The 49,328-nt window shown below is 46.1% G+C and carries 51 protein-coding genes; 25 read left to right on the top strand and 26 right to left on the bottom strand.

Translation table 11 applies throughout. The features are described 5' to 3' along the window. Nucleotides 1-571: 571 nt before the first annotated feature. The 6 genes from EMM73_RS16960 to EMM73_RS16935 all read right to left on the bottom strand — a co-directional run bounded on the left by EMM73_RS16960 (nucleotide 572) and on the right by EMM73_RS16935 (nucleotide 5,532). Nucleotides 572-1,588, bottom strand: a complete 1,017-nt coding sequence (locus tag EMM73_RS16960) for a 5'-methylthioadenosine/S-adenosylhomocysteine nucleosidase family protein (RefSeq protein ID WP_127687996.1) — start codon at nucleotides 1,586-1,588, stop codon at nucleotides 572-574. A 203-nt stretch (nucleotides 1,589-1,791) separates the two neighbouring features. After that, the gene (locus tag EMM73_RS16955; RefSeq protein WP_127687995.1) at nucleotides 1,792-2,430 is read right to left on the bottom strand and encodes an SCO family protein; all 639 of its coding nucleotides are present in this window, start codon (nucleotides 2,428-2,430) and stop codon (nucleotides 1,792-1,794) included. A 15-nt stretch (nucleotides 2,431-2,445) separates the two neighbouring features. Beyond that, entirely contained in the window at nucleotides 2,446-3,351 is a 906-nt protein-coding gene (cyoE, locus tag EMM73_RS16950) for a heme o synthase (protein ID WP_127687994.1), read from the bottom strand. Then, a complete protein-coding gene (locus EMM73_RS16945) occupies nucleotides 3,344-4,324 on the bottom strand; it encodes a COX15/CtaA family protein (RefSeq protein WP_127687993.1) in 981 nt (326 codons plus the stop codon). Before EMM73_RS16945 ends, cyoE begins: the two co-directional genes overlap by 8 nt. Then, nucleotides 4,324-4,821, bottom strand: a complete 498-nt coding sequence (locus EMM73_RS16940) for a hypothetical protein (protein WP_127687992.1) — start codon at nucleotides 4,819-4,821, stop codon at nucleotides 4,324-4,326. The genes EMM73_RS16945 and EMM73_RS16940 overlap by 1 nt, the downstream gene beginning before the upstream one ends. Next, nucleotides 4,822-5,532: an SURF1 family protein gene (locus EMM73_RS16935; protein ID WP_127687991.1), complete on the bottom strand. Its 711-nt coding sequence runs from the start codon at nucleotides 5,530-5,532 to the stop codon at nucleotides 4,822-4,824. 26 nt (nucleotides 5,533-5,558) lie between these two features. Between EMM73_RS16935 and EMM73_RS16930 the strand changes: the two genes are divergently transcribed. Beyond that, entirely contained in the window at nucleotides 5,559-5,768 is a 210-nt protein-coding gene (locus EMM73_RS16930; RefSeq protein ID WP_127687990.1) for a DUF2909 domain-containing protein, read from the top strand. Between the two features lie 32 nt (nucleotides 5,769-5,800). On the opposite strand, the gene EMM73_RS16925 is transcribed toward EMM73_RS16930, so the two are convergent. The 5 genes from EMM73_RS16925 to lexA form a co-directional block, all read right to left on the bottom strand. Continuing rightward, entirely contained in the window at nucleotides 5,801-6,682 is an 882-nt protein-coding gene (locus tag EMM73_RS16925) for a cytochrome c oxidase subunit 3 (RefSeq protein WP_127687989.1), read from the bottom strand. Then, entirely contained in the window at nucleotides 6,675-7,238 is a 564-nt protein-coding gene (locus EMM73_RS16920) for a cytochrome c oxidase assembly protein (RefSeq protein ID WP_127687988.1), read from the bottom strand. The genes EMM73_RS16925 and EMM73_RS16920 overlap by 8 nt, the downstream gene beginning before the upstream one ends. Nucleotides 7,239-7,246: 8 nt before the next feature. After that, complete coding sequence (gene ctaD, locus EMM73_RS16915) at nucleotides 7,247-8,839, bottom strand: cytochrome c oxidase subunit I (protein ID WP_127687987.1); 1,593 nt, start codon at nucleotides 8,837-8,839, stop codon at nucleotides 7,247-7,249. 9 nt (nucleotides 8,840-8,848) lie between these two features. Beyond that, nucleotides 8,849-9,982, bottom strand: coding sequence for a cytochrome c oxidase subunit II (gene coxB, locus EMM73_RS16910; RefSeq protein WP_261373479.1), 1,134 nt, complete (start codon nucleotides 9,980-9,982; stop codon nucleotides 8,849-8,851). A gap of 273 nt (nucleotides 9,983-10,255) precedes the next feature. Continuing rightward, on the bottom strand, nucleotides 10,256-10,885 hold the full coding sequence (gene lexA / locus EMM73_RS16905; protein WP_186435270.1) for a transcriptional repressor LexA: 630 nt from the start codon (nucleotides 10,883-10,885) through the stop codon (nucleotides 10,256-10,258). A 131-nt stretch (nucleotides 10,886-11,016) separates the two neighbouring features. Here lexA and plsB point away from each other — a divergent pair, with 131 nt between their 5' ends. Beyond that, nucleotides 11,017-13,452, top strand: a complete 2,436-nt coding sequence (plsB, locus tag EMM73_RS16900; protein WP_127687985.1) for a glycerol-3-phosphate 1-O-acyltransferase PlsB — start codon at nucleotides 11,017-11,019, stop codon at nucleotides 13,450-13,452. A gap of 85 nt (nucleotides 13,453-13,537) precedes the next feature. On the opposite strand, the gene tesB is transcribed toward plsB, so the two are convergent. Then, entirely contained in the window at nucleotides 13,538-14,410 is an 873-nt protein-coding gene (gene tesB / locus EMM73_RS16895; protein ID WP_127687984.1) for an acyl-CoA thioesterase II, read from the bottom strand. A gap of 136 nt (nucleotides 14,411-14,546) precedes the next feature. Here tesB and EMM73_RS16890 point away from each other — a divergent pair, with 136 nt between their 5' ends. Then, on the top strand, nucleotides 14,547-15,023 hold the full coding sequence (locus EMM73_RS16890; protein WP_127687983.1) for an EVE domain-containing protein: 477 nt from the start codon (nucleotides 14,547-14,549) through the stop codon (nucleotides 15,021-15,023). Next, nucleotides 15,024-15,254: a hypothetical protein gene (locus tag EMM73_RS16885; protein WP_127687982.1), complete on the top strand. Its 231-nt coding sequence runs from the start codon at nucleotides 15,024-15,026 to the stop codon at nucleotides 15,252-15,254. 31 nt (nucleotides 15,255-15,285) lie between these two features. Here the strand turns inward: EMM73_RS16885 and EMM73_RS16880 are convergent, their stop codons facing one another. Together EMM73_RS16880 and EMM73_RS16875 are read right to left on the bottom strand one after the other, a co-directional pair. Further along, a complete protein-coding gene (locus EMM73_RS16880) occupies nucleotides 15,286-15,786 on the bottom strand; it encodes a hypothetical protein (RefSeq protein WP_127687981.1) in 501 nt (166 codons plus the stop codon). A 117-nt stretch (nucleotides 15,787-15,903) separates the two neighbouring features. Next, nucleotides 15,904-17,622 (bottom strand): DUF885 domain-containing protein, encoded by a 1,719-nt coding sequence (locus EMM73_RS16875; RefSeq protein ID WP_127687980.1) that lies wholly within the window; start codon nucleotides 17,620-17,622, stop codon nucleotides 15,904-15,906. Nucleotides 17,623-17,946: 324 nt separating this feature from the next. Here EMM73_RS16875 and EMM73_RS16870 point away from each other — a divergent pair, with 324 nt between their 5' ends. The 12 genes from EMM73_RS16870 to hemB all read left to right on the top strand — a co-directional run bounded on the left by EMM73_RS16870 (nucleotide 17,947) and on the right by hemB (nucleotide 27,619). Further along, nucleotides 17,947-18,969, top strand: a complete 1,023-nt coding sequence (locus EMM73_RS16870) for a GGDEF domain-containing protein (RefSeq protein ID WP_127687979.1) — start codon at nucleotides 17,947-17,949, stop codon at nucleotides 18,967-18,969. A 1-nt stretch (nucleotide 18,970) separates the two neighbouring features. Continuing rightward, nucleotides 18,971-20,044 (top strand): DNA alkylation repair protein, encoded by a 1,074-nt coding sequence (locus EMM73_RS16865; RefSeq protein ID WP_127687978.1) that lies wholly within the window; start codon nucleotides 18,971-18,973, stop codon nucleotides 20,042-20,044. 103 nt (nucleotides 20,045-20,147) lie between these two features. Further along, complete coding sequence (gene ubiE, locus EMM73_RS16860; RefSeq protein ID WP_127687977.1) at nucleotides 20,148-20,903, top strand: bifunctional demethylmenaquinone methyltransferase/2-methoxy-6-polyprenyl-1,4-benzoquinol methylase UbiE; 756 nt, start codon at nucleotides 20,148-20,150, stop codon at nucleotides 20,901-20,903. Continuing rightward, nucleotides 20,903-21,508 carry a ubiquinone biosynthesis accessory factor UbiJ gene (locus EMM73_RS16855; RefSeq protein WP_127687976.1) on the top strand — a complete coding sequence of 202 codons (606 nt, stop codon included), beginning with the start codon at nucleotides 20,903-20,905 and terminating at the stop codon, nucleotides 21,506-21,508. Before ubiE ends, EMM73_RS16855 begins: the two co-directional genes overlap by 1 nt. Before the next feature lie 3 nt (nucleotides 21,509-21,511). Continuing rightward, nucleotides 21,512-23,134: a ubiquinone biosynthesis regulatory protein kinase UbiB gene (ubiB, locus tag EMM73_RS16850; protein ID WP_127687975.1), complete on the top strand. Its 1,623-nt coding sequence runs from the start codon at nucleotides 21,512-21,514 to the stop codon at nucleotides 23,132-23,134. A 48-nt stretch (nucleotides 23,135-23,182) separates the two neighbouring features. After that, nucleotides 23,183-23,452, top strand: coding sequence for a twin-arginine translocase TatA/TatE family subunit (gene tatA, locus EMM73_RS16845; protein ID WP_127687974.1), 270 nt, complete (start codon nucleotides 23,183-23,185; stop codon nucleotides 23,450-23,452). Then, complete coding sequence (gene tatB / locus EMM73_RS16840; RefSeq protein WP_127687973.1) at nucleotides 23,453-23,848, top strand: Sec-independent protein translocase protein TatB; 396 nt, start codon at nucleotides 23,453-23,455, stop codon at nucleotides 23,846-23,848. It begins immediately after the preceding gene. Further along, a complete protein-coding gene (tatC, locus tag EMM73_RS16835; RefSeq protein WP_127687972.1) occupies nucleotides 23,826-24,581 on the top strand; it encodes a twin-arginine translocase subunit TatC in 756 nt (251 codons plus the stop codon). The genes tatB and tatC overlap by 23 nt, the downstream gene beginning before the upstream one ends. A gap of 1 nt (nucleotide 24,582) precedes the next feature. Further along, complete coding sequence (locus tag EMM73_RS16830; protein ID WP_127687971.1) at nucleotides 24,583-25,071, top strand: hypothetical protein; 489 nt, start codon at nucleotides 24,583-24,585, stop codon at nucleotides 25,069-25,071. Further along, complete coding sequence (locus EMM73_RS16825; protein WP_127687970.1) at nucleotides 25,061-25,873, top strand: TatD family hydrolase; 813 nt, start codon at nucleotides 25,061-25,063, stop codon at nucleotides 25,871-25,873. The genes EMM73_RS16830 and EMM73_RS16825 overlap by 11 nt, the downstream gene beginning before the upstream one ends. Beyond that, nucleotides 25,870-26,631, top strand: a complete 762-nt coding sequence (locus tag EMM73_RS16820; RefSeq protein WP_127687969.1) for a GGDEF domain-containing protein — start codon at nucleotides 25,870-25,872, stop codon at nucleotides 26,629-26,631. Before EMM73_RS16825 ends, EMM73_RS16820 begins: the two co-directional genes overlap by 4 nt. Next, entirely contained in the window at nucleotides 26,618-27,619 is a 1,002-nt protein-coding gene (hemB, locus tag EMM73_RS16815; RefSeq protein WP_127687968.1) for a porphobilinogen synthase, read from the top strand. Before EMM73_RS16820 ends, hemB begins: the two co-directional genes overlap by 14 nt. Nucleotides 27,620-27,683: 64 nt before the next feature. Here hemB and gppA read toward each other — a convergent pair whose 3' ends face one another. Both gppA and rhlB read right to left on the bottom strand, forming a co-directional pair. Continuing rightward, nucleotides 27,684-29,228 carry a guanosine-5'-triphosphate,3'-diphosphate diphosphatase gene (gene gppA, locus EMM73_RS16810; protein WP_315851053.1) on the bottom strand — a complete coding sequence of 515 codons (1,545 nt, stop codon included), beginning with the start codon at nucleotides 29,226-29,228 and terminating at the stop codon, nucleotides 27,684-27,686. Further along, nucleotides 29,194-30,465 carry an ATP-dependent RNA helicase RhlB gene (gene rhlB, locus EMM73_RS16805; RefSeq protein ID WP_127687967.1) on the bottom strand — a complete coding sequence of 424 codons (1,272 nt, stop codon included), beginning with the start codon at nucleotides 30,463-30,465 and terminating at the stop codon, nucleotides 29,194-29,196. The genes gppA and rhlB overlap by 35 nt, the downstream gene beginning before the upstream one ends. A gap of 97 nt (nucleotides 30,466-30,562) precedes the next feature. Here rhlB and trxA point away from each other — a divergent pair, with 97 nt between their 5' ends. The 3 genes from trxA (at nucleotide 30,563) to EMM73_RS16790 (ending at nucleotide 33,700) form a co-directional block, all read left to right on the top strand. After that, the gene (gene trxA, locus EMM73_RS16800; protein WP_127687966.1) at nucleotides 30,563-30,889 is read left to right on the top strand and encodes a thioredoxin TrxA; all 327 of its coding nucleotides are present in this window, start codon (nucleotides 30,563-30,565) and stop codon (nucleotides 30,887-30,889) included. 194 nt (nucleotides 30,890-31,083) lie between these two features. Further along, on the top strand, nucleotides 31,084-32,352 hold the full coding sequence (rho, locus tag EMM73_RS16795; protein ID WP_127687965.1) for a transcription termination factor Rho: 1,269 nt from the start codon (nucleotides 31,084-31,086) through the stop codon (nucleotides 32,350-32,352). A 52-nt stretch (nucleotides 32,353-32,404) separates the two neighbouring features. Then, a complete protein-coding gene (locus EMM73_RS16790; RefSeq protein WP_127687964.1) occupies nucleotides 32,405-33,700 on the top strand; it encodes an NAD(P)/FAD-dependent oxidoreductase in 1,296 nt (431 codons plus the stop codon). A gap of 7 nt (nucleotides 33,701-33,707) precedes the next feature. On the opposite strand, the gene EMM73_RS16785 is transcribed toward EMM73_RS16790, so the two are convergent. From EMM73_RS16785 to EMM73_RS16760, 6 genes are all read right to left on the bottom strand, one after another. Then, nucleotides 33,708-34,589 (bottom strand): TIGR02285 family protein, encoded by an 882-nt coding sequence (locus EMM73_RS16785; RefSeq protein WP_186435269.1) that lies wholly within the window; start codon nucleotides 34,587-34,589, stop codon nucleotides 33,708-33,710. Nucleotides 34,590-34,702: 113 nt separating this feature from the next. Then, entirely contained in the window at nucleotides 34,703-36,019 is a 1,317-nt protein-coding gene (gene deoA, locus EMM73_RS16780) for a thymidine phosphorylase (RefSeq protein WP_127687962.1), read from the bottom strand. A gap of 14 nt (nucleotides 36,020-36,033) precedes the next feature. Beyond that, on the bottom strand, nucleotides 36,034-36,456 hold the full coding sequence (locus EMM73_RS16775) for a cytidine deaminase (protein ID WP_127687961.1): 423 nt from the start codon (nucleotides 36,454-36,456) through the stop codon (nucleotides 36,034-36,036). 102 nt (nucleotides 36,457-36,558) lie between these two features. Next, the gene (locus EMM73_RS16770; protein ID WP_127687960.1) at nucleotides 36,559-37,740 is read right to left on the bottom strand and encodes an MFS transporter; all 1,182 of its coding nucleotides are present in this window, start codon (nucleotides 37,738-37,740) and stop codon (nucleotides 36,559-36,561) included. A 9-nt stretch (nucleotides 37,741-37,749) separates the two neighbouring features. After that, on the bottom strand, nucleotides 37,750-38,532 hold the full coding sequence (locus EMM73_RS16765) for an amidohydrolase (protein ID WP_127687959.1): 783 nt from the start codon (nucleotides 38,530-38,532) through the stop codon (nucleotides 37,750-37,752). Then, complete coding sequence (locus EMM73_RS16760; RefSeq protein ID WP_127687958.1) at nucleotides 38,508-39,665, bottom strand: methionine aminotransferase; 1,158 nt, start codon at nucleotides 39,663-39,665, stop codon at nucleotides 38,508-38,510. The genes EMM73_RS16765 and EMM73_RS16760 overlap by 25 nt, the downstream gene beginning before the upstream one ends. Nucleotides 39,666-39,771: 106 nt before the next feature. Here EMM73_RS16760 and EMM73_RS16755 point away from each other — a divergent pair, with 106 nt between their 5' ends. From EMM73_RS16755 to EMM73_RS16740, 5 genes are all read left to right on the top strand, one after another. Further along, a complete protein-coding gene (locus tag EMM73_RS16755) occupies nucleotides 39,772-40,398 on the top strand; it encodes a class II aldolase/adducin family protein (protein WP_127687957.1) in 627 nt (208 codons plus the stop codon). A gap of 184 nt (nucleotides 40,399-40,582) precedes the next feature. After that, nucleotides 40,583-41,467, top strand: a complete 885-nt coding sequence (locus EMM73_RS16750; protein WP_127687956.1) for a LysR family transcriptional regulator — start codon at nucleotides 40,583-40,585, stop codon at nucleotides 41,465-41,467. 253 nt (nucleotides 41,468-41,720) lie between these two features. Further along, nucleotides 41,721-42,251: a tetratricopeptide repeat protein gene (locus EMM73_RS16745; protein WP_127687955.1), complete on the top strand. Its 531-nt coding sequence runs from the start codon at nucleotides 41,721-41,723 to the stop codon at nucleotides 42,249-42,251. A gap of 73 nt (nucleotides 42,252-42,324) precedes the next feature. Next, the gene (locus EMM73_RS20410) at nucleotides 42,325-42,450 is read left to right on the top strand and encodes a hypothetical protein (RefSeq protein WP_261373476.1); all 126 of its coding nucleotides are present in this window, start codon (nucleotides 42,325-42,327) and stop codon (nucleotides 42,448-42,450) included. Nucleotides 42,451-43,419: 969 nt separating this feature from the next. After that, on the top strand, nucleotides 43,420-43,842 hold the full coding sequence (locus EMM73_RS16740; RefSeq protein WP_127687954.1) for a DUF3010 family protein: 423 nt from the start codon (nucleotides 43,420-43,422) through the stop codon (nucleotides 43,840-43,842). A gap of 111 nt (nucleotides 43,843-43,953) precedes the next feature. On the opposite strand, the gene EMM73_RS16735 is transcribed toward EMM73_RS16740, so the two are convergent. Beyond that, the gene (locus EMM73_RS16735; protein ID WP_127687953.1) at nucleotides 43,954-45,345 is read right to left on the bottom strand and encodes an alanine/glycine:cation symporter family protein; all 1,392 of its coding nucleotides are present in this window, start codon (nucleotides 45,343-45,345) and stop codon (nucleotides 43,954-43,956) included. Nucleotides 45,346-45,589: 244 nt separating this feature from the next. On the opposite strand from EMM73_RS16735, the gene EMM73_RS16730 reads away from it, so the two are divergent. Beyond that, nucleotides 45,590-46,771 carry an alkaline phosphatase family protein gene (locus EMM73_RS16730; RefSeq protein WP_127687952.1) on the top strand — a complete coding sequence of 394 codons (1,182 nt, stop codon included), beginning with the start codon at nucleotides 45,590-45,592 and terminating at the stop codon, nucleotides 46,769-46,771. Nucleotides 46,772-46,808: 37 nt separating this feature from the next. Here the strand turns inward: EMM73_RS16730 and gloA2 are convergent, their stop codons facing one another. From gloA2 to EMM73_RS16715, 3 genes are all read right to left on the bottom strand, one after another. Next, entirely contained in the window at nucleotides 46,809-47,204 is a 396-nt protein-coding gene (gene gloA2, locus EMM73_RS16725; RefSeq protein WP_127687951.1) for an SMU1112c/YaeR family gloxylase I-like metalloprotein, read from the bottom strand. Nucleotides 47,205-47,267: 63 nt separating this feature from the next. Then, nucleotides 47,268-47,912 (bottom strand): GTP cyclohydrolase I FolE, encoded by a 645-nt coding sequence (folE, locus tag EMM73_RS16720; protein WP_127687950.1) that lies wholly within the window; start codon nucleotides 47,910-47,912, stop codon nucleotides 47,268-47,270. 258 nt (nucleotides 47,913-48,170) lie between these two features. Continuing rightward, entirely contained in the window at nucleotides 48,171-49,028 is an 858-nt protein-coding gene (locus EMM73_RS16715; RefSeq protein ID WP_127687949.1) for a hypothetical protein, read from the bottom strand. Nucleotides 49,029-49,328 lie beyond the last annotated feature (300 nt).

The following is a 49,328-nucleotide window of genomic DNA, read 5'->3' as shown; positions in this document are numbered from 1 at the left end:
ACCGCGAAGTCCGGAACTGCACACCAGTGGGTCCGACAACACTGAATCCAGAAAAAGAGTCAGTCAAACAAGCAGAAAAACAGGCCGCTTAAAACGGTCAATGGTGACAACTAGCTTGAAAAACGCCGATTATTCACCCCATGGCAATTTAACTATTATCTCCGACTCAACTAAATCGGAATTCCCCCTCAAAAGAACTAATTTATAAATCCTGCCCTGTACTCCTTATTCCTTGATTGCTCTCGAATCCACAGATTCGTAACCCAATTCATCTGAATATAGAAATAGCACACATATTGATCCGGCTGAGAGCGATAAACACATAACGAATAATACAAACGCTCTTCCATCTAGTTTTTTATCGTAGAAAATTTTCCCGAAGAAATTCAAATAGAATTTAATGGCAAAGACAAAAGAAACCGCAAATACGATGAAAAATATAAATCCAAAATTCACTTATCCGACACCTAAAAATTGAAAAAGCCGTTGAGCACTAGCTCTTTACCACTACACCCAGCACTATTTCAAAATACAATAATTTCAGCGTTGTAACGCCCCCAGCAAAAACAACCTATGGCTTCGCCAACACTATTTGATCCAATAACCCCAACAGCAATTTGGTGCCTGTGCCTGAGGCTATGGCATCAAATACATTTTCAGCATTTTTGCCTTGTTGGCCGCCGGCTAAATCACTGACGGAGCGGATCACTATCCAATCGACTTCGTTAACAAAACAGACCTGAGCCACAGCAGCCGATTCCATTTCAGTCACTTCGGCCTGAAATACTTTTTGCAGCCATTGGCGGTACTGCGCGTTATCTAAAAATACCGAGCCTGTCACGCCATTGCCACCCACTTTGATCTGGATTGGGTGGCCAGATGGCATTTTGATTGGATCTATAGTAGCGACAGCTTTTTTAGTCAGCTCAATAAGTTGTGGCGTTGCGGTGAAATAAGGCATTTGTTGCGGGCTGTCCCAGCCTTGTTTAATCACGGCCATTTCTTCAGGATGGATATAACCAAAGTTTTCATAGGCTGGGGAATGCGGGTCCTGCTTTTTACGTTCCCGGTAGCTTGCTAATGCCTGTTCATAATAATCCGGCAGAATAAATTTGCCGGGTTTGGCCGGATCAGGATTCACATAAACAGATTCATCGTGAAAATACCAGCGTTCAGGAATAGCTATATCGCCCGGCTGGAATTGTGGATCCACAGCACCGGCAATACCCATCATCACGACCCGCTCAATAGGGAAATAATCCAGCGCCATTTGCATCGTCATGGCGGCGTTTGGCACACTCACTCCAGTAGTAAAAATGACGATGGGTTCACCTTTATACTGACCTAATTGATACTTCACGCCGCGGATGGTTAGTGTTTTTTCAATCTTTGCATCTTTTAGTTCTGCAAAGGCCTGGTCAATAGCCTTAATTTCCGGCTCATAAGCAGCAACTATCGCCGTCCATTTGTTGGTGGTGGTAAATTGTTTTGGACCATACTGACTAAAATCTTCGGCACTGAGATTAAAGCTAAATGCCGCAGATAAAATCAGTAGTGGGATAAAGGCGCTGGATAGAAATTTTTTCATAAGGCTCTGCTTCTATAGTGGAGTTTGTCTGATAACTGCTTGCTATGCATAGATCTCCACCATAGGGCCTTTGGCAAGAGCTTGTAAAGCTTAGGATTGTAATAGTGACTAAAGGTTTCGCGATTACACAGGGTTGCAATGCCTGCGTTGATTGCAACCTACAAAACGTAGGATGCAGTCGCCCAAAAGGCACTGCATCAAAGTTAGCGAGTTGCTGCAGCTATCACTAAAGGATAATCGGCTAAAAATTGTTGGTTGTTAATCAGCGGCACTGCACCTGGTTTCATTTCAGGTTTAAACATAGCCACTACTGAGCCTTGCGGATTGAGCAGAGCTAAGCTGGCGCTATGATCGACAGTGTAACGTTCTTCTGTACCTTCGTTAATGGCGTACATCAAACCCAGTTGGCGGATAAAAGGGAATAAATCTTTGTGGTCAGCTGTTCTGGCTTTGATCGGAGCCTGGTTAAAGTAGCTGATGTACTGAGCTAGTTGCTCAGGAGTGTCTCGCTTTGGGTCTACTGAGACAAACCAAATTTCTAATGGGCCAGGTGTCAGTTTGACTAAATCCTGATACATACCAGCTAACTTCGCCATGGTCATAGGGCAAATATCAGGGCAATGGGTGTAGCCGACAAAAATCAGTGTCCAGTGCCCCTGCAAATCCTTTACACCCACTGGCTGATTTTGCTCGTCCAGCAAATTAAAGTCAGTTAAGGCTCTGGGGGTTGGGTAGACTAAAGCAGCCACAGGATCTGCTGTAGTAGATTTAAAACTGGCTGATAACCACAGACCAGCCGCCAATGCGACTACCGCTACTACACCCCATAACCACTTCTGCATACAATCCTCTTTTTGTTAAAGCGCTGATATAAACCAATAATGATCCAGCAACAATACCAAAAATAACAGCATCAGATGCCAAATCGAAAATTTAAAAGTGGCCATAGCGGTTTCAGGCTTAGCGTTAAACTTCAGTTGCCAGGCGTACCAGATAAAACCTAAATTCAGCACTGTGCTGCCGACCAGATACACAGCGCCCGTCATACCGACCAGATAAGGTAATAAGCACACCAAAAACAGCACCAGGGTATAAAGGAAAATGGCACTTTTAGTGAATTCGATGCCGTGGGTCACAGGCAACATGGGCATATTTACTTTGGCATAGTCGTCGCGGCGATGAATAGCCAGCGCCCAGAAATGTGGCGGTGTCCAGGTAAAAATAATCATCACTAACAACAGGGCATGGGCATGCACTTCAGCTGTCATAGCTGTCCAGCCTAACAGCGGTGGCATAGCACCAGCTAAACCGCCAATCACGATATTCTGCGGCGTGGCTCTTTTTAAAAACATGGTGTACACCACGGCATACCCAAACAAACTGGCGAGGGTTAGCCAGGCGGTCAGCGGATTCACTGCAATAAACAACAGCAGAAAACCGGCACCAGCGAGCAGTACTGAAAACTTAACGGCTTGCGCTGTCGATAAACGACCGCGAGCTACTGGTCTGTTGTAGGTGCGGGCCATTTGCGCGTCAATACGCTGATCCACTATATGATTCATTGCTGCAGCTGCCGCTGACAATAAGCCTATGCCTAAAGTGGCCGCTACCATCAGGCCCAATTTAGGCAACCCTGGTTGCGCCAGCATCATTCCAACCCAGGCCGTCAGTACCAGAAGTGCTACTACTTTAGGTTTAGTCAGTTGGTAATAATCACGCCATTGCTGGCTGTAGTGTTGGGGTAACGCCAGAACTTTAAGCATAAGCGGACTCCTTGTTTCTGTGCAGCTGATACCCAATGACCACCAAACACATGACTAAATTGGCCGCCACAAAGTTATGTGCCACTGCATTTCCCAAAGGCAAATGCAGTACTACATTGGCAAGCCCCAAACTAAATTGCAGCAGCAAAAGTGCCAGTACAGCTAAAGCTAATTTTTTCAGTACACCTGAACTGCTGCGCCATAAAGCTATGGCATAAGCAGCCACCACCACCAAGGTGATTACAGCCCCTATGCGGTGCATCACATGCACTGTAGCTCGCGCACTTTGGCTCATTACGCCGTATTCGTAGTTGTCATAGCCCAAGTGCAAAGAGAAGGCTTCGTCAAAATTAAGCTGATTGGTCCAGCCTGGCTCACAGACAGGCAACTGAATGCAGGCTAAAGCCGCATAGTTGGCGGCAGTCCAGCCACCCAAGGCAACTTGTGCTGCCAGCACCAACAATACCGGCCAAAACAACAATTTCAGGCTTTGTTTTACCACTGTGACTGGCGCTGGGTGTAATTGCCACCAATACAGTGCCAACAAGGACAGCAAGGTAAAACCTCCCAATAAATGAGCCATCACTATCACGGGATGCAAAGCCAAAGTGACGGTCCACATACCCAAGGCCGCCTGAAAAATTACCAAAGCCAATAACAAGGACGGCAGAAGAACACGTTTTTGCTTCAGACTAAACAGGAAAATTGCCAGAATAAGTAAGCCCAAAGTACCGGCAAAATAGCGGTGGATCATTTCATTCCAGGCTTTATGGCTTTCCAGCGGCCGTTCAGGGAACAAAGCCTCTGCTTGTTCAATATGATGAGCCTGTTGTGGTACCTTTAAAAAGCCATAACAGCCAGGCCAGTCAGGGCAACCTAAACCTGCATCGGTCAGTCGGGTGTAAGCACCCAACAGAATCACCAGCATAGCCAGAATTACAGAACTCGTGACAAGACGTTTCAGGCTTATCATTACAGCCCCCTGTCGTATTTCAGTAATTTGTTTAAATCGGTCAGAATGGCTTTACCTGTGTGTATCATCTGCGTTTTATCTTCCACAACCGGATAAGTCATTAATGCCAGACCGTGCATGTCTACCAGTACCAGCTGTTGTTGCAGACTATCTATACCAGCGGGCAAAGGCTGCCATTGCAATACTTGAGGTTTGCTCCCCCCTGTTTGCCATAAATCCAAATGCTGCTGCTTACGGCCAAGGGCTGTATAGACTTGATTCATGCCGTAATGGGCATTTTGGCAAAGCGTTGTGCATTCTGCGTCATTGGTGACATACACTAGTCGCCAGTGCACATCGCCGCTAGCTGCAGGTAACAATATGATTTCTTCCTTCAGCCACTGGCCTTTGTTGGTGGTGGCGCTGCCAAACCAGCCCAAAGATAAAAATGCCTGAGCAAAAGCCAAAGGCAATAAAGAACACAACAAAAACAGCACTAAAAACTTCTTCTTGGCCATTTACAGCTCCTTTTTCGACATAAACCAAGCCACAACTACAACAGCAACAGCCAGTAATAACCATTGCAGAGCATAAGCCCGGTGCTTTTCCGGTGGCATCACTACAGCTTTGTAGTGATACAAATAAGGGGATTTGTATTGATACAGCAAAGCCGGATAAAGCTCCTGGCCTAATACTTTGGATAATTCAGTGGGTTCGACTTGTTGCATACGCTGCGGCCAAAGCCCGGTTTCTTCCAGATTCAGGCCCAACCTGAAGCCTTTTAATTCGGTGCGTAACAAGCCCGCCATCTCAAATTCGGCAGGAATATCCAGCTCAGGCAACTGACCGCGGCTCATAGGGGCTTCAACCCAGCCTAAATTGACTAATAAGGCCGGCTCCTGATTCGATACCAGCACTGGGATCACCACGTCATAACCTGGTTTGCCCTGGATCAGTTGATTATCCAGCAACCAGACCGCAGGTTTTAACCAAACCGCTTTACCTTGTAACTCCAGACCATCCAGTTGCTCTGTTGGCATGGCCGGCAACTCAGTCCAACCAACCGGGCCTTGCTGCTGCGCGCTATGCAATTGATCTAACTGAGTTTGTTTATATTCGGCTCGTTGCCACTGCCAGTAACTTAACTTGATCAATAACGCAAAAGCAGCCAGAGTACACAGAGCCAACAGCCAGTGTCGGGATAAATGGGCAAACGGCTGTGCTTGCATCTTATAACCAGCCGTCGTGAGGTTTTATGTGGATTAAACTTTTACTCATTGCACTACTACTCTTTATTGTTTTTAATTTATTTCGTGCTTTATATCTGATGCTGAAAAATGATGAAAATCAGCCCAGTATGTCGAAATTTCTAGGCCGCCGCGTCATGTGGTCAGCCGTTGTGTTAATAGCTGTGATCCTTGCGCTACACTTTGGCTTGATCACCCCTCACCACAGACCCTATTGAATAAGGCGGGTCGTTTCAGACCCGCTTTGCCCCTACAGCACGTAAACAAACACAAACAAACATAACCAGACCACATCGACAAAATGCCAATACCAGGCCGCTGCCTGAAAGGCAAAGTGCTTATGCGCAGTAAAATGATTTTTCAGCACAATTCTCAGGAACATCACCAGCAAAAACACTGCCCCTAAAGTGACATGCAAACCATGGAAACCCGTCAGTAAAAAGAAGGTATTGCCATAAATGCCTGAGTCCAGTTTTAAACCTAAATCCTGATAGGCGTGAATATACTCAACCACCTGCAGATAGAGGAAAGCTGCACCTAGCAAGATAGTAAGTCCTAACATCAACTTCAGCTGACCTCTTTTGTTTTGCTCTAGACCTGTATGCGCAAAATGCAAAGTGACAGAAGAAATTAACAAGATGATGGTGTTGTATAAAGGTAAACCCTGCCACGGCATAGCCTGAGTTTCAGTGCCTCCCGGAGTTTTCAGCAAAGGCCAGGCCGCTTCGAAGGCCGGCCATAACACCGCCGCTGTACTGGCGTTATTGCCTGCACCATCCAGCCATGGAACAGCAATAATGCGGGCATAAAACAAAGCGCCAAAAAAGGCAGCAAAAAACATTACTTCGGAAAAGATGAACCAGCTCATGCATTGCCGGAACGACCTGTCCATTTGTTTGCTGTACAAACCATTCATCGACTCATCAATCACATTACGAAACCAGCCGACCAGCATAAAAATTAAGGTAGCTATACCAGCCAGTAATAAATATCCGCCATAACCCGACTGATCTTTGGTCACTTCGTTAACGTAATTGCCGGCACCAAAAGCAATCATAAAAAGAGCCACGGCCCCCACTATGGGCCAGGGGCTTTGCTCTGGCACATAATAATGTTCATATTTGTCACTCATTGTTGTCCCCTGTTGCTGTCTCTGCAGTGACCGGGGCTACAGCATCCACTTCATACAAGGTGTAGGACAAAGTAATAGTGCTGAATTGTTCCGGTAATGCGGGATCGACATAAAATTGCAACGGCATTAATAACTGCTGACCTGCCGTCAGATGTTGTTGGGTAAAACAGAAACATTCCATTTTATTAAAATACAAAGCAGCCTGCCCTGGTGATACCGAAGGCACAGCCTGCGCTGTCATAGAGCGCCCTGTAATATTATGGGCCAGATAATCTATACGATGAATTTCACCCGGATGAACCCGCATTTTATGCACCACGGGTTCAAACACCCATGGCATGTTATTGTTTGGGCGGGCAATAAATTCAATCAGCACCTGACGATCTTCATCCGGTATAGCGGCTTCAGCTGTTGCCGCCATAGTGGAGGTTTTACCATTCAGGCCTGTTAAATCACAAAACACATCGTACAAAGGCACTAAGGCATAACCAAAGCCAAACATGGCTGCGGTCAGCAGGCAAAGTTTAATCACAACAGGTTGATGCTTCAGTGCCATAGAGCCCCCTACTTAATTTCAGGTGGAGTGCTAAAGCTGTGATAAGGCGCTGGCGAAGCAATAGTCCACTCCAACCCTTCAGCTCCTTCCCACACCTGATCTGTGGCTTTTTCACCACCTTTAATGCATTTCACCACCAACCAGACAAACAGCAACTGGGATAAACCAAAGGCAAAACCACCTATGCTGATCAAGGCATTAAAGTCGGCAAATTGCAGAGCGTAATCCGGGATCCGCCGTGGCATGCCCGCTAAACCAACAAAATGCATAGGGAAAAACAGCACATTGACAGAAATCAGCGAACACCAGAAATGCCACTGGCCTAAAGTTTCGTCGTACATATGGCCTGTCCACTTCGGCAGCCAATAATAAGCAGCAGCCATAATGGAGAAGACAGCACCTGTCACCAGAACATAGTGGAAATGCGCGACAACAAAGTAGGTGTCATGGTATTGGAAATCGGCCGGTGTAATAGCCAGCATTAACCCCGAGAAACCGCCTATGGTAAAGAGCACAATAAAGGCCAAAGAAAACATCATTGGCACTTCAAAGGTCATGGCACCTCGCCACATAGTCGCCACCCAGTTAAATACTTTTACCCCGGTCGGCACCGCGATCAACATAGTGCAGTACATAAAAAACAGTTCTGCGGCGACGGGCATGCCAGTGGTAAACATATGGTGCGCCCAGACTAAAAAGGACAGCAGCGCAATACTGGAGGTTGCATACACCATAGAGGCATAACCAAACAGCGGTTTGCGTGAGAAGGTCGGTACTATGCTGGAGATAATGCCAAAAGCCGGCAATATCATAATGTAGACTTCAGGGTGACCAAAAAACCAGAAGATATGCTGGAACAACACAGGGTCACCGCCCCCTGCTGCATCAAAGAAACTGGTTCCAAAGTACTTGTCGGTCAGCACCATAGTGACAACACCAGCCAGTACTGGCATAACGGCAATCAGCAGGTAAGCTGTGATAAACCAGGTCCAGACAAACAACGGCATTTTCATATACGTCATGCCAGGTGCACGCAGGTTCATAATAGTCACTATGACGTTAATAGCGCCCATAATGGACGATATGCCCATAATGTGAACTGAGAACACAAAAAGCGCAGTGCTGTCATTACTGTAAGTGGTGGAAAGCGGTGCATAAAAAGTCCAGCCAAAACTGGGGCCGCCACCTTCCATAAAGAGCGAAGCTAACAAAATGCTAAAGGCAAAAGGCAGGATCCAGAAACTCCAGTTGTTCATTCGTGGCAATGCCATATCCGGAGCCCCTATCATCATAGGGATCAACCAATTCGCCAAGCCGGTAAAGGCTGGCATTACAGCACCAAACACCATAATCAGACCATGGACTGTGGTCATCTGATTAAAGAAGTTTGGTTCAACAATTTGCAATCCTGGCTGAAACAATTCAGCACGGATCACCATGGCCATAGCACCACCGATAAAAAACATCAGCAGTGAAAACAACAAATACAAAGTACCTATGTCTTTGTGGTTGGTAGTATAAAGCCAGCGTTTTAACCCTTTGGCCGGCCCATGATGCTCGTGCTCAGCATGAGCATGCGGATCTGTAGTAACAGTACTCATCTGCGCCCCCTATTTCGACTGTGCTTTGGCGATGTCGGCAGCTTGCACCAGATCACCGGTATTATTGTCCCAGGCGTTGCGCTCGTAAGTCACCACAGCCGCAATTTCGCTTAATGTCAGTTGTTTAGCAAAAGCCTGCATCGAAGTGCCTGTTTTACCATTCAGCACTATGTCGATATGAGCAGGTAAATCTTCCAATGCCATTTTGCTGCCTTTAAGAGCAGGAAACACACCCGGAATACCCATGCCATTGGGCTGATGACAAGCAGCGCAGTAACCCATATAGGTTTTTTCGCCTAAGGTCATCAACTCTTCTTTGCTCATATTCATTGCCAGCAATTTTAATTCAGCGTCTTTGGCAGCCGCCTGAGTTGCTGCTTCCTGAGCTATCCACTGCTCAAAATCTGCTTGCTCTTTAGCAATCACCACCACAGGCATGAAACCATGATCTTTACCACACAACTCTGCACACTGGCCGCGGTAGATACCAGGCTGATCGACCCTAGTCCATGCTTCATTGATGAAGCCAGGATTGGCATCTTTTTTCACTGCAAAAGCTGGCACCCACCAGGAGTGGATCACGTCATCTGAGGTGACTAGAAAGCGAACTTTTTTACCTGTTGGGATCACCAAAGGCCGGTCAACTTCCAACAGGTAGTTTTCGCCTTTTTGTAGTTTATTGTCGATTTGTTGACGGGTAGTCGCCAGCAGAGAGAAATACTCGACCTTGTGGTCCATGTATTTGTAATGCCACTTCCACTGCGAACCCGTGATCAAAATGCTGACGTCTGCTTCGGAAGTGTCCTCCATCGCGATCAGAGTTTGGGTGGCGGGGATGGCCATAATGATTAAAATAATGACAGGTATAGCAGTCCAAAGCAGCTCTACTTTGGTGCTTTCATGGAATTGAGCTGGCTCAACGCCTTTTGATTTACGATGATGAATGATGGACCAAAACATCACCCCAAATACCGCTACCCCTATTGCACAGCAAATGTAAAAAATCTTCATATGCAGGTGGTAAACCTGCTGACTGATTTCTGTAACCCCTTGAGTCATGTTCAAAGGCATTTCTGCAGACTGCGTTGAAAACGCAAGCAAAAAGGTTAGCAGCGACCAACACAGATAACTGGTTCTCGCCACGTGACTTCTCCTCTGTCTTTGCACAAAAGCAAATTGCAGGTCGAAGACACATTTTTCCCACTGCAGCGTCTCTTCTACAATTGCCATCATTATTATTGTGCCGATTTAAATCACTCAAATCGGCGCACTGATTTTTTGTTTTGATATCAGTTGCATATAACAAGTAGTCAAGGAACAGAAAGAAGTAAACCCGGGGGTAAAAAAAACACTGATAAAACCAAATGGTCATACCAGTGCTCTATGTTAGCAAAATCTTGAAAAAGGTAGATTTTTTTACCAACTGTTGGTTCGTATCACACCAACGGCAAGGCCTTCAATGGCGAAATGCTGCTGGCTTAAGTCGACTTTAATCACATCAAAATCACCGTTTTCCGGATGCAGATAAACCATCTGACCTTCACGGCGAAAACGTTTGACTGTGACTTCATCTTCAACTCGTGCAACCACAATCTGACCCTGGCGAGCTTCTGTTGTTTTATGCACAGCCAATAAGTCGCCATCCAAAATACCGATATCCTTCATACTCATCCCCTGCACTTTTAGTAAAAAGTCTGCATTGGGTTTAAACAAACTGGCATCAAGCTGATACCTTTGCTGAATATGTTCTGCGGCCAGAATAGGTTGACCAGCGGCCACTTTGCCGATCAGTGGCAAACCTGGCTCTTCTTCTGCAACATCATTGGCAGCTTCATCTTCAATCAGACGAATGCCACGGGACGTGCCTGGCATCATTTCAATAAAACCTTTTTTCGCCAACGCCTTTAAATGCTCCTCTGCTGCATTGGCTGACTTAAATCCCAGCTGAGTAGCAATTTCAGCACGGGTTGGCGGCATACCTGAGGCGGCCTGATGATCTTTAAGCAATTGCAAAATTTCGGCTTGTCTTGGTGTTAATGGACGCATAATGCTGAATACCTATACAGTGGATACTGTGAGTATATACAGCCTTTTGCTGTCTGCCAAGCCATAGACACAATTTTGCTGGTAAGACCTTCCATGCTATTCTAGCCGCTGTTTATAAGTACGGATTTGATATGTTAAAACCAATGTCATGGTTAGCCAAAGTGCTGTACTGGCCACTCAAACCTTTGGTCAGATGTAAAATAGTGCCAGAGCCTGTAGTAGAAAATCTGGCGCTCGACCTCAAACAGCCGCTGTTTTATATCAGCAGAACCGCATCCGCCAGCGACTTAGCTACAATAGCCCGGGTCTGCCAGAAGCTTGGCTTGCCAGATCCTATGGAGCCTGTAGTATGTGGCAAGCAAAGTCTGTCCCGTATTATTTTTTTAGAACAACCTCGTGTGCTGTGGGGCAGCCGAGCATCAACCGATGCCTTACAGCAGGGTTTGGCTTTGCTGCAGGCTCATCTGCAAAATCCCGATTTTTCGGCGCAGTTATTACCTGTTTCTGTGCTTTGGGGCCGGGCTCCTGGTAAAGAAAACAGCGTAAAGTCCATGCTCGGCGAGTCTGAATCGCCAAGTTGGCTGGCCAAGTTGTTTATCGTTTTGATCTCGGGCCGCCATACCTTAGTGCGATTCAGCAAAGCTGTTTCAGTACGCCAAATCATTGAAAATTCAACGGTAAACGAAGACACAGCTCACAAATTATTACGAGTGGCACGGTTTCATTTTTACCGCCAACGTCTAGCCGCTACAGGGCCAAAACTACCCAACAGAGCGGCATTATTTAATTCTCTTCTAGCGTCAGATGCGCTAAAAAAAGCCATAGAAGACGAAGCCAAAAGCAAAAAAATCAGCGTTAAAGAAGCCCGCACCCAAGCCCTGACATTGCTGGAAGAAATAGCGGCAGACTACCGTGAATCCACCTTACGGGTCGGTGACCGTTTCCTCGGCTGGTTATGGAAGAAGCTGTACTCAGGTTTAAAAATTAACAATGGCCAAGTGCTGACTGATCTGGTGCAAAAGGGCCATGAAATTGTTTATGTGCCTTGTCATCGCAGTCATATGGATTATCTGCTGTTAAGTTATGTGATTTACCATCAAGGCCTTGCTCCACCTCATATAGCTGCAGGCATCAACCTGAATTTCTGGCCTGTGGGTACTTTGTTCCGCCGTGGTGGCGCCTTTTTTATCCGCCGTAGTTTCAGTGGCGATAAGCTGTACTCTGCCGTCTTTCGAGAATACCTGAGCAAGCTGTTCAGCAAGGGTTATCCGGTTAAGTATTACTCCGAAGGCGGTCGCAGCCGCACAGGACGTTTATTACAGCCTAAAACCGGTATGCTGGCGATGACAGTGCAAGCTTTGTTGCGTGGTATAGACAGACCCATTAGCCTGGTGCCGGTTTATCTGGGCTACGAGCATGTGATGGAAGTGAACACTTATCTGACTGAACTCAAAGGCTCCAGTAAGAAAAAAGAATCTATAGGTGGCGTGTTCAGTGCTGTGCGGAAGCTACGTGACTATGGTTATGGTTATGTTAACTTTGGCCAGCCTATTTCGTTAAACAGCTTTTTAACTCAGCAAGTACCAGACTGGCGTGCCTCGGCAGAAAATGCCGATACGCAAAAACCAGTCTGGCTGAATCCAGCGGTAGCTACACTCTCTACCATGATTATGCAGAGAATAAACCAGGCAGCTGCACTGAACAGCATCAATCTGATTGCCACTTGTTTACTGGCAACCCGCCAGTATTCGTTGACCAGACAAGAACTTACCACTCAGTTAGAGTTCTACCGCAACTTACAACACTATGCGCCTTATCACAGTGGTGTGACTCTGCCTGAAGGCTCCGTCAGCCAGTGGATTGACCATGCTATTCGGCTAAAAAAGGTGGAAGTTTCGCAAGACAGCTTTGGTCAGATCATTCAACTGACGCCGGAGAATGCGATTTTATTAAGCTACTATCGTAATAATGTCTGCCATTTGTTTATATTGCCCGCTATTCTTGCCACAGCGTTATTGCAGCATGCAGAATTAAGCAAAGTGCAGCTGACGAACATCTGTCAGTTGCTACAACCTTTACTGCAGCACGAATTGTTTTTGCAACTGGATCAGTTCAACGCCTATATAGAACAGGTATTGGACCAATTGCAGCAGCATCAGTTAGTAGAAATTAAAGGCCTCTCTTTACAGGCAGCACCGGTTCAACAAGTGGGCCATTTTATGCTGGAGTTACTGGCGCATAATGCGCAAGACGTGCTGCAGCGTTATGCGGTGGTACTGAATTTACTGCAGCTGCACAGCCCTTTGACTCGCGCAGAGTTAGAGCAACAAAGTCATGAACTGGCGCAACGTTTGAGTACTTTGCATGGCATCAGTTCGCCTGAGTACCATGATAAACAACTGTTTGCGACCTTAATTCATGCGTTGCGTGAAGCTGGTTATTGTCATTGCAATGAACAAAACGAGCTTGAAGCCACTGCCATTTTGTTACCACTGCAGCAAACGGTAAATGCTTTATTAAGGGCAGACGTATTGCAAACAGTGCTTAGCATAGTAAAGAAGACTTGAGAATAAGAGTTTCTATTTTGGCTTAATACCAAACTATAAAAACCACCTTGAGAACAGGTGGTTTTTTTTCAAACTCGCACTCAGATTAAACCCTGGCTTTGTCGTAGCTGCGGATCACACCTTCTTGCATAGTTGACGCAACCAGCATGCCATCCCTGTTAAAAAACTGCCCCCTCACCAGGCCACGGGCGCCCGATGCACTGGGACTGTCCACTGCGTACAATAGCCAGTCATCAAAACGGAAATCATGATGAAACCACATGGCGTGATCTATAGTGGCGACCTGCATATTAGGCGCCATAAAGGACTTGCCATGGGGCTGTAAAGCAGTTGGCAGAAAATTAAAGTCTGAAGCATAAGCCAGCAGGTATTTATGTACCCGTAAATCATCCGGCATCACGCCATTGGCTTTAAACCAAACATAACGTTTCGCCTGACTGATCTGCGGGTTAAAAGGATTGTGAAAAGCCACTGGCCGCATTTCAATAGGTTTTTCGCAGATAAACTTGCTACGTAATGATTCAGGAATCAAATGAGCGTGCTCACGGTAAAACTCTAAATCCGAAGCCAGCTCTTCAGGTGCAGGTACTGCAGGCATTAGCTCCTGATGCTCGAAGCCTTGCTCTTCAGCCTGAAAAGAAGCCGTCATATAAAAAATAGGTTTACCAAACTGAATAGCGCTGACACGCCTGGTGCTAAAGCTTTTGCCATCACGGATATTTTCCACTTCATAGACTATGGGTTTACTGGCATCGCCCGGACGCAAAAAATAGGAGTGAAACGAATGTACTTTACGATCAGCTTCTACTGTTTCCTTAGAGGCAGACAAGGCCTGCCCCATCACTTGACCACCAAACACGGCTTTAAATCCCAGGTCCTGACTTTGACCTCTGTACAAACCTTGTTCTATGGTCTCCAGCTTTAAAAGTGATAATAGGTCGGACAACACCTGACTCATGCGCGGCTCCTGATAATAGTGATAGCTGTATTGTGCTACATGCCAGAGCAGAGTGCAAAATTGGCTGGTTTCACCTGAGTCATTCAGGCTAAAGTAGCTAGCCGTAGTCCTTTGTGCCGCCTGGAGAGTAAATCTGATGAACTATTGGTTGTTTAAGACAGAACCTGAAGAATGCAGTATTGATGATTTTGCCAAAACTCCAGATAAAGCCATTGTCTGGGAGGGGGTGCGCAACTATCAGGCACGTAACTTTCTGCGGGATCAGGTGCAATCTGGCGACCTGGTGTTTATTTATCATTCCAGCTGCAAAGACATTGGGATAGCCGGTGTGGCGAAAGTAGTACAAAACAGCTACCCCGACCCTAGCCAGTTTAACTCACTAAGCCCTTATTTTGATGCAAAATCCAGTGGAACTAAGGCAGCATGGGTCGCTGTAGATCTGCAATTTGTCGAGAAATTTCCACAACTTCTGTCACTCGACAAACTTAAAGAGTCAACTAAGCTAGAGCAGCTGGCTCTGGTTAAAAAGGGCAATAGATTGTCCGTGATGCCAGTCAGCCCGGCAGAATGGCAAACTATACTAATAATGGCTAAAAATCAGGGGACAACTTAGATGAAGCAGGAAAGACGACGTGAACCACGGGATTTAAATTTCTTTTGGGACATGCTGAATATGGCTCAAAAGTTTTCTGTCTCGGAACTGCAACGTTATGGTTATGAATTATCTTTTGTGCGGCAGCAGGAACAACAGAGTCTTGCCGTACTAAAAGCCGGCGCTAAAATGGCGTCTATTGACCAAGACGGCCAAATTAATACGGCACCACGGGTTTTCTTGCGAGATTAAGCCTGAGCTTCAAAGCGGAACATCTAACCTATCAGCCTGCCAGACGATCTGAATGCGCAGGCTTGTATTCCTGCAACATTTCAACAGCACGCTGACACAATTTCAGGTAAGACGTCATAGTATTACTTTGCCAAAATTCAGTTAACACCGGATGATGACGGAGAAAATTTTCCATTTCATTAAAACTAAGTTGATTCTGTTGTTTAAGAAACTTAGCGACAGCCTGACGTGGCAAAGTCCCCTGCTTAGCCAATTCCTTGCACAACACCGGAATAGCTTTGCACAATAACTCAGTATGCAGATACCAAACTGGCACCTTGGCATGAGTTCGCCCGGCCTGATGAACCTTCACCAGCAACTGTTGGCTTTGCTCTTCAGCCAACCAAAACGCCAAATGTTCTAATTGCACTGATTGTTGCTGGGCAAAATGCAGTTGTACTTTTAACCTGTTTTGCATTTTGCTCAGCTGGTCCAGCTTCACTGCCAAAAAGACTATAGGTGCTACTGCAATCAGCAGTAATAACATCCACATCCGAACCTTACTCCCTGTAATCCATAGCCAAAACCCGCCGCACTCTATCAGAGCCGGTGGCTGAATCCTATGACAATATCTCTGGAAAATGCAACACCGGATTAAAAAGTTCTAAAGTTACTGTTTTTGTTGAATATAGTTAGCAATTTGTTTCTCCAAAATGGACAAAGGTACGCTGCCGTTTTGCAAAACAACTTGGTGAAACTCTCGCAGATCAAAGCGACTGCCTAACTGCTGTTCCGCGTCTGCGCGTAACCTTTTGATCGTTAGCTCACCCAGCTTGTAAGACAAGGCTTGCGCTGGCCAACTGATATAACGATCAATTTCTGTGGTGACGTTGTGCATAGATAAAGCGGTATTGCTGGCCAGGAAATCAATAGCCTGCTGACGACTCCAGCCCATGGTATGCATGCCCGTATCTACCACTAAGCGGGCGGCTCGCCACATTTCATAGGTCAGACGACCAAAATTACTGTAGGGGTCCTGATAAAACCCCATTTCAACGCCTAGATATTCCGCATACAAGCCCCAGCCCTCACCAAAAGCTGAGGTATAAAAATTTCGACGATAATCAGGTAACGAAGCCTGTTCACGGGCCAACGAAATTTGTAAATGGTGGCCAGGTACTGCTTCGTGCAAGGTTAAAGCTTCCATTTCATACAAGGGGCGACGGTCTAAGGCATAAGTGTTCACCCAATAAAAACCTGCTCTATCATCTCGGCTGGTACCTGCATAGCGGCCTGTGGTGTATTTGGGAGCTATCTCGGCTGGCACTGGCGCCACGCCGTAAGGAGTGCGAGGTAAGGTTTTGAAGTATTTAGGCAGTTCAGCATCGATTTTTTTCGAAATAAAAGCTGCTTCTTTTAATAAATCCGTGGGGGTTTTGACATAAAACTGCGGATCGGTACGCAAAAACTGAATAAAATCGGCAAAACTGCCCTTAAAACCAACTTGGTTAATAATGCTTTGCATTTCTGTGCGGATACGGGCCACTTCAGCCAGACCTGTTTGATGGACCTGTTCTGGTGTCAGTTTTAATGTGGTGTAATGTTCAAGCCGATTCTGATAATACTCCCGACCTTGAGGCCATTCGCTTGCGGCTATGCTATCGCGCGCGCCCGGCAAATACTGCTGCACCATAAACTGATAAAACTGCTGGTAAGCCGGATTCAGTTGCTGTTGGACTATCTGTTTTGCTTCTGATTGCATGGCAGTCCAGTTGTCAGCATCTACAAATTCAGGCTTTTGAGTAAAAGGCCGGTAAAATACGTTCTGTTCAGGCGTTTTACTGACAAAGGCCAGAATACCTTCGTCAAAACCAGCCAGTACAGCTTTTGGCTGAGTCATGCCCGTGGCTAAACCTTGTTTCATCCAGTCGGTCTGTTGTTGCATATAACGCGGAATGGTTTTTAACTTGGCAAGGTAATACTGATAATCCTGTAGCGTTTTGAATTCAGTACCAGACACCATAAAGGCCAGACTACTATGAAAACCTGATTCCGAGGTTAAAGGGATCAGATGAGCTCCATATTTATACTCTGAAATAGCGTCTTTGAGGCTATAGTGCAAAATGGCATAGTTGATTTGTTGCTGTTCCGTCAAAGTGGCAACATCCACCAGCTCTAACTTTTTCAGCCATTGTTGTCGCTGCTGATCAGCTGCCGCCAGAGTTTCAGCCGACATATCGGGCAAACTGGTTTTACTGCGGTTATCTAAAGCCTTTTCGGCTTGCCACAACTGAGTGGCGAATTGATCAAAATCTGACGGTTGTCCAGACGAACTACTGCACCCGGTGACGAACAAGGCAACACAAAAAAAAATAAACTTCTGACGCATTTTCTTTCCCCCCAACCTTTTTTAATGATTTTACTCTGTTCAACTATTACAGCCAGTACAACGAGCGGTACTTTTTGGATTCTGGCCGCAATAAAGTCGTCAGAGCGCTTTAAAAAGACATTTTTTAAGCGACAATCTGCGCTTTTTTAGACAATAAGAAAAAAAAGTAAAAAAATAAGTCATTAATAATGCAGGAGATGCAGACTTTTTCTATTAGATATGTCAGCTTAACCATATCAGTCTGTTTGCCCTAACGTAAGTTTCGCGTAACATTGCGTTTCGCAGGCTAAATTAGCAGTAGTATTTAGTGGAGTTGCTTTTGGCATGAAATATCAGGACTCAATCGAGCAGGCAAGTGAGAAGGCAGCGCTGACCGCAGCTTTTTTACAGCGGCATCGTTTAGCAGCCCATCCGGTCAATTACACAGTGATCTACGAGTACATCAATGGTCAAAATGCCGGGTTATGTCAAGCCATAGAGCAAAAACTGGCAGTAAAGAGTAATTTTGATGACTATGTATTAGCTGAACTCTATAGCCAATGGTTAAGCCCCCATCATCAGCGTCAAGAAGAACTCAGCCTGCAAGTCGCGACTATGTTAGGAAAATTATCCGGTACTACTGATATAGCCAGTGAAGCTGTGCAGCATTATTTGGATGTACTTGACCAAGCTTTGTTAGGCTTCGACCCCAACAATACCAACCGAAGCCGTGAAAGTGTCAATAAAGTGATCAGTGCTACCTATGCGATCAAAGCCAGCCAACAGAAACTTAAAGACCAACTCGATTTTTCCAACGAACAATGCCATGCCCTGCGCTCTGAAATTGAACATCTGAAAAAAGAGCGCCAACTCGACCCTTTAACAGGCCTTTACAACAGACTCGCGATGCAAGAACACCTGGATCTCTGGCTAAGCGAAAATCCTGGTCGTCGCATCGCCGCGATAGCTGTTAATTTAGATCATTTCTCCCAGTTTAATCAGGACTATGGTGTTGGAGTCGGCGACGTAATTTTAAGTAAAGTCGCGCGTAAAATTGCCAGTTATGTGCAGGAAAGCGGTTTGCCTGTGCGTTCTGGTGGAGAAGAGTTCCTTATTTTATTACCTGATGTTGATTTACGTACTGCCGGTGAAATCGCAGAACAAGTCCGTAAAGGGGTTGAGAAGCTGAGGTTTGTTTCGGCAAAGAGTAAAACCACCTTACCTAAAATTACTATTTCTTTGGGCGTCAGCATTTACAACTCAGCCGAAAACTGGCACCAGTTTTTATCCCGCAGCAGCAAAGTATTATTGGAAGCCAAAGTGCGTGGCCGAAATCAGGTTACCACTGAGTTGATGTTGGCAACCTGAAATGGCAAGCCTGCTCAAGGAATTGTTAAATCAGGCATTTTTGCAACAGCTGGCGCTTTTGTGCCAACAGCAGTGTACCGCTTTTAACCAGAGTTATTTTTTACAGCAGACTCAAGGCCCCTACTGGGATAACCTTGAGCTAAAAGCCAGAATTCGTCATATCAGCTGCAGTCTGCACCAGAGTATGAACTTGGCTTATACTGATGCTATTGAGGTGCTAATACCAGTCAGCAGGCATTTTTCCGGTGTGCCTGGTTTTGTTTTTTCAGATTATGTTGAAGTCTATGGCCTGGAACACCCAGACACCTCTTTTCGTGCCTTAGGTCATTTCACCTGTTTCTCCACTGCCGAATTTGCCATAAGAGCATTTTTCCAGCGCTATCCTGAGCAGACTCTGGCGCAAATGCAAGCATGGGCCAACTCTGATAACCTGCATTTACGTCGCCTGGCCAGTGAAGGAGCAAGACCCAGACTACCCTGGGGCATGGCACTGAAGAGCTTTAAGCAGGACCCTACGCCATTATTGCCCATCTTAGAGCAACTAAAAACAGACGCGGAACCTTATGTACAGCGCAGCGTAGCTAATCATTTAAACGATATCAGTAAAGATCATCCAGAGCTGGTACTGGCTATAGCAAAGCGTTGGTTTGGTCAGCACAGTATCACCGACTGGATTATTAAACATGGGTTACGGGGTTTATTAAAGCAGGCACATCCTGGCGCCTTAGCCTTGTTTGGTTTGCAGCAACTGCCGCTGCAGGTGAAGTTGGACATGCTCAATGCCACAGTATCAGCGCAGCAGCCTCTGCATTTTTGTATTACCTTATCCGGCCCTGCAGAGCTTGAAGCTAAATTAAGACTGGAATACAAAATTGGTTACCGAAAAAAATCCGGCCAGTTACAGTACAAGGTTTTTCAGTTGAGCAATAAAACCTGGTCAGGCCAAAACCTGAACTTTGAACGCCAACAGCCTTTCCTTGATTTGACCACTCGCAAACATTATCCGGGCCAACACCATTTGCAAATTATGCTCAACGGCCATTGTTATGCTGAAAGTTTTTTTGAGTTGATCTGAAACATCAGGAGCAGCATAAAACGACAGGATAAGTTGGCGTAAGCCGCCGAATCTTTTACACTAGCACCACTTTAGTTCACCACGAACAGCCAAAGGCTTTTTTATGACTGACCAGCAACCTGATAGCACTCATTTTGGCTTTAAAACCGTAAAGCAAACTGAGAAAGTTTCGCTTGTGGCCAATGTATTTCATTCCGTTGCGGCCAAATATGATCTGATGAACGATGTGATGTCGATGGGTATTCACCGTTTATGGAAAAGATTCACTATCGACTGCAGCGGCGTGCGTCCTGGTCATCAGGTGTTGGATTTGGCCGGTGGCACCGGTGATATCACCGCTTTATTCTCCAAAAGAGTGGGACCTACAGGCAAAGTTATACTGGCGGATATCAACGAGTCGATGCTTAACGTTGGCCGCGATAAATTGCGCGACTTAGGTCTGGTCAACAATATAGAATTTGTTCAAGCCAATGCTGAAGCTTTGCCTTTTGCCGATGACAGCTTTGATATCATCAGCATAGGTTTTGGTTTGCGTAATGTCACAGACAAAGATGCTGCGTTACGTTCCATGTACAGAGTGCTCAAACCTGGTGGTCGTTTATTAGTACTGGAATTTTCCAAGCCTGAATACCAATGGTTAAGCAAAGTGTACGACTTATATTCCTTTAAGTTACTGCCCGCTATAGGTGGTCTGGTCGCAAACGATAAAGAAAGTTATCAATATCTGGCGGAGTCTATTCGTATGCATCCAGACCAGGATACACTGAAACAGATGATGGAAACGGCAGGCTTTGAACATGTGAGTTATCACAACCTGACTGGCGGCATAGTGGCACTGCATAAAGGCTATAAATTCTGATGTTCAGTTTAGTGCCACAACTGATCTGTGCCACTGTAGAAAAAGTGCTGCATAAGGTTGTGGCTATGGATGCAGCATCGCCGAATTTACTGCAAAAAGTTCAGGGAAAACAGCTGGCTTTACAGCTACAAGAATTACCATGGCGTTTTGTGTTATCTGCTACAGCCGATACTCTGCTGCTGAATCAGCATAATGAAAAAGTCGATTGTGTCATTGTTACCGACCTGACAACTCTGCAAAAACTGAATGAGCCCAGTCAACTCACCCGTTTAATTAAACAGGACAAACTGCAGATTGAAGGTGATCTTCAGGTCGCCCAACAATTCAGTACTCTGTTACAGCAACTAAACCCGGACTGGGAGCAACACCTCTCTGGCTGGCTGGGTGATGCTTTGGCACATAAAGTCGCCACTGCGATAAAGCAACTGCAGCTTTATATCCAGACACAATTACAGCAACTGGAACAAGCTTCTGTTGAGCTGGTCCAGGACGAACTGGCACTAAGCCCAACCCAAGCTGAAATGAACCAGTTCAGCCGTGATGTTAGTCAACTGCAAGCCAGGCTGGATCAATTAAGTCGCCACAACGCCTTCAGGCAGGAGTAATTTTTGGGTCTTCGCCGCTTTTACCACATTCTAAAAACCCTACTGCACTATGGTCTGGATCAACTGATCCCACAGCAATGGCAACCCTGGTACTTTAGCTTTGCCCGCCGCTCTGCATTTTGGTTGCAAAACAAACATCCTCATAAAACAGAAGGAGAGCGTTTACGTTTAGCCTTACAACAATTAGGGCCTGTCTGGATTAAATTTGGTCAAATGTTATCCACTCGTCGTGATTTGTTTCCGGCTCAATGGGTTGATGAACTTGCTAAATTGCAGGACAAAGTAGAAGCCTTTCCAGGTGAACAGGCCAGACAGCTGATTATCCAACAGTTGGGTTTACATGAAATCACCGACTTATTTGAACGCTTTGACGAAATCCCGCTGGCATCCGCTTCTATTGCTCAGGTACATACTGCGCAGCTAAAGCAAGCCGATGGCAGTTTGGCCGATGTAGTGATTAAAGTCATACGGCCGGACATCAGACCGCAAATTTTGGCCGATTTAGAGTTAATGGACGCCTTAGCTGGTTTAGTGGCTCGCTATCTGCCTGACGGTAAAAGATTACGCACCAAAGAGGTGGTCGCAGAGTATCGAAAAACTATTCTGGATGAGCTGGATTTACAACGCGAAGCGGCGAATGCCATTCAGTTAAAACGTAATTTTGAAGGTTCAGACTCCCTGTATGTGCCTTATGTGTATGCCGATCATAGCAGACCCAGTGTGATGGTGATGGAACGCATTTACGGTATACCAGTATCAGATTTAGTAGCGTTGCGCGCTCAGGGTACTAACCTGGAATTATTAGCAAAACGTGGCGTAGAAGTATTTTTCACTCAAGTATTTCGCGACAGCTTTTTCCATGCCGATATGCACCCAGGTAATATCTTTGTGTCTTATGAAACGCCGGAAAATCCAAAATATATTGGGATAGACTGCGGTATAGTAGGGACACTGAATAAGGAAGATAAACGTTACCTTGCTGAGAATTTTGTCGCCTTTTTTAATCGTGACTATTTAAGAGTGGCGCAATTGCATGTTGACTCAGGATGGGTGCCTGCAGATACCAGTGTCGAAGAGTTTGAAAGTGCAATACGCACTGTCTGTGAGCCAATCTTCCAGAAACCGCTGCAGGACATCTCTTTTGGGCAGGTATTGTTTAATCTGTTCAATACGGCACGTCGTTTTAATATGCAGGTTCAGCCGCAACTGGTATTGTTGCAAAAAACCCTGCTGTATATTGAGGGCTTGGGACGACAGTTGTATCCACAGTTGGATTTATGGCAAACCGCCAAACCTTTTCTGGAAAACTGGGTCCAACAGCAAATAGGACCTGCCGCCTTATGGCGCGAAATGAAAGCAAATTTACCCTTTTGGGCGGAAAAAATGCCGGAAATGCCGGGACTGTTGCATCACTATTTACAACAAGGCCCACGACAGCAGGCCAACCTGTTAGCCCAGTTACAACAAGTGCAGGCGCAGCAACAACTTCAGACTAAAAAGTTAGCCCATGCAGTGCTGGCAGGTTGTAGTTTGTTAGCGGCTGTCTTATTACTGACATCTGGTTGGTCTATAACAGCGGCGGGACTAGCGCTGGTTGCATTGGGCTTTAGCCTGAAAATTAACTGACGAACCCGTAAGTTCGTTTTAGCAGTTTGAAAACCGAAGGAGAATAATATGGGTTTTGGTGGCATTAGTATTTGGCAGTTATTGATCATCCTGGTGATTATTGTCCTGCTGTTTGGCACAAAGCGTTTACGTGGTATTGGTTCAGATTTAGGTTCAGCCATTAAAGGCTTCCGTAATTCTGTCAAAGATCCAGAAGAGACTGTCGAACCTGCAGCCCCTGCGGTTCAACCACAGCAGTCTCAGCCGCAAATCAAGGCTGAAGTAAAAGAGCCTGCACCAGCCAACGCTGAAACAACAAAAACACCAGAACAACGCTAAATGAGTTTTTGGGAATTAGTCATCATTGCAGTAGTGGCGCTTCTGGTGTTAGGCCCGGAGCGTTTACCTGGCGCTATTCGTAGTGTCAGCGGTTTTATTCGCAGCGTAAAACAATTTGGCCAACAAATGCAGGCAGAACTAAACGATGAGCTGCGGGTGCAGGATCTGCATGAAAAATTAAAACAAGCTGAAGAAAAAGGCTTATTGAATCTGACGTCAGAAGAAAAACAAGCGATGGCAGACTTGCGCCAAGCAGCGGCTGACGTGACTAGCCCTTATGCCAGCACTTCAAGCGCTAAGGTGGAACCACCCCTTCCCCCTGCGGACCCTTTAGCTCCTCTTCCTGCCGTTGTATCGGACCCAGTAGTTACAGATGACAAAAAACACAAATCCTAACAGCCTGTTAGGGCACCTGATAGAGCTGCGCCGCCGCCTGTTAAATACAGTAATGGCCGTACTTTTAGTCTTTGCAAGTCTGGCCTATTTTGCCGCAGATATCTATCATCTGATGGCGTCACCTTTGATGGCCGTGTTGCCCGCTGGCGCATCTATGATAGCGACAGATGTAGCAGCACCATTTTTTGCACCTTTTAAATTAACTTTCATCGTAGCACTTTGTCTGACTGTGCCTTATATGTTGTGGCAAATCTGGTTGTTTGTAGCCCCAGCTTTGTATAAAAAAGAAAAACATCTGGTCGCCCCACTGATTATCTCAAGCACAGTATTGTTTTATTGTGGTATCGCTTTTGCCTATTACATCGTATTCCCGCTGGTCTTCGGCTTTTTCACCAGCGTAGCCCCTGAGGGAGTCACCATAGCCACAGATATCAGCAGTTATCTGGACTTTGTGTTAAAACTTTTTTTTGCTTTTGGCTTATCTTTTGAAATTCCGGTTGCCGTATTGTTGTTAGTATGGACAGGTGCGGTGACCCGTCAGCAACTGACGGAGAAACGACCCTATTTTGTTGTTTTTGCTTTTGTGATTGGTATGCTGCTGACACCGCCTGACGTACTTTCTCAGATCCTGTTGGCGGTACCTATGTGTTTGCTATATGAGTTAGGCATATGGCTAAGCCGCTTTTATGTGCCAGCTGACTCAGACCAAACCAGTTCTTATGAGGAAAAATAAAATGAAAAAAGCGCTCGCCTTGTTCGTGTTTTTTGCTCCGGCCCTGTATGCCGCCGATTTGTCTGATCAACTGATGCAGTGTCGCGGCATCAGCAATGACCTGCAACGCTTAGTCTGTTACGACAAAATGAACACAGCCGCTGCTGCAGCTTATACCAAAGCCGCTGCTCGCGCAGAGCAAACCGTCAGCACTCAGGCTACTGCTGTGGAAGAGAAAGCAGAAGACTTTGGTCTGGAGCGTAAAATTCAAGCTGCTAAAGCGGAAGCTTCAGCAGACACTATGTCCATGGTGCTACAAAAAGTGGCCACCAATAAACAAGGCCTGATGGTCTTTACCTTTGACAATGGCCAGGTTTGGCGCCAAACCTCCAAAGATGTGTTTCAGGCATCTGAGGGTAGTATTTATACTGTAGAGCGCGGCGTGCTGAATTCATTTTTTCTGAATAAAGAAGGTACAAACCGTAAAACCAGAGTGATACGTGAAAAATAACAAGCCGCTCTGGTTTGATGCTGGCGTTAATTTATTTAGCGATCGCTTCAACAACGATCGCGACGCTGTGGTACAAAACGCCAGAAACAATCAGGTGTCGGAGCTGCTCTTGATCAGCAGTGACGCCGCAGAAAGCAAGCTAAATGCCGACTATTGCCTGAGCCATTCCGCTTTGTATTGTACAGCAGGTGTTCATCCACATTATGCCGGAGCAGTCAGCTCAGACTGGCAACACCAGATACAGCTTTTACTGCAATCACCTACTGTGGTGGCTGTAGGTGAATGCGGTTTAGATTTTGATAGGAATTTTTCAGCACCAGAGCAACAAATTCAGGTATTTGAAACTCAGCTACAACTGGCAAGTCAGTATAAAAAACCGGCCTATCTGCATGAGCGTGCGGCATTTTCTACACAAATAGCTTTACTGCAACAGTGTTCAGCTTTGACTGGCATCGCTCATTGTTTTACTGGAGATACCAACCAGTTAAAAGCCTATCTGGATTTAGGCCTTTACATAGGTATCACAGGCTGGTTATGTGACAACAACAGAGGGCAATCCCTGATGGACGCCATCAGTTATCTGCCGTTGGACAGGTTAATACTAGAAACGGATGCACCTTTTTTGTTGCCTAAAACTATGCTGAACAAGCCTAAATCCCGCCGAAATGAACCTCAGTTTTTAACTGAAATTGCAACTCAAGTATCTAGCCTGACAGGGCATAGCTTAGTGGATATTGCCAGGCACAGCAGAACAAATTGCCTCAAACTGTTTCAAATCAACACAGATGAGCACACGCCATGATGCACTGGCTGGAATTGAACTGGCAGGCGCTACTGCTCGGCTTCTGCCTTGGAGTTGTATTGACAACTTTATGTGCCTGGTTCGTGTTCTACTTCCAACAAAAAAAGTGGCAATTAAACGTTGCTGACCAATTGGAAGATAATATTCAGCAGCGCACACTTGAACTACAAATCACCCTAACTGAGCTGGCTGATAAAAATAAGCAGTTGGAGCAGCAAAACACCCTTGATGCCTTGACCGGAATAAGGAACAGAGCTTTTTTTGATCAGAAACTTGCTGCCGAAGTTAAGCGAAGCCGCCGGGAGCGCAGTACTTTGGCTTTGTTAATGATCGACATTGATCATTTTAAAGCCGTCAATGACCAACATGGTCATCTGGTGGGTGATTTGGTGATCAAAGAAGTCGCCATTAATCTGCAGCAGGAACTCAAGCGCAGCACTGATCATTTGTGCCGTTATGGTGGTGAAGAGTTTGCTGTTATTTTACCGAATACAGCTCTAGAAGGTGCAATGGTGTTGGCAGAACAAATCCGGCTTTGCATTGCTAATCTGCGCATCCAGTACGAAAGGCTTGAACTATCCGTGACCGTAAGTATTGGTTGCTATGCAGCTATTGCTGAAATAAACAGCACTAGTACTGATTTCATTCAAATTGCAGATACTGCTCTTTATCAGGCAAAAAATGAAGGTAGAAACAGGGTGATTTGCAGCCCTGAGTCAGTGATTTCAACACAGGAGACTCCAGATGAGTCAGTTTAACGAATACTTTCCTGCCAGCCGTCTACGCCGTATGCGCCAATCCGATTTCAGCCGGCGTTTAATGGCAGAAAATCGCGTCACAGTTGACGACTTAATTTACCCTATGTTTATCGTCGAAGGCGAAAATCAGCGCCAGGCCATTCCTTCTATGCCAGGCATTGAACGTTTATCTTTAGATTTACTGCTGGAGGAAGCCAAAGAGCTGGTTGCCTTAGGCATACCTGCCATCGCCCTATTTCCGGTCACACCAGCGGATAAAAAATCCCTTATGGCAGAAGAAGCTTATAACCCGGATGCTTTAGCCCAACGTGCAGTACGGATGCTGAAACAACAGGTGCCTGAACTGGGTCTGATCACTGATGTGGCATTAGACCCTTTCACTACGCATGGTCAGGACGGCATTATTGATGAAGACGGTTATGTGCTGAACGACATTACTACAGATATTCTGGTGAAACAGGCGCTGTCTCATGCCGAAGCCGGTGCAGACATAGTGGCACCATCAGATATGATGGATGGCCGTATTGGCGCTATTCGCTCAGCTCTGGAAGCCGAAGGTTATGTAAATACTAAAATCATGGCCTACTCAGCCAAATACGCTTCAGCTTATTATGGCCCCTTCCGCGATGCAGTAGGTTCAGCCGGTAATTTAAAAGGCGGCAATAAAAAGTCTTATCAGATGGACCCTGCCAATAGTGATGAAGCCTTACGTGAAGTTGCGCTGGATCTGGAAGAAGGCGCAGATATGGTGATGGTAAAACCAGGTATGCCTTACTTAGATATAGTGCGCCGGGTTAAAGATGAATTTGGTGTACCTACTTTTGCTTATCAGGTCAGTGGCGAATATGCGATGCATATGGCAGCCATTCAAAATGGCTGGCTAGCGGAAGAGGCTATAGTGATGGAATCTTTGTTAGCATTTAAGAGAGCAGGTGCAGATGGCATTCTGACTTACTTTGCGAAAAAAGCCGCTATTTGGTTGAAATAACACCTGAGGTGTCAGGCCTTGAATATTGAATCTAGATTCAATATTCAAGGCCTGACACCGTCGCTTATTCAATACTAAGCTGCCAGCCAGCCTGATGCTGATACACTACTTCTTGTTCAAGCTCAGCGCGCATCAAAGGATGATGATCCAACCAGCCATCCGGTAAATTTAAAGTCAAAGCTTCAGCTTGTGCCGTGATTTGCACTTCAGGCAAGACTTCGTAACGGCGCCGCATCGACAAAATCACTGATAACCGCAATAAACGGGTTAACCGTACAGCGAGCAGCACTGATGTCATGGTTTGTTTCGACAGAATTTCTTTATGTATATCAGCTCTGTGGTTATAGACCAGCGCCATCAGCAATTGTTGCTGAGCCCGGGTAAAACCCGGCAGTTCGGCATGGCTGATAATATAAGCGCCATGATGATGATGGTTTTTATATTCAATCAACAGGCCCAGCTCGTGCAGCAAAGCACCAGAGCGCAACATAGCTAAACCTTCAAAACTGGCCAAATTCCATTGCTGATGCAGCTGGGAAGCCAAAGTAGCGGCCATATCCGCCACCCGCTCTGCATGCTGCTGATCGATGTAATAACGCACCATCATACTTTGCAGAGTGCGGGCACGTACATCCTGGTGCTGCAACTGCGGCAACATGCTATACAGCACACCTTCACGCAAAGCACCGCCGGATAAAGTCATGCCACTGATATTCAGCACCCGGAATAAGGCTATTAAAATAGCTAATCCAGAAGGGAATACCTGCTTACGTTCCTGGGCTAATCCAGGTAGATTCAGCTGGTCCATATGACCACAAGCCAAAGCCTGCTGCATAATAGCTTCCAGTCGTGGCAAGGTGATGACTTCATCTTTGCCCTGACCTACTAAAATTTCCTGCATCGCCTGCACTGTACCTGAAGCTCCGACAGCATTTTGCCAGCCCTGAGTCAGGTATTGCTCACTGATAGTGCGTATTTCATGTTCTGCGGCAGTAATAGCGGCATTAAAATTGGCTTCGCTTAATTCGTTATTGCCGAAATAACGCTCAAGAAAAGTGACACAGCCCATATTCAGACTGGACAATAAAATAGGCTGAAATCCCTGCCCAACAACTATTTCAGTGGAAGCGCCGCCAATGTCGATCACCAGACGGTTTGAATCACAATTGGAGGTATGAGCTACGCCCAGATAAATAATACGGGCTTCTTCTTCGCCAGAAATCACCTGAATAGGCTGCCCCAAAATAGTTTCAGCTTCAACCAGAAAGGTTTTGACGTTACGGGCTAATCTAAGTGTGGCTGTACCAACAATACGGATATTTGCAGCAGGAATATCTTGCAGACGTTCAGCAAACAAAGCCAGGCATTCCCAGCCGCGGGTCATGGCTTGTTTACTGAGCACTAAACTGTCGTTTAAACCTGCGGCCAAACGCACTTTACGTTTGACCCGGCCTATCACCTGAACGCTGCCACCAACCACTTTCACCATCAACATATGAAAGCTATTCGAGCCGAGATCGATCACAGCATAAATGTCATTATGCTGTGGCGGTTTTCCTGCGCCGTCCATAGACTTAGCGCGGGCGGCTACGTGGGTTTCTTGGCCCATTCTGATTTGATCGTCCACCACTGCGAGCTTGACCTGGACGACGTCTGACTCGTGGTTTTGGCACAGTCAAATCTTCCAGTAGCGCAGAAGTATCGTATTGAGTGACAGGAATCATGTGACGTATGTAGTCTTCGATAGCCGTCAGATTCAGTGCATAACGCTCACAGGCAAAACTGATGGCTTTACCACTTTCACCAGCACGGCCTGTACGACCAATACGGTGCACATAATCTTCACAATCGTCCGGTAAGTCATAGTTAAACACATGACTCACCATAGGAATATGTAAACCACGGGCTGCAACATCTGTTGCGACCAGAATATCCAGTTTACCACTGGTGAAATCTTCCAGAATACGTAAACGTTTTTTCTGGATCACATCACCTGTCAGCAAACCAACTCGGTGGCCATCGGCTTCGAGCCAGGCGTGAATGTCTTCACAGCAATGTTTGGTATTAGCAAAAACAATAGCTTTATCCGGCCATTCTTCTTCCATCAGCGTCAGCAACAACTTCATTTTGTGTTCGTCTGACGGGTAAAATAATTCTTCAGAAATACGTGAGCCGGTCATTTGCTCAGGCGCCACGTGAATATGCACGGGCTGGTTCATCTGCTCAAACGCCAGTTCCTGCACCTTGTAAGACAAAGTGGCTGAGAACAATAAGCTCAAACGTTCAGTCACAGGCGGCATACGACGGAACATAAAACGGATGTCTTTAATGAAGCCTAAATCGAACATACGATCGGCTTCATCCAGCACTACCACCTGAATTTGTGACAGGTCATACAGGCCTTGTTTCAAGTAATCAATCAAGCGGCCTGTGGTACCAATTAAAATATCTGCGCCTTGTTCTAGTAGCTGGCGTTGAGAATCGTAACCCTCGCCCCCATAAATCAAAGCAAGCTTCAAACCAGAAGTTTTTGCTAAAGCCTGAGCGTCGTGATGGATCTGAACCGCCAATTCGCGCGTAGGTGCCATAATGATGGCACGAGGTTGGCCTTTAGCCTTAGGCTCATGGGTTAACAAATGATGGAAAGTTGCCGTCAGAAAGGCAAGTGTTTTACCTGTACCGGTCTGAGCCTGGCCCGCAATATCTTTGCCTGCTAACGCAAGAGGCAAACATTGAGCCTGGATTGGAGTACAATGGTCATAACCTTGCGCAGCCAAAGCGGCAAGAACCTGTGGAGCCAATGCGAAATCGGCAAATTTATGCTGAGTTAAGTGTGTTTTATTCATACGCTCTTAGCATAACCGTTACGCTTGCAATAAGAAACAGTCCGGATAAAATTGAATTACTTTTTTATAGTTATGCCCAAAGCAATTGGAGAATGAAATGAGTGAACATATTCTACAGGTGTCAGACGACAGCTTCGAAGCCGACGTGTTAAAAGCTGCTGCCCCTGTTCTGGTCGATTTTTGGGCTGAGTGGTGCGGTCCATGTAAAATGATTGCACCTATCCTCAACGAAGTAGCACAAGAATACGCAGGTAAAGTGACTATAGCTAAGGTGAATATCGATCATAACCCAGGCACACCACCAAAATTCGGTATTCGTGGTATTCCAACCTTACTGTTATTTAAAAATGGCCAGGTTGCAGCGACCAAGGTTGGTGCTTTGTCTAAAACTCAGTTAAAAGAATTTTTAGACAGCAATATTTAATTGATTAAAAAATGGCGCATAAAAAATGCGCCATTTCTTTTTTTACGGCTGGACGACTGAAACTTATCCTGCTAATGTGTAACGCAGCAACAAATCCCTGTAACTACGCTTTTCCGTTGACTAAACCTAAGCCTACTTCCTTTTAATCAGCGGCAAGCAAATTTAATTCTGTTTGACCAACAAGAACCCATCATATGCATTTAACCGAACTAAAACTGAAGCCTATTAACGAGCTGGTTGATTTAGCCGAGTCTATGGGCCTGGAAAACATGGCTCGCTTGCGTAAGCAAGACATTATTTTCGCTATCCTGAAATCACACGCCAAAAACGGCGAAGAGATTTTTGGTGACGGCGTTGTTGAGATCCTAACCGATGGCTTCGGTTTCCTACGTTCTTCTGACAGCTCTTATTTGGCTGGCCCGGACGACATTTACGTCTCACCAAGCCAAATCCGACGCTTTAACCTGCGTACTGGTGACACCATTTCTGGCTTAATTCGCCCGCCAAAAGAAGGCGAACGTTATTTTGCATTGCTAAAAGTGAACGAAGTCAATTTCGGTCGCCCAGAGCAGGCACGTAACAAGATTCTGTTTGAAAACTTAACTCCGCTGCACGCCAATTCCCGTTTACGTATGGAGCGTGGTAACGGCAGTAAAGAAGACATCACTGCCCGCGTGTTAGACCTGGCGTCCCCTATTGGCCGTGGTCAGCGTGGTTTGATTGTGGCTCCGCCAAAAGCCGGTAAAACCATACTGTTGCAAAATATTGCCCAGTCTATTGCTGCCAACCACCCTGAATGTGTGTTGATGGTATTACTGATTGACGAACGTCCGGAAGAAGTGACCGAGATGCAGCGTCTGGTGAAAGGTGAAGTTGTAGCTTCTACCTTCGACGAACCAGCCAGCCGTCACGTTCAGGTTGCCGAAATGGTGATCGAAAAAGCCAAGCGCTTGGTTGAACACAAAAAAGACGTGATCATTTTACTGGACTCCATTACTCGTTTAGCCCGAGCTTACAACACTGTGATCCCAAGCTCTGGCAAGGTATTAACAGGTGGTGTAGACGCCAATGCCTTGCATAAGCCTAAACGCTTCTTCGGTGCAGCGCGTAACGTGGAAGAAGGCGGCAGCTTGACTATCATCGCTACTGCGTTAGTCGACACAGGTTCGAAAATGGACGAAGTGATTTACGAAGAATTTAAAGGCACAGGTAACATGGAATTGCACCTGTCCCGTAAGATTGCCGAGCGCCGCGTTTTCCCTGCTATTGATTTCAACCGTTCTGGTACCCGCCGTGAAGAACTGCTGGCATCGGCGGAAGAGCTGCAAAAAATGTGGATACTGCGCAAAATTCTGCATCCAATGGATGAAACAGATTGTATGGAATTCCTGATCGATAAACTGTCGATGACCAAAACCAACGACGAGTTTTTTGAGTCGATGAAACGGCAAAAAAATAGTTAACATCCCCCAAAAACCGGCCTCATTGCCGGTTTTTTTATGTGAGAAAAAACAGATGACAACCCCGCAGATCGTAGTCATAGGTGGTGGTGCCGGTGGACTGGAACTGGCAACCCGCCTTGGTAATAAATTTGGCCGTAAGGGCAAAGCGGCTATTACCCTCATAGACAGAAACTCGACTCATATCTGGAAACCTTTATTGCACGAAGTAGCGACTGGCACTTTGGATGTCGATATTGATCAGGTGACTTATCGTGCTCATGCCAGAGCCCACGGCTTTGAGTTTCAGCTTGGTACTTTTACCGGACTGAACAGAACAGCACGACAAGTCACTCTGGCGCCTGTATTGGATGAAAGTGGCGAAGTCGTATTGGCAGAACGCCGTATTCATTATGATTACTTGGTACTTGCCATAGGCAGCGTGTCGAATCACTTCAATACCCCTGGCGTGCAAGAGCATTGTATTTTCCTCGACAGCCCGGCACAGGCCAACCGCTTTCATCGCCGTTTACTTGAAGCCTATTTAAAGCTGAACTCACCTCTGCATCCAAAGGAGAACCTGAATATCGCCATAGTAGGCGCAGGTGCAACCGGAGTTGAACTGGCGGCAGAGCTGCATCATGCAGCAGCTGAGCTAAATTTATACGGCTTTAACGATATGAAACGGGACCGTTTAAAAATCTCAGTGATTGAGGCTGGTCCTCGTATCCTGCCGGCTCTGCCAGAGCGTATTGCCACTGCAGCTCACAAAGAATTAGTAAAGTTAGGCGTGGATGTGAGGGTTAATACCAAAGTAACGGCGGCTGATGAAGAGGGTTTGCAGCTGGGAGGAGAGCATTTACAGGCCGAACTGATGGTCTGGGCCGCAGGTATTAAAGCACCGGATTTCCTGAAAGATTTAGATGGTTTAGAGACCAACCGCATCAATCAGTTAATGGTATTGCCTACATTGCAAAGCACTATCGATAGTCAGATTTATGTGATTGGCGATTGTGCCGGTTGTCCGCTACCTAATAACAAATGGGTGCCACCACGGGCTCAATCGGCGCATCAAATGGCCAGCCATGTTGCAAAAAATCTAACAGCTGCCCTTAATGGCAAGGCGCAATCTGCTTACCATTACAGAGATCATGGCTCACTGATATCCTTGAGTCGTTTTGGCACTGTAGGAAATCTAATGGGAAATCTGGTCGGTGGCGCCATGATGATTGAAGGCCGAATTGCACGATTAGCTTACATCTCACTGTATCGTATGCACCAGGTGGCTTTACACGGCTGGTTCCGAACCATAGTGATTTCGCTGATAGGTAAAATAAGTAAAATCATAAGACCGAGACTAAAACTGCACTAAATCTAGACTAAAGTTCACTAAAACGGGTTTCAGCCTGCTCAGGCACAAACTGTCTATTCTGCTGAAACCCTCTATAGTGAGGCTCAAGAGACTGCTGTTCCTGCTCAGAAAACCAACGATACATAGATCTTTTATAGTCAGGCTCCTGCTTTAATTTGGTCAATGCCTTGTCAATATCGGAGATCCAGCGTTTGCCGGTCTCTGTTTTCGAACAACTGACGTAGGTATAAGAAAAAGCGGGTATTTCGGCTATGGGTCTAAATGCAAGCTCCACCTTCTGACCAGCAGCAATACTGAAATACCGCAGACGGTTTGGGTAATCCACTACATAATCGACTCTTTTAGCAAGCAGTAACTGGACTGGATTCAGTGTGCTCATTGAACTCCCTCCCAGATTACTGTCTTTTTTGTTAATCTGCGCTGCAATAACAGCAGGATAGGCCCTGTCGTTTTCAATCAACCCTAATAAATCAGGGTCCTTCACCAGCTTGTTCATCTGGATAGCCTGATCTGGAGCCAATGTACTGAATTTGCTGTGCTGCTGCAGACTATTGATAGCCAAATTAGGTACCAATCCCGCAGGCTGAGAAAAATAAGTTCTTTTATCACGTTCTGCAGTATAACGAAGACCAAAGGTGCAATGGTCTTCGTCAGTCGAGGCTGAGACTTTTGCAATTCGGGCATTATGGAGTTGATGGATCTGATGGATATACTGAGGTAAAGCACTCATCAGCTGATTCAACATCAGGTCAAATGATCCCTGGCCTGCATAAGCGCCCTCACTGATACGATAAGGTGGCCAGTGGCTGGTGTACCACAGCATTATAGGTTGAGCCGAAACAGTGAATGCCCATAACAGCACACCAAAACAAACACTTAACTTCTTCATCCCGCCTCCATGCAAAGAAGGAAATACAGTAGCAAATGCAAGTATCAGCAACAAGGGGCTTTGTCGCAAGCACATGAGAGGCACCTGGCCTCTCATTTGATAGTCTCAGTCTATTAATCAATAACTAAGTGAATAATAGGATCAATAGCTGCTGCTAAAGGCTCAATACTCAAAGCGGCCAGATATTCTGTTTTGGCATGTTCAGCGGCTTCTATTGTTTCAGCATGCACCCGAGCCAATAGATCACCAGTTGCTACTTTAGCCCCTAAAGCCATTACATCACTGAAACCCACAGCCATATTAATCACCTGATCAGGATGAGCACGACCACCACCTAAACGCACCACAGCCATACCAATAGCAGTGGTATCGGCTTTATTCAAATAGCCAGCCACTGGCGCTGTGATATCCAGCACTACTTTAGCTTTAGCCAAATAGAGCTCAGGTTTCTCCAAGAAATCTGCTGGTCCGCCCTGAGCTGCTACCATCTTACTGAAAATCTCAGCGGCCTTACCTGATGTTAAGCTCTGCTCTAAAGCAGCAACAGCAGTAGCTTTATCCTTAAACAAGCCGCCCAGTTGCAACATACTGGCGCCTAACTCCAAGGTGACCTGATGCAAACGAGATTCACGGTATTTACCGGTCAAATAATCCAGAGTCTCCAGTATTTCCAGCGCGTTGCCTGCTGTTGCACCTAAAGTCTGGTTCATATCTGTTAACAACGCCTGAGTTGGTACACCAGCTCCTTTGGCCGTATTGACAATACTCTTGGCCAAAGCTGAAGCGTCTGCGACATTTTTCATAATGGCACCAGAGCCAATCTTCACATCCATCGTTAGGGCCTGCAGACCAGCGGCCAGCTTTTTCGACAAAATAGAAGCAGTAATAAGCGGGATAGATTCAACAGTAGCAGTGACATCACGGATTAAATACAAACGCCTGTCGGCTGGAGCCAACTCGCCACTTTGTGAGACAATGACACAACCTTGTTGTTTCACCAGCTGCTGAATTCTATCCAAAGGCTGCTGACACTGATAACCCGGAATGGCTTCCAGCTTGTCTATAGTACCACCTGTATGGCCTAAGCCACGACCTGCAATCATAGGCACATAAGCACCACAGGCAGCAATCATAGGTGCTAACATTAAACTGACTTTATCCCCTACTCCACCCGTACTGTGCTTATCTACCACCGGGCCATCGAGCATATCAGTCCAATTCATTACAGCACCTGAGTGCTGCATAGCACGGGTAAGTGCCACAGTCTCGGCAGTGCTCATACCATTCAGATAAATAGCCATAGCAAGAGCTGCGGTCTGGCCTTCACTGAAACTTTGATCCGTTAAACCACGGACAAATTGTGCGATAGCGGCTTCTGTTAAAGCACCGCCATTACGTTTTTGTTTAATGATTTCCTGAGGTAATAACATGATGTACTCCAAACTCAGAATTTTTTGCTATTGGCCAGAAACAACGGCGTAAAAGCGCTGGGCAATAACTGCTCCAGCGTCCATTCCTGTTGCTGTTCTAAATGATTACAGCTGCGTACCGGACTGTCCGGTGTAAAAAACTCAGCGATCACCTGTCGACAAATTCCACAAGGTGGGGTGAGTTGTTCTTGCGGGGTGTACACCATAAGGCCCACAAACTCGCGCTCTCCCGCGACAACAGCAGCTGCTATCGCATTACGTTCAGCGCAAATGGTGCCGCCATAAGAAGCGTTCTCAACATTACAGCCTGAATAGATTTTGCCACTTTTGGCCTGAACTGCAACACCGACCGGGAATTTACTGTAAGGGGCATAAGCCTGTTCTGATGCTGCCTTCGCAGCGCGGGCTAATTCTGCCCATTGGATATTTGTAGTCATACTCTGATTTCTTGCAGGTCATACGGCCTTAGGTTATGCGCCTAAAGCCGTCCAGAATCAAGAGCAAGCTGGCTGTAAAACCAACAAATGCAACAAAAAAAGTTAAATCCGCATTGGTTTTGAGTGTTTTTTATGCAACAAATAGCTGAAATAACTGACAGTTCCTAACAACCAAACGGCCAGTATTGGGATTAACCAATACGCAGTGGCAATACCTACTTGTTGCGCCGCCAACCCTGTGCCCAAAGCTGCAGCCTGATAACCTATAGAACCACCAATATTAGCAAGCCCAGACAATACTGGACCATTATCACTGTCCAAATCCATAGCTGCGGTCAGCATCAGCGGAAAAATTGCGCCCAGGCCTAAACCCAGAGCAAAGTTCCCCAGTTGCAGTAATGCAGGCACAGCTGTGATTTTCACTAATACCGCGCCACAAAAAGCACAAATCACCAGGATCATTAATAGCTGCGCGCTGGTAAACCAGCGTAAAAACAACGAAAAACTTAACCGGCTTAATACCATACCGCCAGTGAAAAACGCGAAGATAAGACGCGACTGTTCAGTGCTTAAGGCTAAACCTTGACTGGCGTAGGTGACAAACCAGTTACCATGACCCCATTCAACGGCACCATAACCAAACATCATCAAAGCTAAAGCAAAAAATACCGGTTTTTTCATTACTTGACGGTAAGATAAGCTGCTTTTTGCATGAGCCATATGAGCCGGGCTTTGATGGGTTCGCCCTAAATACCAGGCGAATAGCGCTGTTCCTGCTAAAAACACCGCCAAAATGCGTAATGGCCAGCGCCAGTCTTCAATACCCCAATACAACACTACAACGTACAAAGGTGCAGCTAAAGTACCCAAGCTAAACATAAAATCCATAAAACCCATCATACGGGCGCGTTTTTCAACATAAAGCCGGGCAATCAGGGTGTGGCCTATGGTGAATAAACCTGAGCAGGTTAAACCTAAAGTAAAGACAAAAAACAGCAGCAAAGGCCAGTATTGCACCAGCGATGCACCAATAATCAGCACCACCAGTATCAGTAATAACACCGCAAACAAGGGCACAAACTCAAACTTCTGCACATATTTGCCACCTAAAAAGGCCCCCGTAATGGACCCCATAGACAAGCAGGCAAAAAACAAGCCGCTGGCAGCTGGCGACATCTGCAGTTGCTTCATCATATCAGGTAACAAGATACCCCATAAAATACTGAGCAAACCTAGCAGCATAAAACTCAAATAGACCAGCACCGTCACTTGCCGCTGATACATGATTTCTCCTTAGAATGAAGGCGTTAACACAAAAGAGTCTGCATCCAGATAAGCAGGAAACTTTTGTTTAAATTGTTGTAAATCATCCAGATTCAGCTCAGCTGAGATAACTCCGCTCTGCCCCGGGGCCAGTTCAGCCTGAATTTGACCTAAATAATTCACTACCATGCTGTCGCCACTGTAATTCAACGCGTTGCCATCCACACCAATACGGTTGCAGCCCACTACATAAGCTTGATTTTCGATAGCACGAGCCTGTAATAAAGTACGCCAAACCTGACGTCGTGGCTCTGGCCAGTTCGCGACATAAATCAGCACGTCATAGTCCTGCTGATTGCGGGCAAAAACCGGAAAACGTAAGTCGTAACAAATTTGCAGGCAAAACCTGAACCCAAGATAAGAAACAACCACTCGCTCTGATCCAGCCTGATAATGCTGCATCTCGCCGCCCATCCGAAACAAGTGGCGTTTGTCGTAAAACTGCACCTGGCCATCCGGTGTCACAAACAATAGTCTGTTAAAAATCCGGCCCTCTTCAGCTATAGCCACAGAGCCACAAAGCGCAGCATTTGCAAGCTTTGCCTGCCGAAGCATCCATTGTACTGTAAGGCCTTCCATAGTTTCAGCAATAAGCGTCGAATTCATGCTAAAACCAGAATTAAACATTTCAGGCAACACAAACAACTGGGCTGTTTTATGGTGTTGGATCTGCTGTTCTAAATACTGCTGGTTAGCAGTACTATCCTGCCAAACAAGGTCAGATTGAATTAACGCAACACGGATAACCGACATAAAATCTCCGTTGCCATAGCCAATGTCTGAGGCTCCTTGGCAAAACAAAAACGAATTATACGCTGACTGGGTGACTGGCGGTAAAACACTGACAGTGGGATAGCAGCAACTTTATGCTCTCGGGTTAACCAATGACAAAAAGCCACGTCATCCAAATCACTGAATGCACTATAGTCTGCCAACTGAAAATAGCTGCCCCTGCAGGGTAATAAGGACCAGGCTGAAGCCGCTAAGGCCTGACGAAATTGATCGCGTTTTTGTTGATAAAAAGCAGCAAGTCCAGTCACGTCGTCCGGCTGTTCACAAAGCAACCGCGCAATAGCATATTGCGCCGGAGTAAAGCTTGAAAAAGTAACATACTGATGAATTTTCCGAAATTCGCTCGTCAGCTCAACTGAAGCTACGGCATAACCTAACTTCCAGCCAGTGACATGCAGAGTTTTTCCAAAAGACGACACGACCACAGTACGCTCTGCCAAATCAGGGTATTGGTTAGCGCTGAGCTGAGCCTCGCCATCAAAAACTAAATGCTCATAGACTTCATCGCTAATGCAATACAAACGGTGCTTCAACACTAACGTCTGCAGCGACAACCAATCCTGGTGGCTAAACACGGCACCCGTCGGATTATGGGGGCTGTTGACAATAATAAGCCGCGTTTTTTTACTTATTTGTTTTTCCAGTTGAACCCAGTCGACCTGATATAAAGGTGGCTGCAGCGGCACATGCACAGTAAAACCACCAGCCAGTTCCACCGCTGGCTGATAGCTGTCATAGGCAGGATCAAACACTATCACTTCATCACCGGGCCGGACTAAAGCCTGAATAGCTACAAACAATGCCTCAGTAGCCCCACTGGTCACTGTAATTTGCTGCTCAGGACAAAGCACTCTTTGATAACAGCGCTGTACCAAAATCGAAATTTGTTGCCGCAGCACCAATACGCCTGGCATAGGTGCATACTGATTTAATCCGTCGCGGGCTGATTCAGCCAAAAACTCAATTAGTTGCGGATTAGATGGGAAATCCGGAAACCCCTGAGATAAATTAATAGCCCGATGCTCCGCAGCTAAGAGCGACATCTGGCTAAAAATACTGTTGCCTAAAGTAGGCAACTTACTTTGTAACTTCATAAGTTAATCTCACTACAGCGCAAAAACACTAAAGAACTGACTGGCCTGAACATCGTTCGAATGCTATCATCCAGACAGTTTCATGTGTAGACGTCTAAACATCAAGATGAATAAATCTATCCAGGCACATCAGTTAAATCCTTATGCAATCCAGCTCTGCACCTTAGGCCGCTGGATAGCTCAGCGTCAGTGGTCGCCTATAGGCAGCGGACTATTTTCTATCCGTACCTCAGAGCATAGCGCGCTTTTTACCGACACCAGTAAAGATAAAAACGAGTTAAGCCCGGCAGATCTGGTCTGCTTCGACTTGGCAAACCCGCATCAACCCGACACAGTCACTGCTGTGCACCAGTTTTTGTACCAGCTCAATCCTGAAAATAAAGTGATACTACAAACTCAGGAGCTGCAGGCTACGGTGTTTTCGCGGTTGATCAAAGCAGACCAACATCTTTTTGTCGGTTATGAAATGCAACACCAGGTAGCAATAGATCCCGCACAGCGTAGTTGTTGCCCTCTGGTGATTCTGGAACCACAAGCGACAGAACTTATACTGCAAGATTTAAAGCAGCGTTTTCACCGTGAAGCCTTACCCTATGCTTTTTTAATTCGTGGTCACGGTTTATATGTCTGGGGCTATAGTGTTGACAGCGCTAAACGTCATTTAGAAGCCTGGCAATTTCTGATCGCCTGCGAATTAGAGCGAATTAAAGCAAGCTGTCATTTTAATTCATAAAACAGCTATTATACTTGTGGCTGGCATGTTGGCAGGCATTGGCGCACCAAAACGGTGCACCAATGACCCGAGCCAGTTCAACTCATGCACTGATTAATTAAAAAACCCTTTATAATCAACACAATGAACTTATGGTTCCATTTTTGCTTAAGTTCAGAGTCTTTGGTAACAATTGTGAATTCTTATGGCCATACATAGTTCGATGCGCGGCCTACGCTGTTTTTGTGTCGCCGCCGACTGTTTAAGTTTTAAAGAAACTGCCCGCCAGTTGTATCTGACGCCTTCTGCTGTCAGTCACCAGATTAAGCAATTGGAATCAGAGCTTGGACTGGACCTGTTTTTGCGTCAAACCCGCTCTGTGGAGTTAACAGCTCAAGGCAAAGCCTTTTATCAGGCTTTATTGCCATTGATGCGCGAGCTGGAGCAAACTTTACGTACCTTTAGCCAGCAAAAAAATCCAACTGAAATCAGTATTTCAATGCCGGAATTTTTTGCCAGTGAACTCTTTGTACCGCGCTTAGTTGGTTGGTCAGAGCAACATCCGGACATCAACCTGAAAGTTGAAACCATTAAATCGCGGCAAGATCCGGCTAAGCATACCGATCTGCAGATTTTATTGGCCAGCAGTAAACCTACCGATAAAATCGCCCACGAGCTATTTCCCATCAGCTATGTTCCTGCGTGCAATCCAGCCTTGTATCAGCAGCTAGACGGGTTAGGATTTGAAGCCTTAACCAAAGTGCCTTGTCTGGTACATCAGGCCAGGCCCTGGTCTTGGCATAAGTGGGCGGAACAACTGGAAATGGAAAGCTTTACTCCAAAGCAAGTGATTCAACTCGATAGTATGTTCAGTGTAGCCCGTGCAGCTCAACAGGGGCTGGGGATAGCACTAGTGCCATGGCCTATCAGCCATTCCTGGTTTGCCAGCGGTAGTTTGAAACGCCTGTTCAGTGAAGAACTGGAAAGTCGTGACAAATATTATCTGGTGCAACACGAAACAGATCCAAACAAACCGCAAATTCAATTGCTGGTAAATTGGATTCTGCAGAGCTTCCAACGCGCTTTTTAACTTTATTTTCTCAGCTTACTGATGCTAGCTTTTTCTTTTTGTCACCTACAAGGACGCAGGTGACTGCTGCGATCAAGCCCCTCATTTACTCACCGGATCCGCTGTAGATGACAATCTTTAGCGCTGAATGAGTGAGTTTTTCTCACTTATCGGTTGGATTTATATCCTTTGTCAGTTCGTCGGCATTTTTCTAAAGTAAGCACAGTGCAGTGAACAACCTGCACTGTTAAATGAAATTACTGGAGAGTGAATTATGAAAGCGACATCCTTTAGCTTTGGCAAAAAAGTAGCAGTGATGCTGTTGGCCTCAAGTTCTTTTGTCGCCACAGCAGCAACCGGCGGTTTTAAAATGGTATTAATTGAAGATACCCCGGGCGTTAGCAAAATTAAAGCGGGTCTGTATCAGGAAGGCGTTGCAGAAGCAGCAGCTGCTACAGAAAAGCAGGCTGATTCCTTCAGCAAACATATGAGTTTATGCGTTGCTTACACTCATATGGCAGAGTTCGAACAAGCAGAGCAGGCATGCAGCTCAGCGATTTATGCCGCCCGTCGCGCCGAAGGCACAGACAGCAGCTACAAACGCGAAATGCGCTCTTTTGCTCACACTAACCGCGGTGTAGCCCGTTTGATGGGGCAGGATCCTGTTGCAGCTTTAGCTGATTTTCAACAGGCCACCACATTGGAGCAAAGCGAGATCAACCAGCACAACCTGACACTTTTAAATGAAAAGATTAAAGCTGTCAGCCCTGTGTACACAGCGTCAACTTTAAAAGTGACAGACTGAAAAGGTATTGTCATCTAAAGACACTAGACTGGGCGCTGTTCACTTAAGCGCCCGGGTTTAGAAGGAGACTGTTATGTCATTCCATATACCGCAAGATCATGATGTTTATGAGCATTGGTTAAATTGGTTGTTACAGCACTGGTCGTTTTACCGTCAGCTGTCAGTAAGCCAGTGGGATATCGAAAACGAAGATTTTTAGCAGTATAAGATTGTAACTGTGATTCAAGTGGCTCCCCGGCCTGAATCGCAGCTGCAGTCTGAAGTCACTGTGAGCAGACAAATCGCCCCCCTGTCAGGTTTGTCTGCTTTTTTATTTTACCCGCCTTTCGCGTCGTACTTGCCGCCAGACGGGCGGGGATAAACCCGCGCCCCTACGGTTGACTCTGTACTTTCGCCCAAATACCAATATGAACGCCAGACGGGCGGGGATAAACCCTCGGCCCTACTGTTGACTCTGTGCTTTCGCCCAAATAACAATATGAACGCCAGACGGGCGGGGATAAACCTGCACCCCTACTGTTGACTCTGTGCTTTCGCCCAAATAACAATATGAACGCCAGACGGGCGGGGATAAACCCTCGGCCCTACTGTTGACTCTGTGCTTTCGCCCAAATAACAATATGAACGCCAGACGGGCGGGGATAAACCTGCACCCCTACTGTTGACTCTGTGCTTTCGCCCAAATAACAATATGAACGCCAGACGGGCGGGGATAAACCCTCGGCCCTACTGTTGACTCTGTGCTTTCGCCCAAATAACAATATGAACGCCAGACGGGCGGGGATAAACCTGCACCCCTACTGTTGACTCTGTGCTTTCGCCCAAATAACAATATGAACGCCAGACGGGCGGGGATAAACCCTCGGCCCTACGGTTGACTCTGTACTTTCGCCCAAATAACAATATGAACGCCAGACGGGCGTGGATAAACCCTCGGCCCTACGGTTGACTCTGTACTTTCGCCCAAATAACAATATGAACGCCAGACGGGCGGAGATAAACCCACGCCCCTACGGTTGGCTGTGTGCTTTCGCCCAAATAACAATATGGACGCCAGATGGGCGGGGATAAACCCACGGCCGTAAAACTACGCCTCTAGATTTGGCTATCGTTTTTCCCTGCTAAGCTGTCATAATATGCTCAACTTGAGTTAGTCAGAGAATGTCCTATGCGCGTTTGTGGTGTTGAAATGAAAGGCAGTGAAGCCATTTTATGTTTATTGGCGATAGATAGCGGCCTGTTTGATATTCCGGATTGCCGCACTGTGCGTTTGCCGCTGTTAAAAGATCAAGACAGCGAGCAGATGAAGAAATTTCAGTTTGTCTTTGCCAAACTGGCGGAGGATTACAAAATAGACACTTTTGTGATCCGTGAACGGCCACAAAAAGGTAAGTTTGCTGGTGGTGCTGTTGGTTTTAAAATGGAAGCTGCACTGCAGTTACTACCTAATGTCAAAACCGAAATACTGACCAGCTCTTTTATTAAAGAGAAGCTGGCGCGTCACCCGGTTCCTATCGTATTTAAAGAAACAGGCTTAAAAGGTTTTCAGGAAACAGCCTTCATTACTGCTTATGCTTACCTAGCTAAGTGATACCCGTCATCCCTGAAGCTGCAGCTTTGTTGACTGGGGCCTCACTCCCTTGTCGCCTCGCTGCAACTCCAATGATCTGGGGTATGCAGCGTATTGTTAGGGCTTGGTGTTTCAACCTTTATGTTTTAAAAGGTAGGCTTTTAAATCCTGTTTTACTTCCGGCAATAACAAGTACAAGGCCAGAATATTAGGCACAGCCATTAAAAATATCATCGAGTCGATAAAATCAAATACTGCAAGCATATTAGGTACAGCGCCAATAGCCACCACACAACAAAATAGCAGTTTAAAACTACGCTGAGTAAAATCGCTGTGACCAAATAAGTAAGTCCAGGATTTTAAGCCATAAAAAGACCAGCTAACGACAGTGGAATAGCCAAATAACAACAGCGCCACCATCAGCACCAGCGGGAACCAGTCAAACACAGAACCGAAAGCCGCAGAGGTCATTTGTACGCCATCTAAACCAGGCTGCAAATACACACCGCTTACCACGATCACCAGCGCCGATATAGTACAAATAACGACTGTGTCGATAAAAGGTTCCAGCAAACCGACAAAACCTTCAGACACAGGATCTTTAGTGCGGGCCGCCGAATGCGCTATAGGGGATGAACCAATACCGGCTTCGTTAGAATAAGCGGCACGGCGAAAGCCCTGAATAATCACACCTATCACACCACCATAAGCCGCTTCAGGCGCAAAAGCACTGTGCAATATAGTCCAGACAGCAGCTGGAATAGCATCAAAGTGCATCGCCAAAAACACAAAAGCAGCCGACAAATAAATAGCGCACATCAAAGGCACCAGCTTACTGGTCACTTTAGCTATGCTTTGAATTCCACCTACTATCACCAGGCCTACTAAAAATGAATAGACCAGGCCAAATACCCAGGCATTATCAAAACCTGTCACCAGCTTGACCTGAGAAAATCCCTGATTCACATGGACAAAACCTGCGGAGCCAAAAACACAAGCAATGGCAAAAAAGGCCGCTAAAAAACTACCCAGCCGTGGTAAACCATACTTGTCTAAAGCCGCTTTGATGTAATACATAGGGCCACCCGAAGTGCTGCCATCAGCATTGTAAACCCGGTACTTTACTGCCAGGGTGCATTCAACAAACTTAGTCGTCATGCCCAAAAAGCCAGCCACTATCATCCAAAAGGTAGCGCCTGGCCCACCCAAAGCTATGGCCACAGCCACACCCGCAATATTGCCAGTGCCTACAGTGCCGGATAAAGCCGCGGATAAAGCCTGAAACTGAGTGATATCACCTTTATCTGTTTTATCAGCGTAATCACCACGCAGCACCCGTATAGCGTGACGAAAACCACGGATATTGATAAAACCTAAATAGCAGGTAAACACCACAGCACCCAGCACCAGCCAGATCACTGTAACAGGCAAAGAGGAGCCATTCAAGGGAATAGCATAAAACACCACTGAGGCAATGGCTGAACTTAGCCACTCAAAGGCCTGCTGGAAACTAAAATCGGACATATACACGCACCTTGGAATTTTTATTTTTATCGCCTGATCTATATACCCAAGCAGCTTTAAGGGCGACGGGTATACTTCCAGACGGCTATTTTTATAGATGGCTATCTTCAGCGCAGAACATAAGCAACGCAAGCTTTTTTAACCTGAAATCTGTAGATGTCACCGAAATGCCATCAGTTTTCAGCGTGGCTGTCATCTTCAACTGGCAGTATCGGCGCCAATCCACTGCTGTTGGGGCTTTCTGATGAAGTTGAACTGGCTTGTGTTGCTTGTATTGCTTGTATTGCTGCTGCCCTTTGGCCTGAAGGCTGAACCTAAAGTTGTGTTAGTCAGCATAGACGGAGTGCGTTGGCAGGAGGTTTTTGCCGGAGCAGACCCTGCCCTTTCTCACCGGCCAGAGTGGGTGAAAACACCACAACTGATCCAAGCCTTCACCCCAGGTCAGCCTGAACTTTTAATGCCTTTTTTGCATAAAACGGTAAGCCAACAAGGCATTACAGTAGGCAACCGTAGTCAGGGGTCAAGTATGAATGTCAGCAACCCCTATCAAATTTCTTACCCTGGTTATCAGGAATTACTGGCTGGTTTTGTTGACCCCGCTATTCACAGCAACAATAAAATAGCCAACCCTAATGTCACAGTACTGGAATGGTTAAACCAACAGCCACCACTGCAGCATAAAGTGGCGGCTTTTGGTTCTTGGGATCTGTTTCCTTATATTTTAAATACTGAGCGTTCAGGCCTGACAGTGAATGCCGGTTTTATGCAGCAACAAGGCAAACTGAGCGAAAAGCAAAAGTATCTGAATCAGCTGCAAGCCAAAACTCCCAGCCCTTTTGCCAACGTAAGACTGGATGTATTTACTCAGGAGTTTGCGCTGGAGCATATGCGCCTGCATAAACCTAAATTGCTCTACATAGCCCTGGGTGAAGCCGACGATTTTGCCCATATGGGCCAGTACGATCAGTATCTGGCAGCTATTCATCGCAGTGATCAGTTTATTGCCGACTTATGGCAGGAATTACAAAACGACCCTTATTACCGTGACCAAACCACCTTGTTGATCAGCACTGATCATGGCCGTGGCGAAGCCGCGCAGTGGCGCTCTCATGGTAAAAGTGCCGCCGTACCCGGTTACAAAGGACCTGTGCCGCAAATTGCTGGCTCGGAACAAATTTGGCTGGCCGCTATAGGGCCGGGCATTCCCTCTGCAGGTTTAATTCGCACCACAGGAAGCTGGCAACAAGGCCAGATGGCTGCAACATTAGCTGCAGCTTTAGGTTTTGATTATCAGGCAGTGCAACATAAAGCTGCGCCCGCCTTTGATTTTAATGCCTCAGCTCGCCTAGCTTTATCCCCAAGTCACTTGGAGGTGCGGCGAGGCGACAAGCCAGCGAGACTCCAGGAGCATAGTAACGCTATGTGACTGGAGCGAGAAGGCGCAGTCAACAAAGCGGCAACTTCTAGGACGACGGGGATATCTGGTAAAGTTCCAGCGGCAGATCATCAGGGTCTTTAAAAAAGGTGTAAGCGCGTTCGGTATAAGGGTCAATCCGCACTGGCTCTACAGCTATGCCATTGGCTTCCAAATGCGCCACAAACTGCGCCACATCCAGTACCTGAAAAGCTAAATGACGCAAACCCTGGGCTTCAGGTTTGCTGGGGCGAGGCGGTGGATTGGGGAAAGAAAACAATTCGAGCTGACTACCATCAGGCAACTGCAAGTCCAGCTTGTAAGACAAGCGTTCAGCTCTGTAATGTTCAGCCAGAACTTTCAGGCCCAGAATTTCAGTGTAGAAGTGTTTGGAGCGCTGATAATCACTGCAAATCAGCGCTACGTGATGAATACCGGCTAACATAGCATTCGCCTTTGGCAACTTTAGAAAGGCTTAGTGTGCCAGCTAAAGCTAAACCCGGCTAGTTTAAAACTTCGATAAAAACTCAGAGCGAGTTGCTGGGTCGGTTTTAAAAACGCCACCCAAAGCCATAGTTTTAGTGCTGGAACTGGTATCCATCACACCACGGGACTTCACACAATAATGCACAGCATCGATACTGACAGCTACGTCTTTAATACCCAATAAGGCCTGCAAAGACACCTGAATTTGCTGAGTTAAACGCTCCTGTACCTGCGGGCGCTGCGCAAAAAACTTCACTATCCGATTCAGTTTCGACAAACCAATTATCTTTTTGCCTGGTATATAAGCCACGGTAGCAGTGCCATCTATAGTGACAAAATGGTGCTCGCAGGTACTGGTAAAACTAATGTTCTGCACCTTGACCATTTCTTCGGCATGCATTTTATTGTCAATCATCGAAATCTTCGGAAAAGTGCTGTAATCCAGACCAGAGAACACTTCATCGATGTACATTTTGGCAATACGAGCCGGAGTTTCTGCCAGACTATCGTCTGTTAAATCCAGGCCAAGGGTGTGCACCACTTGAGTCATTAATTCAGTTAAACGCTGTTTCTTCTGATCATTGGACAAACCGTTGTCCAGCATAGGAGTTTCCAGCCCGGCAGCTTCCAGAGCGCCGCGTACCACTAAAGCAGATTCAGTTAACATAAAAGCTCTCGCCGCTTGTTATCAATAGTGCAGGTTATACGCAGACCACAGCGAATTGGTTTAGTTTGGTGAATAGGTTGTTATAACGAGCTGGCTTTGGTGCAATTGCGTTCACAGCCTGAAAGTAAGAGTGACCCACTGAGCTTAGGCTCAAACGGCGCGGTCAACTACAACGCAGACACGCCGTGAATACTTCCATGTAGGCTCCGGCCTTTTCCTGAGATCGTCTTTATCGTCACTTTGTGCGAGATCAAGCACTCAAGCTTCTGAATGTTTGAACGCACTAATACTTAGACCAAAGTCTTTTATATATAAATTTCTCCAACTGCCATGGACTCTTGTATCACTATGACCAATAGATACAAATAGGTCACCACTATTTAAAACTGCTCGACGAAATAATCTATGTTGATTTGCAATTTTGACGAGAACATCAGAACCCAAGAAATTTACCTGTTTATCGCCAAGCAAAGATATGACCACATAAGTTTCAATTGAAGACAGCATGTTTGCGAGAATTGTCCAATGAGCCGGTTTAGTTGCCTGATGCGAGTGTAACAAATCAACACATTCATAAAACATTGATGCCAGATCTACCCACGACCTTTCATTTGAGTTGTAGTGGTTACGGAAGTCCAAACTTTGCCGTTCTATACTAGCCTTCCCCTGATAACTCGCACTAAAACCGTTTATCAGCCGCACCCGTTCCATGTTAGTACGCGGCGTATTACGTAAAACTTCGATCATTTGTGAAAATGTTTGCTCAAATGCGGCAGCCTGCTGCTCTGATTGTGAATTTGCAATTTGCTTTGACTGTATCCTAATCGTGTGCAACAACGCGATGAAGGAAGCAAACGCTAAAACCGGATTTAGCATCCCTCCAAAGAAATCCCCCATCTGGCCATAAATAGCCGCTTCACTTTCTACCTTCCAAGGCTCTCTAGTGAAATAGGCACTGATTACTGCAGATATAAGCATAGTAAGCAGTATCATCAAATAAAATCCCTCATTACCCTCCTCTTTTGATTTATCAGGATGCAAGCTAAACACAATCCATTTAAGCAGCAACATTGCCAAAGCAAATATAGGTATAAATACAAAAATAAACTCAGCCATAAACCCTCCATGCAGAAATCAATCCAAGCGTCGTCCCGATAGTAACTGTAAACAAATCCACGATAAACGACTACCGTGTGTCAGAGTCAGATCTTACAATTTGCGTTACAGTGATCTTTAGCGCTTTGTTATTGATTGTAGAAAAATCAATTCCAACTACGGGCACCAAATCCCCATTAGGGCGCGAGCCGGACAAAATTGGGTGGCCAAGGTTTTAAGGCTGGGACTGTTTGAGTGAGGAGCCGGTAGCGACGAGCGAGTTGCCCAGCCGCCTTGGACGCACGATTTTGGGCCGGGCTT

Source organism: Rheinheimera sediminis (genome assembly GCF_004005375.1).
In the GTDB taxonomy this organism is placed as follows: Bacteria; Pseudomonadota; Gammaproteobacteria; order Enterobacterales; family Alteromonadaceae; genus Pararheinheimera.
Note: the sequence above shows the minus strand (reverse complement) of the source record. Positions and strands in the feature narration are given on the sequence as shown.

Excerpts from the sequence above, each read along its gene's own strand:
- EMM73_RS16960 (WP_127687996.1), bottom strand. The coding sequence starts at position 1,588 with ATGAAAAAATTTCTATCCAGCGCCTTTATCCCACTACTGATTTTATCT.
- EMM73_RS16955 (WP_127687995.1), bottom strand. The coding sequence starts at position 2,430 with ATGCAGAAGTGGTTATGGGGTGTAGTAGCGGTAGTCGCATTGGCGGCT.
- cyoE (WP_127687994.1), bottom strand. The coding sequence starts at position 3,351 with ATGCTTAAAGTTCTGGCGTTACCCCAACACTACAGCCAGCAATGGCGT.
- EMM73_RS16945 (WP_127687993.1), bottom strand. The coding sequence starts at position 4,324 with ATGATAAGCCTGAAACGTCTTGTCACGAGTTCTGTAATTCTGGCTATG.
- EMM73_RS16940 (WP_127687992.1), bottom strand. The coding sequence starts at position 4,821 with ATGGCCAAGAAGAAGTTTTTAGTGCTGTTTTTGTTGTGTTCTTTATTG.
- EMM73_RS16935 (WP_127687991.1), bottom strand. The coding sequence starts at position 5,532 with ATGCAAGCACAGCCGTTTGCCCATTTATCCCGACACTGGCTGTTGGCT.
- EMM73_RS16930 (WP_127687990.1), top strand. The coding sequence starts at position 5,559 with ATGTGGATTAAACTTTTACTCATTGCACTACTACTCTTTATTGTTTTT.
- EMM73_RS16925 (WP_127687989.1), bottom strand. The coding sequence starts at position 6,682 with ATGAGTGACAAATATGAACATTATTATGTGCCAGAGCAAAGCCCCTGG.
- EMM73_RS16920 (WP_127687988.1), bottom strand. The coding sequence starts at position 7,238 with ATGGCACTGAAGCATCAACCTGTTGTGATTAAACTTTGCCTGCTGACC.
- ctaD (WP_127687987.1), bottom strand. The coding sequence starts at position 8,839 with ATGAGTACTGTTACTACAGATCCGCATGCTCATGCTGAGCACGAGCAT.
- lexA (WP_186435270.1), bottom strand. The coding sequence starts at position 10,885 with ATGCGTCCATTAACACCAAGACAAGCCGAAATTTTGCAATTGCTTAAA.
- plsB (WP_127687985.1), top strand. The coding sequence starts at position 11,017 with ATGTTAAAACCAATGTCATGGTTAGCCAAAGTGCTGTACTGGCCACTC.
- tesB (WP_127687984.1), bottom strand. The coding sequence starts at position 14,410 with ATGAGTCAGGTGTTGTCCGACCTATTATCACTTTTAAAGCTGGAGACC.
- EMM73_RS16890 (WP_127687983.1), top strand. The coding sequence starts at position 14,547 with ATGAACTATTGGTTGTTTAAGACAGAACCTGAAGAATGCAGTATTGAT.
- EMM73_RS16885 (WP_127687982.1), top strand. The coding sequence starts at position 15,024 with ATGAAGCAGGAAAGACGACGTGAACCACGGGATTTAAATTTCTTTTGG.
- EMM73_RS16880 (WP_127687981.1), bottom strand. The coding sequence starts at position 15,786 with ATGTGGATGTTATTACTGCTGATTGCAGTAGCACCTATAGTCTTTTTG.
- EMM73_RS16875 (WP_127687980.1), bottom strand. The coding sequence starts at position 17,622 with ATGCGTCAGAAGTTTATTTTTTTTTGTGTTGCCTTGTTCGTCACCGGG.
- EMM73_RS16870 (WP_127687979.1), top strand. The coding sequence starts at position 17,947 with ATGAAATATCAGGACTCAATCGAGCAGGCAAGTGAGAAGGCAGCGCTG.
- EMM73_RS16865 (WP_127687978.1), top strand. The coding sequence starts at position 18,971 with ATGGCAAGCCTGCTCAAGGAATTGTTAAATCAGGCATTTTTGCAACAG.
- ubiE (WP_127687977.1), top strand. The coding sequence starts at position 20,148 with ATGACTGACCAGCAACCTGATAGCACTCATTTTGGCTTTAAAACCGTA.
- EMM73_RS16855 (WP_127687976.1), top strand. The coding sequence starts at position 20,903 with ATGTTCAGTTTAGTGCCACAACTGATCTGTGCCACTGTAGAAAAAGTG.
- tatA (WP_127687974.1), top strand. The coding sequence starts at position 23,183 with ATGGGTTTTGGTGGCATTAGTATTTGGCAGTTATTGATCATCCTGGTG.
- tatB (WP_127687973.1), top strand. The coding sequence starts at position 23,453 with ATGAGTTTTTGGGAATTAGTCATCATTGCAGTAGTGGCGCTTCTGGTG.
- tatC (WP_127687972.1), top strand. The coding sequence starts at position 23,826 with ATGACAAAAAACACAAATCCTAACAGCCTGTTAGGGCACCTGATAGAG.
- EMM73_RS16830 (WP_127687971.1), top strand. The coding sequence starts at position 24,583 with ATGAAAAAAGCGCTCGCCTTGTTCGTGTTTTTTGCTCCGGCCCTGTAT.
- EMM73_RS16820 (WP_127687969.1), top strand. The coding sequence starts at position 25,870 with ATGATGCACTGGCTGGAATTGAACTGGCAGGCGCTACTGCTCGGCTTC.
- hemB (WP_127687968.1), top strand. The coding sequence starts at position 26,618 with ATGAGTCAGTTTAACGAATACTTTCCTGCCAGCCGTCTACGCCGTATG.
- gppA (WP_315851053.1), bottom strand. The coding sequence starts at position 29,228 with ATGGGCCAAGAAACCCACGTAGCCGCCCGCGCTAAGTCTATGGACGGC.
- rhlB (WP_127687967.1), bottom strand. The coding sequence starts at position 30,465 with ATGAATAAAACACACTTAACTCAGCATAAATTTGCCGATTTCGCATTG.
- trxA (WP_127687966.1), top strand. The coding sequence starts at position 30,563 with ATGAGTGAACATATTCTACAGGTGTCAGACGACAGCTTCGAAGCCGAC.
- rho (WP_127687965.1), top strand. The coding sequence starts at position 31,084 with ATGCATTTAACCGAACTAAAACTGAAGCCTATTAACGAGCTGGTTGAT.
- EMM73_RS16790 (WP_127687964.1), top strand. The coding sequence starts at position 32,405 with ATGACAACCCCGCAGATCGTAGTCATAGGTGGTGGTGCCGGTGGACTG.
- EMM73_RS16785 (WP_186435269.1), bottom strand. The coding sequence starts at position 34,589 with ATGAAGAAGTTAAGTGTTTGTTTTGGTGTGCTGTTATGGGCATTCACT.
- deoA (WP_127687962.1), bottom strand. The coding sequence starts at position 36,019 with ATGTTATTACCTCAGGAAATCATTAAACAAAAACGTAATGGCGGTGCT.
- EMM73_RS16775 (WP_127687961.1), bottom strand. The coding sequence starts at position 36,456 with ATGACTACAAATATCCAATGGGCAGAATTAGCCCGCGCTGCGAAGGCA.
- EMM73_RS16770 (WP_127687960.1), bottom strand. The coding sequence starts at position 37,740 with ATGTATCAGCGGCAAGTGACGGTGCTGGTCTATTTGAGTTTTATGCTG.
- EMM73_RS16765 (WP_127687959.1), bottom strand. The coding sequence starts at position 38,532 with ATGTCGGTTATCCGTGTTGCGTTAATTCAATCTGACCTTGTTTGGCAG.
- EMM73_RS16760 (WP_127687958.1), bottom strand. The coding sequence starts at position 39,665 with ATGAAGTTACAAAGTAAGTTGCCTACTTTAGGCAACAGTATTTTTAGC.
- EMM73_RS16755 (WP_127687957.1), top strand. The coding sequence starts at position 39,772 with ATGAATAAATCTATCCAGGCACATCAGTTAAATCCTTATGCAATCCAG.
- EMM73_RS16750 (WP_127687956.1), top strand. The coding sequence starts at position 40,583 with ATGGCCATACATAGTTCGATGCGCGGCCTACGCTGTTTTTGTGTCGCC.
- EMM73_RS16745 (WP_127687955.1), top strand. The coding sequence starts at position 41,721 with ATGAAAGCGACATCCTTTAGCTTTGGCAAAAAAGTAGCAGTGATGCTG.
- EMM73_RS20410 (WP_261373476.1), top strand. The coding sequence starts at position 42,325 with ATGTCATTCCATATACCGCAAGATCATGATGTTTATGAGCATTGGTTA.
- EMM73_RS16740 (WP_127687954.1), top strand. The coding sequence starts at position 43,420 with ATGCGCGTTTGTGGTGTTGAAATGAAAGGCAGTGAAGCCATTTTATGT.
- EMM73_RS16735 (WP_127687953.1), bottom strand. The coding sequence starts at position 45,345 with ATGTCCGATTTTAGTTTCCAGCAGGCCTTTGAGTGGCTAAGTTCAGCC.
- EMM73_RS16730 (WP_127687952.1), top strand. The coding sequence starts at position 45,590 with ATGAAGTTGAACTGGCTTGTGTTGCTTGTATTGCTTGTATTGCTGCTG.
- gloA2 (WP_127687951.1), bottom strand. The coding sequence starts at position 47,204 with ATGTTAGCCGGTATTCATCACGTAGCGCTGATTTGCAGTGATTATCAG.
- folE (WP_127687950.1), bottom strand. The coding sequence starts at position 47,912 with ATGTTAACTGAATCTGCTTTAGTGGTACGCGGCGCTCTGGAAGCTGCC.
- EMM73_RS16715 (WP_127687949.1), bottom strand. The coding sequence starts at position 49,028 with ATGGCTGAGTTTATTTTTGTATTTATACCTATATTTGCTTTGGCAATG.